General features: G+C 59.9%; 53 protein-coding genes and 2 tRNA genes. 25 read left to right on the forward strand and 30 right to left on the reverse strand.

The window, feature by feature from the left end:
* The 4 genes from EIY71_RS17235 to EIY71_RS17250 form a co-directional block, all read right to left on the reverse strand.
* Positions 1-672, reverse strand: coding sequence for a hypothetical protein (locus EIY71_RS17235; protein WP_134022451.1), 672 nt, complete (start codon positions 670-672; stop codon positions 1-3).
* Complete coding sequence (locus EIY71_RS17240; protein ID WP_134022453.1) at positions 669-1,622, reverse strand: MvdC/MvdD family ATP grasp protein; 954 nt, start codon at positions 1,620-1,622, stop codon at positions 669-671. Before EIY71_RS17240 ends, EIY71_RS17235 begins: the two co-directional genes overlap by 4 nt.
* A gap of 14 nt (positions 1,623-1,636) precedes the next feature.
* The gene (locus EIY71_RS28750) at positions 1,637-2,164 is read right to left on the reverse strand and encodes a hypothetical protein (protein WP_256661097.1); all 528 of its coding nucleotides are present in this window, start codon (positions 2,162-2,164) and stop codon (positions 1,637-1,639) included.
* Between the two features lie 173 nt (positions 2,165-2,337).
* Positions 2,338-2,700: a DUF6124 family protein gene (locus tag EIY71_RS17250; RefSeq protein WP_007958158.1), complete on the reverse strand. Its 363-nt coding sequence runs from the start codon at positions 2,698-2,700 to the stop codon at positions 2,338-2,340.
* A gap of 572 nt (positions 2,701-3,272) precedes the next feature.
* On the opposite strand from EIY71_RS17250, the gene EIY71_RS17255 reads away from it, so the two are divergent.
* Positions 3,273-4,487, forward strand: a complete 1,215-nt coding sequence (locus EIY71_RS17255) for an aldose 1-epimerase family protein (RefSeq protein ID WP_134022455.1) — start codon at positions 3,273-3,275, stop codon at positions 4,485-4,487.
* A gap of 329 nt (positions 4,488-4,816) precedes the next feature.
* Entirely contained in the window at positions 4,817-6,223 is a 1,407-nt protein-coding gene (gene gabP, locus EIY71_RS17260; protein WP_134022457.1) for a GABA permease, read from the forward strand.
* A 59-nt stretch (positions 6,224-6,282) separates the two neighbouring features.
* On the opposite strand, the gene EIY71_RS17265 is transcribed toward gabP, so the two are convergent.
* The 5 genes from EIY71_RS17265 to EIY71_RS17285 form a co-directional block, all read right to left on the reverse strand.
* Entirely contained in the window at positions 6,283-6,909 is a 627-nt protein-coding gene (locus EIY71_RS17265; RefSeq protein WP_256661098.1) for a DUF4157 domain-containing protein, read from the reverse strand.
* Positions 6,910-6,984: 75 nt separating this feature from the next.
* Positions 6,985-8,496: a diguanylate cyclase gene (locus EIY71_RS17270; RefSeq protein WP_134022459.1), complete on the reverse strand. Its 1,512-nt coding sequence runs from the start codon at positions 8,494-8,496 to the stop codon at positions 6,985-6,987.
* A gap of 157 nt (positions 8,497-8,653) precedes the next feature.
* Positions 8,654-9,160, reverse strand: coding sequence for a peptide-methionine (S)-S-oxide reductase MsrA (gene msrA, locus EIY71_RS17275; protein WP_011333723.1), 507 nt, complete (start codon positions 9,158-9,160; stop codon positions 8,654-8,656).
* A gap of 217 nt (positions 9,161-9,377) precedes the next feature.
* On the reverse strand, positions 9,378-9,713 hold the full coding sequence (locus tag EIY71_RS28845) for a hypothetical protein (RefSeq protein ID WP_158247726.1): 336 nt from the start codon (positions 9,711-9,713) through the stop codon (positions 9,378-9,380).
* Between the two features lie 544 nt (positions 9,714-10,257).
* Positions 10,258-11,859, reverse strand: a complete 1,602-nt coding sequence (locus EIY71_RS17285; protein WP_134022461.1) for a sensor domain-containing diguanylate cyclase — start codon at positions 11,857-11,859, stop codon at positions 10,258-10,260.
* Positions 11,860-12,078: 219 nt separating this feature from the next.
* Here EIY71_RS17285 and ycaC point away from each other — a divergent pair, with 219 nt between their 5' ends.
* A complete protein-coding gene (gene ycaC / locus EIY71_RS17290) occupies positions 12,079-12,711 on the forward strand; it encodes an isochorismate family cysteine hydrolase YcaC (RefSeq protein ID WP_007958138.1) in 633 nt (210 codons plus the stop codon).
* A gap of 87 nt (positions 12,712-12,798) precedes the next feature.
* On the opposite strand, the gene EIY71_RS17295 is transcribed toward ycaC, so the two are convergent.
* On the reverse strand, positions 12,799-13,788 hold the full coding sequence (locus EIY71_RS17295) for a zinc-dependent alcohol dehydrogenase family protein (protein ID WP_134022463.1): 990 nt from the start codon (positions 13,786-13,788) through the stop codon (positions 12,799-12,801).
* Between the two features lie 126 nt (positions 13,789-13,914).
* Here EIY71_RS17295 and EIY71_RS17300 point away from each other — a divergent pair, with 126 nt between their 5' ends.
* From EIY71_RS17300 to EIY71_RS17310, 3 genes are all read left to right on the forward strand, one after another.
* Entirely contained in the window at positions 13,915-14,796 is an 882-nt protein-coding gene (locus tag EIY71_RS17300) for a LysR family transcriptional regulator (protein WP_129972647.1), read from the forward strand.
* A 107-nt stretch (positions 14,797-14,903) separates the two neighbouring features.
* Positions 14,904-14,978, forward strand: a tRNA-Lys gene (locus EIY71_RS17305).
* Between the two features lie 24 nt (positions 14,979-15,002).
* Positions 15,003-17,279: a hypothetical protein gene (locus EIY71_RS17310; protein ID WP_134022465.1), complete on the forward strand. Its 2,277-nt coding sequence runs from the start codon at positions 15,003-15,005 to the stop codon at positions 17,277-17,279.
* 77 nt (positions 17,280-17,356) lie between these two features.
* Here the strand turns inward: EIY71_RS17310 and EIY71_RS17315 are convergent, their stop codons facing one another.
* The 4 genes from EIY71_RS17315 to xylA all read right to left on the reverse strand — a co-directional run bounded on the left by EIY71_RS17315 (position 17,357) and on the right by xylA (position 22,589).
* Positions 17,357-18,493 carry a sugar ABC transporter permease gene (locus EIY71_RS17315; protein ID WP_085747512.1) on the reverse strand — a complete coding sequence of 379 codons (1,137 nt, stop codon included), beginning with the start codon at positions 18,491-18,493 and terminating at the stop codon, positions 17,357-17,359.
* Positions 18,494-20,050: a D-xylose ABC transporter ATP-binding protein gene (gene xylG, locus EIY71_RS17320; RefSeq protein WP_134022467.1), complete on the reverse strand. Its 1,557-nt coding sequence runs from the start codon at positions 20,048-20,050 to the stop codon at positions 18,494-18,496.
* A 78-nt stretch (positions 20,051-20,128) separates the two neighbouring features.
* Positions 20,129-21,130 (reverse strand): D-xylose ABC transporter substrate-binding protein, encoded by a 1,002-nt coding sequence (gene xylF, locus EIY71_RS17325; RefSeq protein ID WP_102686696.1) that lies wholly within the window; start codon positions 21,128-21,130, stop codon positions 20,129-20,131.
* A 142-nt stretch (positions 21,131-21,272) separates the two neighbouring features.
* Positions 21,273-22,589, reverse strand: coding sequence for a xylose isomerase (gene xylA / locus EIY71_RS17330; RefSeq protein WP_134022469.1), 1,317 nt, complete (start codon positions 22,587-22,589; stop codon positions 21,273-21,275).
* A 188-nt stretch (positions 22,590-22,777) separates the two neighbouring features.
* Here xylA and EIY71_RS17335 point away from each other — a divergent pair, with 188 nt between their 5' ends.
* Positions 22,778-23,953 (forward strand): XylR family transcriptional regulator, encoded by a 1,176-nt coding sequence (locus tag EIY71_RS17335; protein WP_129972643.1) that lies wholly within the window; start codon positions 22,778-22,780, stop codon positions 23,951-23,953.
* An 8-nt stretch (positions 23,954-23,961) separates the two neighbouring features.
* Here the strand turns inward: EIY71_RS17335 and EIY71_RS17340 are convergent, their stop codons facing one another.
* The 5 genes from EIY71_RS17340 to EIY71_RS17360 all read right to left on the reverse strand — a co-directional run bounded on the left by EIY71_RS17340 (position 23,962) and on the right by EIY71_RS17360 (position 30,468).
* Entirely contained in the window at positions 23,962-25,224 is a 1,263-nt protein-coding gene (locus EIY71_RS17340; protein WP_134022471.1) for an FAD-binding oxidoreductase, read from the reverse strand.
* Positions 25,214-26,806: an aldehyde dehydrogenase (NADP(+)) gene (locus tag EIY71_RS17345; protein ID WP_134022473.1), complete on the reverse strand. Its 1,593-nt coding sequence runs from the start codon at positions 26,804-26,806 to the stop codon at positions 25,214-25,216. Before EIY71_RS17345 ends, EIY71_RS17340 begins: the two co-directional genes overlap by 11 nt.
* A 79-nt stretch (positions 26,807-26,885) precedes the next feature.
* Entirely contained in the window at positions 26,886-27,833 is a 948-nt protein-coding gene (locus tag EIY71_RS17350; protein ID WP_085649123.1) for a dihydrodipicolinate synthase family protein, read from the reverse strand.
* Positions 27,834-27,887: 54 nt separating this feature from the next.
* Entirely contained in the window at positions 27,888-28,814 is a 927-nt protein-coding gene (locus EIY71_RS17355; protein ID WP_134022475.1) for a 4-hydroxyproline epimerase, read from the reverse strand.
* Positions 28,815-28,836: 22 nt separating this feature from the next.
* Positions 28,837-30,468: an APC family permease gene (locus tag EIY71_RS17360; RefSeq protein ID WP_007958121.1), complete on the reverse strand. Its 1,632-nt coding sequence runs from the start codon at positions 30,466-30,468 to the stop codon at positions 28,837-28,839.
* 239 nt (positions 30,469-30,707) lie between these two features.
* Between EIY71_RS17360 and EIY71_RS17365 the strand changes: the two genes are divergently transcribed.
* Together EIY71_RS17365 and EIY71_RS17370 are read left to right on the forward strand one after the other, a co-directional pair.
* A complete protein-coding gene (locus tag EIY71_RS17365; RefSeq protein ID WP_085747504.1) occupies positions 30,708-31,478 on the forward strand; it encodes an AraC family transcriptional regulator in 771 nt (256 codons plus the stop codon).
* A 61-nt stretch (positions 31,479-31,539) separates the two neighbouring features.
* Complete coding sequence (locus EIY71_RS17370) at positions 31,540-31,821, forward strand: hypothetical protein (protein WP_085747503.1); 282 nt, start codon at positions 31,540-31,542, stop codon at positions 31,819-31,821.
* 56 nt (positions 31,822-31,877) lie between these two features.
* Here the strand turns inward: EIY71_RS17370 and EIY71_RS17375 are convergent, their stop codons facing one another.
* On the reverse strand, positions 31,878-32,306 hold the full coding sequence (locus EIY71_RS17375) for a hypothetical protein (RefSeq protein WP_085747502.1): 429 nt from the start codon (positions 32,304-32,306) through the stop codon (positions 31,878-31,880).
* A 144-nt stretch (positions 32,307-32,450) separates the two neighbouring features.
* On the opposite strand from EIY71_RS17375, the gene EIY71_RS17380 reads away from it, so the two are divergent.
* The 13 genes from EIY71_RS17380 to EIY71_RS17440 all read left to right on the forward strand — a co-directional run bounded on the left by EIY71_RS17380 (position 32,451) and on the right by EIY71_RS17440 (position 48,038).
* Positions 32,451-34,577, forward strand: a complete 2,127-nt coding sequence (locus EIY71_RS17380) for a TonB-dependent receptor domain-containing protein (protein ID WP_134022477.1) — start codon at positions 32,451-32,453, stop codon at positions 34,575-34,577.
* Positions 34,578-34,637: 60 nt separating this feature from the next.
* Positions 34,638-35,024, forward strand: coding sequence for a hypothetical protein (locus EIY71_RS17385; protein ID WP_134022479.1), 387 nt, complete (start codon positions 34,638-34,640; stop codon positions 35,022-35,024).
* 50 nt (positions 35,025-35,074) lie between these two features.
* Positions 35,075-35,602 (forward strand): hypothetical protein, encoded by a 528-nt coding sequence (locus tag EIY71_RS17390; protein ID WP_134022481.1) that lies wholly within the window; start codon positions 35,075-35,077, stop codon positions 35,600-35,602.
* A 505-nt stretch (positions 35,603-36,107) separates the two neighbouring features.
* Positions 36,108-37,160, forward strand: a complete 1,053-nt coding sequence (locus tag EIY71_RS17395) for an isopenicillin N synthase family oxygenase (RefSeq protein ID WP_134022483.1) — start codon at positions 36,108-36,110, stop codon at positions 37,158-37,160.
* 27 nt (positions 37,161-37,187) lie between these two features.
* Complete coding sequence (locus EIY71_RS17400) at positions 37,188-37,997, forward strand: MetQ/NlpA family ABC transporter substrate-binding protein (protein WP_102686708.1); 810 nt, start codon at positions 37,188-37,190, stop codon at positions 37,995-37,997.
* On the forward strand, positions 37,994-38,794 hold the full coding sequence (locus tag EIY71_RS17405) for a methionine ABC transporter ATP-binding protein (protein WP_134022485.1): 801 nt from the start codon (positions 37,994-37,996) through the stop codon (positions 38,792-38,794). Before EIY71_RS17400 ends, EIY71_RS17405 begins: the two co-directional genes overlap by 4 nt.
* Complete coding sequence (locus EIY71_RS17410; protein WP_134022487.1) at positions 38,791-39,462, forward strand: methionine ABC transporter permease; 672 nt, start codon at positions 38,791-38,793, stop codon at positions 39,460-39,462. The genes EIY71_RS17405 and EIY71_RS17410 overlap by 4 nt, the downstream gene beginning before the upstream one ends.
* Positions 39,463-39,470: 8 nt before the next feature.
* Positions 39,471-41,027 (forward strand): sugar ABC transporter ATP-binding protein, encoded by a 1,557-nt coding sequence (locus EIY71_RS17415; RefSeq protein WP_085747490.1) that lies wholly within the window; start codon positions 39,471-39,473, stop codon positions 41,025-41,027.
* A complete protein-coding gene (locus EIY71_RS17420) occupies positions 41,020-42,045 on the forward strand; it encodes an ABC transporter permease (RefSeq protein ID WP_007955505.1) in 1,026 nt (341 codons plus the stop codon). Before EIY71_RS17415 ends, EIY71_RS17420 begins: the two co-directional genes overlap by 8 nt.
* A 31-nt stretch (positions 42,046-42,076) precedes the next feature.
* Complete coding sequence (locus EIY71_RS17425; RefSeq protein WP_129972634.1) at positions 42,077-43,132, forward strand: substrate-binding domain-containing protein; 1,056 nt, start codon at positions 42,077-42,079, stop codon at positions 43,130-43,132.
* A 9-nt stretch (positions 43,133-43,141) separates the two neighbouring features.
* Complete coding sequence (locus EIY71_RS17430; RefSeq protein WP_134022489.1) at positions 43,142-43,807, forward strand: sulfite oxidase-like oxidoreductase; 666 nt, start codon at positions 43,142-43,144, stop codon at positions 43,805-43,807.
* A gap of 388 nt (positions 43,808-44,195) precedes the next feature.
* Entirely contained in the window at positions 44,196-46,583 is a 2,388-nt protein-coding gene (locus EIY71_RS17435; RefSeq protein ID WP_134022491.1) for a TonB-dependent siderophore receptor, read from the forward strand.
* A gap of 57 nt (positions 46,584-46,640) precedes the next feature.
* Positions 46,641-48,038 carry an APC family permease gene (locus tag EIY71_RS17440; protein WP_134022493.1) on the forward strand — a complete coding sequence of 466 codons (1,398 nt, stop codon included), beginning with the start codon at positions 46,641-46,643 and terminating at the stop codon, positions 48,036-48,038.
* A gap of 131 nt (positions 48,039-48,169) precedes the next feature.
* Here EIY71_RS17440 and EIY71_RS17445 read toward each other — a convergent pair whose 3' ends face one another.
* Entirely contained in the window at positions 48,170-48,631 is a 462-nt protein-coding gene (locus EIY71_RS17445; protein ID WP_134022495.1) for a DUF3574 domain-containing protein, read from the reverse strand.
* Between the two features lie 390 nt (positions 48,632-49,021).
* Here EIY71_RS17445 and EIY71_RS28760 point away from each other — a divergent pair, with 390 nt between their 5' ends.
* Positions 49,022-49,531, forward strand: a complete 510-nt coding sequence (locus EIY71_RS28760; RefSeq protein ID WP_007955499.1) for a hypothetical protein — start codon at positions 49,022-49,024, stop codon at positions 49,529-49,531.
* A 62-nt stretch (positions 49,532-49,593) separates the two neighbouring features.
* Here the strand turns inward: EIY71_RS28760 and EIY71_RS17455 are convergent, their stop codons facing one another.
* From EIY71_RS17455 to EIY71_RS17475, 6 genes are all read right to left on the reverse strand, one after another.
* The gene (locus EIY71_RS17455) at positions 49,594-50,184 is read right to left on the reverse strand and encodes a helix-turn-helix domain-containing protein (protein WP_162130482.1); all 591 of its coding nucleotides are present in this window, start codon (positions 50,182-50,184) and stop codon (positions 49,594-49,596) included.
* Positions 50,185-50,237: 53 nt separating this feature from the next.
* Positions 50,238-50,399, reverse strand: coding sequence for a hypothetical protein (locus tag EIY71_RS28595; protein ID WP_166673434.1), 162 nt, complete (start codon positions 50,397-50,399; stop codon positions 50,238-50,240).
* Positions 50,400-50,511: 112 nt separating this feature from the next.
* Positions 50,512-51,396, reverse strand: a complete 885-nt coding sequence (locus EIY71_RS17460) for a LysR family transcriptional regulator (RefSeq protein ID WP_085747482.1) — start codon at positions 51,394-51,396, stop codon at positions 50,512-50,514.
* Positions 51,397-51,500: 104 nt separating this feature from the next.
* Positions 51,501-52,688, reverse strand: a complete 1,188-nt coding sequence (locus EIY71_RS17465) for an MFS transporter (protein WP_085747481.1) — start codon at positions 52,686-52,688, stop codon at positions 51,501-51,503.
* A gap of 153 nt (positions 52,689-52,841) precedes the next feature.
* Positions 52,842-53,873, reverse strand: coding sequence for an NAD(P)-dependent alcohol dehydrogenase (locus EIY71_RS17470; RefSeq protein WP_134022497.1), 1,032 nt, complete (start codon positions 53,871-53,873; stop codon positions 52,842-52,844).
* Positions 53,874-53,924: 51 nt separating this feature from the next.
* Positions 53,925-54,170, reverse strand: a complete 246-nt coding sequence (locus EIY71_RS17475; protein ID WP_134022499.1) for a hypothetical protein — start codon at positions 54,168-54,170, stop codon at positions 53,925-53,927.
* 163 nt (positions 54,171-54,333) lie between these two features.
* On the opposite strand from EIY71_RS17475, the gene EIY71_RS17480 reads away from it, so the two are divergent.
* The gene (locus EIY71_RS17480) at positions 54,334-54,981 is read left to right on the forward strand and encodes an ATPase (protein ID WP_134022501.1); all 648 of its coding nucleotides are present in this window, start codon (positions 54,334-54,336) and stop codon (positions 54,979-54,981) included.
* A gap of 85 nt (positions 54,982-55,066) precedes the next feature.
* Positions 55,067-55,408, forward strand: a complete 342-nt coding sequence (locus tag EIY71_RS17485) for a hypothetical protein (RefSeq protein ID WP_085747478.1) — start codon at positions 55,067-55,069, stop codon at positions 55,406-55,408.
* 265 nt (positions 55,409-55,673) lie between these two features.
* Here EIY71_RS17485 and EIY71_RS17490 read toward each other — a convergent pair.
* The 3 genes from EIY71_RS17490 to EIY71_RS17500 form a co-directional block, all read right to left on the reverse strand.
* Positions 55,674-55,748 (reverse strand) — tRNA-Gln (locus tag EIY71_RS17490).
* 230 nt (positions 55,749-55,978) lie between these two features.
* On the reverse strand, positions 55,979-56,185 hold the full coding sequence (locus EIY71_RS17495) for a hypothetical protein (protein WP_007955480.1): 207 nt from the start codon (positions 56,183-56,185) through the stop codon (positions 55,979-55,981).
* A 138-nt stretch (positions 56,186-56,323) separates the two neighbouring features.
* Positions 56,324-57,661, reverse strand: a complete 1,338-nt coding sequence (locus tag EIY71_RS17500; protein ID WP_134022503.1) for a 2-hydroxycarboxylate transporter family protein — start codon at positions 57,659-57,661, stop codon at positions 56,324-56,326.
* Positions 57,662-57,671: the final 10 nt, after the last annotated feature.

Genomic DNA, 57,671 nt, shown 5'->3' on the forward strand with positions numbered 1-57,671 from the left:
TCAGGAGTAGCACATCACTAATGGAACAGGATTGCTGGGCAAGTATTTCTTTTTAGCCCAATCAAAGGCGGACGTTAATGGGGGCCAAAGACCCTGAATCACCATCAGCAACGCGAAAGTCAAAAAAGCTCGCAACAGAAATACATGAGTCATTTTTATACAGGTAATTTTTTCGTTCACCAACGGATAATTCAAATGGATGGCAAGTGTGATTTCCTTAATGAGTGTGGTTGGAGATTCGGAACTACCTGCGAGGCGTACCAAATCACTCGAATGAATTTGGTTAAAGTGAGATACCTTCAGCGTATGAAATGCCCACAGGCCGGCGTTGATCAAGTAACAGACGGCCAATGCAAATATCAGTAGGGACGCTCCCGAAAATATTGCGCTCGCTTTATCGTTCCAGATACTGGGGATAAGAGATGTCAAAACCGGCACAAGCGCAGTGATCGCGGCGAAGTAGATTCCAGCTTTTGTGTCAGCGCTTCTGCGGCGTTCAGCTTCTGCATCATAAAGGCGACGTGCCTCATCAAGCGCAACAGCGACGCCTGGACTCCAATTATCTTGCTGAATGGAGGTCCGAAGCTTGCTTTCAGAATCGCTTAGGGCTTGGGCCTCCGCGACAGTTTGCTTTTCGAGAATGGGCCAAATAAACTCGCGAATTCTGTTCATCCGAAGGATATCTCTTCCAGTTCGTCAACAATTGCTTTGGAAATCGGATAACCCGTCAAGTTCTCTATCCACGCCCATTGCCCGTTCGGGTTGACCTCCAAAAACCAAAGTTTGCCCTCTTGGTCGCACACAAAATCGATCGCACCAAATTTCAGCCCTAGCGCTCTAACGAGCGCGATACAGCGACAGCTAGTCAATTCCTCTAGCTCAATCCTCTCATGTTTCAAATCGGTTCGAGTGCCTTGGCGCCAATCTACTTCAGTCTCTGCATTGGTCTGCGACCAAATTGCAGTCGCGAAAACGTTGGTACCGACCACGGTTACTCGTACATCGTAGCGTTTAAGAATTTCCTTTTGAACAATGAAGGGAGCTAGTGCGACTGCTTTAGCATCGCTCTCACTCAGTGCATCGATGCGATGAGTGAACATTACGCGCTCGTTATCTCCAGAAAGAACGGCTTCTCGCAAAGGTTTTCCGATCGTTCGGTGCTGATTTGTCAGCTTCTTCACCAACGACCAATTATTAGTAACGTAGCCTTCTGGTATGTCGAAACCCAGTTCGTGAGCGAGGATTAATTGTCGAGGTTTGTCTTCAGCTAAAAATATTTGCGTAGGGCTACTAAACCAGATTCCTTCAAGACGCATATACAAACTTTTGAGAAAACTACCCCACTCGGACTCCACGTATTTCTTCTCGGCTTGATCCTTCACGGAATCCAAAGCATTAGGTGCTCCAGGACGGCGGAAGTAGGCTGCCGTGACCTTGTCTCCTCGAATCTCGTGGTCGTCGATGCAAATCGACCATTTTTTACGGTCTTGCCCCGACATGGTACTGATTGACTGCGGCAAGAGTTCAGTGTTGAGCCGGTAAAACGGTATCTCGCGGCGCCTTAGTTCGGCGACCACATAGTCCATCGTTATATCCCGTCGATTGGTTACCAGTAAAATCATTGTCATTCCTTTGGCTAATCGTTGAAATACTGAGACTCCAACCCAGACGCCGGATCGCCGTTATCATCTTTTTCTACCTGCACACTGGTCTTGGTGACGAGCTCCAAAAACTGATTGAAATCGTTCGCAGCATCGTCTTTTTCGACAACGGTGTCTGTCTTGGTCACGAGTTCCAACAGATGGCTAATTGCAGAGTCAACATCATCACTTTCTGCCCGTACCTCAGTCACGGTTTTCAGTTCTTCCAGCGAATAAAGACCTTCGTCATCCTGCTCCGCGTTCACTTTGGTCTTCGTCATAAGCTCGGCTAACGCAAAATGGTCAATAATGGGAACAGGGCCAGCTTCTGAATCTACGACCCACATTGCCATTTCGGTTGAGTAGTAGCCGGGCAATCTGTCCTCACCCGTTCTTGCGATCGCAAAGCGCGCCAAAAATGGCATAGCCTCGTCAGATATTACTTTTTTCATCACGCCCATTTTTTGCTCTCCCTGCTCAATGCTGCTGTCAAATAGCCGTAACTGACGATACTGCTTTGACATCACGAAGTCGACTCTCTAGATATACGAAGCTGAGTTTCCTCCCGGCTGCTTTGCATCGCTCCTAGTTTTTGAGCACATGGATGGCCGATAGCTGCCATTTACTGTGGCAGCTTCGGCTAGCATTGTTTTCTCAAACCCCCGTGCTAATCAGTCACGACAGAGGGGGTTGGCTTTCAGGTCTTCACCTCAACATGATCCAACGCCTGATTCACCGCCAATTCGCTCAACATCACCAACTGCGCAATCCCGATCGCGGTCTTGCGGTGGGCAGGCTCCAGCGTGGCCGCAAAGTTATTGAGCATTTCACTGGCCGAGCCCAGTGATTCGCTGGCGTTGGCCAGGAGTGATTCGGTGTTGTAGGCCGGGTTGGCCATGTACATGGGGTCGTGTTTGTGGTGGCTGCCCATGATCCGTTGCTGCGGGGTGAGGTAGTGGTCGAGCGCGCGTTCGGCCGCTTCATTAAGGGTTCGGGAGTCGGGAAATTTGTACGGGGAAACCGGATCGGTTTCGGGAGGGTTCGGTGTTGGTTTGAACATAGATGAATCTCCAGCACTTATTAAAGGGGAGTCATCCACTCTCGCTACCAAACGAGGGGTGGCGACCATACGCAGGTTGGTAGACCGGAGCACTGGAACCGGCGCTTCCGAAGAAGCCCTGAGCATGGCCACCATAAATCCAGTCGCATGAATGCAACTGCATGAGGTGACGCGATGCGTCAGCGCTGCGGGCTACCAAACCCGATCACTGTTTTTCAGTGACACGGAAACGATAAAACCCGCACCCCAGACGCACAAGCCGGCGGATTCTGGCGTAGTCGTAGGCAATGACGCAAGACGCTGTAGCCGTGGGGAAGTAATGCCGGGCGTTTCTAAACACCCTTCGAAAAACGCTTAAACACGTCGACCTCGCCATGTCGAAATCAGACGCCCATGCCACTCCTGAATAAAGCGGATTCCCGTCTGCGGGATAACGCGATCACATCGATTTCAGTTTTCCTCTCCGTACCCATTCTTTCTCGTCATCTACAAGCGCGCGTCACTTTTTAAGCTTGATGAAACGTTTCAGCAGGTTTATAAAAACGGCACAACTCCAAGAAAAGGCTGCTCCCATGACCCCGCTCAAACTCGTTGTTGCCCTCAGCGCACTGTCCGCTGCCTCCCACGCCATGGCCTGGGATTACGTTCTGCTCGACACCGACAAAGCCGCGCAGAATTGGCAGATCACCAGCCAGCAACTCGGCGTGAAAACCGACAAACCTTTCAGCGTCAGCCTGCGCACCTTGCATGGCGGTCGGCAGGAGGGCGTCAGTATTGTCGACATCGATAACGGCACGATGAAGCTCTCGGTGGTGCCGACACGGGGAATGAACGTCTTGCAGGCCTCGGTCGGCAATGTGCGTATGGGCTGGGATTCGCCGGTCAAGGAGGTGGTCAATCCGTCCTTCATCGAACTCAATGGCCGCGGTGGTCTGGGCTGGCTGGAGGGTTTCAATGAGTTGGTGACCCGCTGCGGATACGAATGGGTCGGTCACCCCGGCGTCGACAACGGCGAACTGCTGACCCTGCACGGCCGGGCCGCCAACAGTCCTGCGAACAAAGTCACCCTGCACATCGATGAAACGCCACCGTACGCCATCACCCTGCGCGGTGAGCTGAAAGAGCAGGCGTTCAAGAAAGTCGACTTCTCCGTCGCCACCGAACTGGTCACCGAACCCGGCAGCGCAGTGTTCGCCCTTAACGACACGCTGACCAACAACGGCGACTATCCGAAGGAATATCAGGCGCTGTACCACAGCAACTTCAGCACCCCGTTCCTGGAGCAGGGCGCTCGTTTCGCCGCGCCGGTGAAACAGGTGTCGCCGTTCAACGACAAGGCCAAGGGCGATTTGCCCGAATGGCAAACCTACCGCGCACCGACCAAGGACTACGACGAAACGGTTTACAACGTGGTGCCGTATGCCGATGCCAAGGGCGATACGTTGACCGTGTTGCATAACAAGGCCGGCAGCCTGGGCGTTTCGGTTGGCTTCAATACGCAGACATTGCCGGTGTTTTCTCTGTGGAAGAACACCGATACCCAAGGTCAGGGTTATGTCACCGGGCTGGAGCCGGGGACGAGTTTTTCCTACAACCGCCGTTATCAGCGACCACTGAACCTGGTACCCACCATCGGGCCGAAGGAACACAAACAGTTCCGCATCAGTTACAGCTTGTTGGCGGATAAGGCGGCAGTGGACAAGGCCTTGAAGCAGGTGAGCGACATTCAGGGCGGGCGGGAGACCGAGGTGCGGCAGACACCGTTGGTTGATCTGACCAAGGGCTGACACCGGCCAGAAAAAGGGGGGACTGATTTATTTTTCCTGAATAAATCAGCGCCCCTTTTTTATTCTGTGATGGCGCTCTCGAACGGGCCCGAATGCCATTCACCATGTCGAAATCAGACACCGTCGTGCCGCTCCCAGGCTATTTGCGATCAACGCCAGGCACGTAAGGTGACGCATCATTTCATCGCCCTGCGTCGTCGTCCGACCGATTTGTAACGCTGAAGCGCTTGAGGTGCGCCGCTCTGGAGCAGGGCAACAGGAAGAAATGATGATCGCCTGACACGTCGTCAGTACGCCCAAACGTCGATCACCAGAGAACAACAAAAACAATGAATAGTCTGAACTCGAAGGACTCGAACGGTCAGTTGGCGCAGGGCTTCAAGCCGCGTCACGTCACCATGCTTTCCATTGCCGGCATCATCGGTGCGGGGCTGTTTGTCGGCTCCGGCCACGCCATTGCCGCCGCCGGCCCGGCAGTCTTGCTCGCTTATCTCTTCTCCGGTCTGCTGGTCGTGCTGGTCATGCGCATGCTCGGTGAAATGGCCGTGGCCCATCCGGACACGGGATCGTTTTCCACCTATGCCGATCAGGCCATCGGCCGTTGGGCGGGGTTCACCATTGGTTGGTTGTATTGGTGGTTCTGGGTGCTGGTCATTCCGATCGAAGCGCTGGCCGCCGGGCATGTCTTGAATCAGTGGTTTCCCCAGGTCGATGCGTGGTTGTTCGCGTTGCTGTCGATCATTTTGCTGGTGGTGACCAACCTGTTCAGCGTGTCCAAGTACGGCGAGTTCGAGTTCTGGTTTGCGATGGCCAAAGTGGTGGCGATCATCGGGTTCATCGGGCTGGGTTTTGCGGTGTTGATGGGCTGGATTCCGGAGCGTGAGGCCAGCGGTTTGAGCCGCTTGATGGAGGAACACGGCGGGTTTGCGCCCAATGGTTTGTCGGCGGTGGTCGGGGCTTTCATCACCATCATGTTCAGTTTTATCGGGACGGAAGCGGTGACCATCGCGGCCGCCGAATCGAGCAACCCGGCGCAGAACATCGCCAAGGCCACGCGCTCGGTGATCTGGCGCATCGGCGTGTTTTATCTGCTGTCGATTTTCGTGGTGATTTCCGTGGTGCCCTGGAACGATCCGCTGCTGGCGTCGGTCGGCTCTTACCAGCGCGCGCTGGAGCTGATGAACGTTCCCAATGCCAAATTTCTGGTCGATGTGGTCGTGCTGATCGCGGTGGCCAGTTGCATGAATTCCTCGATCTACATTTCCTCGCGGATGCTGTTCTCGCTGGGTCGTCGCGGCGATGCTCCGCAACCGTTAAAGGTTACCTCTGCAGCGGGCGTGCCGAGGGCAGCGGTGATTGCCAGCACCGTGATCGGCGCCGGGGTGACGCTGTTCAGCTATTTCATGCCGGCGGGGCTGTTCCAGTTTCTGCTCGCCAGCTCCGGCGCGATTGCGTTGCTGGTGTATCTGGTGATCGCGGTTTCGCAATTGCGCATGCGCCGGATGTTGCGTCGGCAAAACGTCGAGCTGACGTTTCGCATGTGGCTGTTTCCATGGCTGACGTGGCTGGTGATCGCGTTCATCTGCGCTGCGCTGGCGGTGATGATGGTGACGCCCGAGCATCGTCTGGAAGTGACGTCGACCATTGGGCTGGCGCTGGCAATTTCGTTTATCGGGCTGGTGACCACGCGGCAACATGGGCAGGCGAGGGCGGCGGTTGCGTCGGGCAAGGCCTAGGGTTTTTCTGGTGCTTGAACGGTGGGGCTAGCCCCGGCATGGACGCAGGGGATGTCCGATCATCGGGCTTCGGCTCGCAACCAACGTCTGACTTCGCCCTGTATCGCATACGCCGGTGCCTCGACCGCATTGAAATCCTGCGAATACCGCTGCGCAAACCCTTCGACTCCCCATTCCTGAAACTGCTGCACATGCTTCAGTTCGTGCGCCCAGAGTGCAACGTTCTGTTCTGCGGTTTCAGCATCGCGGAACAGGATGATGTCGATCAGCGTCACCGCTCCGACATCCGGGTTTTGCAGGATGGCCGTGGCGGCGTTGTATTGGCCGTCGTCGGTGATTTTGTAGTGCACGGCATCGAGGACGCCGGGTTCATACCAGCGCAGCAGTTGCTCCCGGATGTGCGGTGGAATCGGTTTGATGTCGGTACTGGCGGCTTCGGCGCGGGCCTGAGTCAAGCCCTGCGCCAGGACCGGTGCCGCCATCCGGAAAAGGTCTTCAGACAGACGTTCCGGGTCCGGCAGGCAAATGCAGCTGTCGAGGCATACTTGTTTTTCGCCGGCAGGGCAGGTGTCAGCCTGGGCTGGTGCTGCAAGCGTCAAGCAAAGGACCAAGGACAAAAAGGAGGACGCGCCAAAGGCCCCTCGGTGTACGCCCCTTTCATTTTGCGTTGCCCCATACATAGTCATTCCATCTACGGGTTGTCAGCGCGAGTGGCTCGGGGAGGGGCATGGTGGTTTTCTCCCGCGTGGTTTCACTAAAGGCTAGATCAAGCCGGGCAGTTTCACCGACCTGTTTCGCCCCAAGGCCTTGGCACTGTACAGCGCCTCATCGGCGGCTTCGATCAAACCTTGCACAGGGGTTAGTCGGCAACCGGCGGCAGTGGCAATCCCGATGCTGACACTCACTCGTCCCAACGGGCTGGATTCGTGGGAAATGTTCGCTTGCTGCAACCGGTCGAGGATCAGTTGCGCCACGATCTGCGCACCTTCGCTGTCGGTATTGGGCATGATGACGCCCATCTCTTCACCGCCATACCGCGCCACAAGATCCGAGGGACGGCGCACGCACGTCTCCACGACGTTGCCGACGCGTTGCAGGCAATCGTCGCCGGCAACATGCCCGTAGGAATCGTTGAACAGTTTGAAGTAGTCGATATCAATCATCAGCAGTGCCAAGGACGTGCCGTCGCGCTGCGCTCGTCGCGCCTCCAGGTCCAGCGTCACATCGAAACAGCGTCGATTGGCCAGACCGGTCAGGGCGTCCTTCATCGCCAACAGCTCGAGTTGCCTGTTTGACGAAAGCAACTGCTGCTGAGTGCCCATCAACTCCGCTTCTACTTGGGTTCTGCGTCGGATATCCAGTATCAAAAACCAGCCGATGAGACCGGTCAGCGCCAGCAGGCCCGTTACCACCACGGCCGATAGCAGCGCCTCCGTTCGCCACGCGGCGAGGGCTTCGCGTTTCCCGAGAGCGACGGTCGTGATCAGCGGCAGCCGGTCACTTTTGCGAAAGGCGTAGAGCCTTTCCACACCGTCCAGGCTGGAGGTGAACGAGGCGGTGCCGACAGAGCGATCCACCAGGTACTTGGCGTAGATCGGTGATTTTGAAAAATTGCGCCCCATGTCCTGCTCGCGGAAGGGGTAGCGAACCAGCAACGTACCATCGGTATAGGACAACCCGATGGCACCCTCCTGGCCGACATCGATCTTTCCAAACAGCCGCAGAAAGTTTTCGATGCCCAAGGTCACCGCGACCACACCGGCAAACTCACCGCGAGCATCATTGAAGCGTCGACTGACGGTGATGACCCATTCCTGATTGGAGCGGCTCTGAATGGGCGGACCGATAAAGGTCTCGGGGGAGGGATCATCGCGGTGATGAATGAAATAGGCCCGATCACTGCTATTTGCCCCGGCCGGAATCGGCCGGTTGGACGACATCAGCCAGCGTCCCTGACTGTCGTAGATGGTGATGCCGCTGAGCTGTGGCATCAGCGGCTCCTGCCGGTCGATCAGCGAACTGATCCGCTGGATCTGAACGGGGCCACTGCCTTCGGTTTCCAGGCGTTCGACGAGCCCGAGCAAAAGCGCCGAACTTTGGCGGACAATGCCTTCGGAATAGGTGACAAGCGCCTGGGTCAGGTTCAACCCGTGAACGTCCACTTCCTCCAGCGCTCGCTCTCGAGAGGCCAGCACCTTCCAGACAGTCAGTGAGGCCAGGGAACAGCCGATAACCAACAGCAAAAGCACAACCAGGTGCGTATCTCGCTTCACGTCACTACCTTATGGAAAGTCCGTTTTTCCGTTCCAGAGGCTATTGGATCAAGGCAATAACGGCAGCCGTTTGTCCTCATCGCGCGCAAGGATACAAGCAGTCAGGTGTCGCTGCAGCAATAGATGAACGGGTTACAGCACCGAGCCCCTCTCGACCTCAACCGCGTTTGGGCAGCTTCCAGTTCGGGCGAATGAAGTGGCAGGTGTAGCCATTCGGAATGCGCTCGAGGTAGTCCTGATGCTCTGGCTCCGCTTCCCAGAACGGTCCCGCCGGTTCGATTTCAGTGACCACCCGGCCTGGCCACAGGCCCGATGCATCGACATCAGCCGCAGTGTCTTCAGCGATATCGCGTTGCTGCTCGTTCAGGTAATAGATCGCCGAACGATAGCTCGGACCGAGGTCGTTGCCCTGACGGTTGGGTGTGCTCGGGTCGTGGATCTGAAAGAAAAACTCAAGGATCTGCCGATAGCTGATCACGGCGGGGTCGAAGACGATTTCGATGGCCTCGGCGTGATTGCCATGATTGCGGTAAGTGGCGTTCGGCACATCGCCGCCGGTGTAACCGACCCGCGTCTGCAGCACGCCGGGGTAGCGGCGCAACAGATCCTGCATGCCCCAGAAGCAGCCGCCGGCAAGAATGGCAGTTTCGGTTTGAGTGGTCATGGCATGTCCTTCCTCTCGAGTGGGTCGCAGATGTTTCTTGATATGAGGGAGTGTGGGCCGATTCCAAGGTTGAGTCGGTAAATAAACCATGAAGTGCGGGCTTTCGGAATTCTCCTGCTTTTGCTTCACGTCACTGTCTTTGGAGCGCCCGGCGCGGGGCACGCCAATATTGAAGCGAAAAAAAACCGCCAATCAGGCGGTTTTTTCAAAGCGGGATTCAGGTTCTGCCACCGGCGAGCCAACCATCAGGCTCCATTTCTTTGCCACAGGCTGCGGCTACTTTCAAAAAATGCCGCTGACTGGCGGAGACCCTGTTGGGCAAACAGGGTTCTTCGGCACGAAGTCTGGAAGCAGGCGCTGATTGGGCTTTTGGCTTCTTGTGTTTCATGGACACCTCTCGTGCCGGGTTGCTTGAGTCGATCTTATGGGTGGACCAGTGGAAAGACAAGGCGGTCAGTCGTGTCAAAATAAAATCCAAGCGTTTGGTAGTAGGAGATAGCACCTGAGTCAGGTTCTTGTACTTCAATTTCGGTACATCCCAGCTTTCGGGCATAGAACTCTGTTGTCAGTAGTGCCATTGGTGCGATCCAGCCTCGCAGGGTATGGGCCTTGTAGGTGTGACCCTGCAAAAGAACGATTTTTATGCAGATTGTGCTTTTTCGTGGCGTTGCATAGCACAAACCGCACAGCTCATCTTCGTACCAGAAAGCCAAGTCCAGACCTTTTGCATCTTTTGTTTTCCACTCAAGTACATCATCCCATGGGTATCCAATGGGCCCGCTCCACTGATGTTATGCGTTGATTGCCAAGGGCGTGATCGGGTCGATCCTGAGCAACTGAGCATCAATCCCGGCTGCCAGAGCTCCTGGATCCATGGAAAGCGTTTCGTGCGCAAGTTTGCGGGCTTCTGATTTGAGCGTTTGGTTTCGGAGTTCGGTACCTTTGCCTTTTCTTCGCATCGTCTGTGTTCTGTCCGGTTCAGGCAGAAGACGGTATCGAAGGCGAGGGTGCCCACGTAATCAGGCGTGAGGGACGGCTGCTGTAGGACGCTGCTTATGTGCGTGAAGGACGCAGGAATTGGCTGGTTTTAGTCACATTCAGCGATCCGTCCGCGGCATCGCCGCAATCGGCTGGATTTGCCGGGATGCCTGCGCCGAGCACCAGCGATTCCGGCCTTGCTGTTTGGCCTGATAGAGGCAAGTGTCGGCAGACTTGAGCAAAGTGGCCGGAGTCACCGCATCGTCCACCGGATAGCGCGTGGTAATCCCCGCACTCGCAGTGACATACCCCAGCGGATGCCCGGCATGTTCAAGTTCCAGCGAGCGAATGGTCTGCAAAATATCTTCAGCCACCTGAATTGCCCCGGCGTTGTCGGTGTTGGGCAATAGCACGGTGAATTCCTCGCCGCCGTAGCGTACGGCGAGGTCCGAAGGCCGCTTGACTGCTTTGCGGATGCCGTCGCCGACCGCGATCAGGCAGTCATCGCCGGCGGCGTGGCCGTACTGGTCGTTGTAGCGCTTGAAGTAGTCGACATCGAGCATGATCAATGACAGCGGCGAACCCTGACGTCGGGCCAGGCGAATCTCATCCGTCAGTGCCGCGTCCAGGCGCCGACGGTTGCCGAGGCCGGTGAGGCTGTCAGTCAGCGCCATGTCGCGCATCGTTTTGTGCGCCGAGCGAATCTCCCGTTCCATCGCCATCCGCTGGCGCAACTGGCTCAGGACGATGAGCCCGAAACAGGCCAGCACCAGAATCAGGAACACGAGCACGAAGCCGTTTTTCAGCAGGTCCTGACGCCACGGCGCAACGATGGAGTCCCGGGACAAACCGGCCTCGACCACCAGCGGGTAGGTGGTCAGGGCGCGATAGCCGTAAAGGCGTTCGGTGTCGTCGACCACCGCCCGGATCTGGACAATGCCCTGATTGGCGTTGGGCAGGTAGGTCTTGAAGATCTCGCTGTTCGCCAGGCTTTTGCCAACCACGGAGGCAATGAACGGCCGGCGCACGAGGATCGTGCCGTCGCGCATCGCCAGCACCAGCGCGCCTTTGTCATCGATGCGGAAGTCACCGTAATAATCGACGAAATAACTGACCTTGACCGTCCCCAGCAGCACGCCGGCGAACGATCCGTCGGGGTTATTCAAACGCCGCGAGATCGGAATGATCAGGTCATGGGTGGAACGGCTTTCCACCACCTGGCCGATACGCACGCGCCGGTCTTCATGGGTGCGGTGATACTGGAAATAATCGCGGTCGGCATTGTTGGCCGTCTCAGGCGTGACCTCCTTGTCGGTCACGATCCACTGGCCGTCCGGGCCGTAGATGAACAGGCCATGCAGCTGCGGCATGATTTTCGATTGCTGGATGAGCAGCTTGTGAATCCGCGCCACATCCAGGTTCTGCAAACCATCGCCTTCGACCCGCTCGGCCAGCCCCGCAGTCAGCACATCGACCTGACGGATGGTGTCCTCGGCGTGTTGCGCCGTGGCGCGGGCGAGGTTGGTCACCGAATCGCGTGCGGAAGCAAACACCGAACGGTAATCGCGCCACGTCCTCCAGCTCTCGACGGTCAGAAAAGCCACGACCACCATCAGCATGAAACTGACGGTCAGGCGAAAGGTCGAGCCGGCCTTCACGCCTTGGCGAGGCGCGCGCGGTGTTTCATCTGGGGTGGGCGCTTGCGTCTTGCGTCCGGGCATCAACATTCCCTGGCTGTCGTTGTGAGCGAGTGAACAGTATGACAAGGATCGGAGGGAAGGTCGGGCTGGCTGTGTGATCTGCTCGGCAGTTAGAGCGAATTGTCCGTTTTGAGTTGACGGTTAAACGCTTTTCAGACGATTTATCGCTTTCAGACGAGTCAGTAATCTGTGCCCATCTTGAACGCAAACGCACTTCCACAACTAAAAAGGGATTCACACATGAGCACTCCAACCTACAACCGCCTGAACAAAGACGACGCCGTGGTTCTGCTGGTCGACCACCAGACCGGTCTGATTTCTCTGGTTCAGGACTTCTCGCCAAACGAGTTCAAGAACAACGTGCTGGCGCTGGCCGATCTGGCCAAATTCTTCGAGTTGCCGACCATCCTCACCACCAGCTTCGAACAAGGCCCGAACGGCCCGTTGGTGCCGGAACTCAAGGAAATGTTCCCGGACGCGCCGTACATCGCCCGTCCAGGCCAGATCAACGCCTGGGACAACGAAGACTTCGTCAAGGCGATCAAGGCCACCGGCCGCAAGCAGATCATCATTGCCGGTGTCGTGACCGATGTGTGCGTAGCGTTCCCGACCCTGTCGGCGCTGGCGGAAGGGTTTGACGTGTTCGTGGTGACCGATGCCTCCGGCACCTTCAACACCACCGTGCAGCAAGCGGCGTGGAACCGCATGACCCAGGCCGGTGCACAGATGATGAATTGGTTCTCGGTAGCCTGCGAACTGCACCGCGACTGGCGCAACGACATCGAAGGCCTGGGCAACCTGCTGTCCCAGCGCATCCCGAACTACCGCAACTTGATGAACGGTTATGCGGCACTGACGGCGCATCAGAAATAACCGGATGCCGGATAGACGAAAGCCTGCTTTGAAAAAAGCAGGCTTTCGTCGTTTCTACCGCAACAGCAGTGCAGGGGACTCGTCACCTCAAACCGTGACGACAATTTTCCCGACCTGCTGGTTGGCCTCAAGAAAGCGATGCGCTTCCTGAATGTCATCCAGGGCAAATGTCCTGGCAATGATCGGTTGCAGCGCACCCGATGCCAGCCCGTCGCCGATGAAAGCCTTGGCGCGTGCCAGGATGGCCGGGTCGGAGACGATCTCCGTGTAGAGGTAACCCTTGAGCGTCAAGCATTTGCCCAGCACGGTGAACAGCGGGAACGGCGTCGGTTCCGGGCTCAGGGCACCGTACTCCAGCAGGATGCCGCCGCGCGCCATGCTTTGGGTCAGCGGTTCGAACGACGGGCCGCCCACCGGATCGAACACCACCCGCGCGCCTTTGCCGTCGGTCAGCGCCATGACGGCTGCAACCATGTCTTCTTCATCGCTGACGATAACGTGCGCAGCGCCGGCGTCGAGCAAGGCCTGTTTCTTGGCGCGGGTCCGGGTGACGGCAATCGAGGTGGCGCCGACCATTTTGGCGATCTGGAAGGCGGCCAGGCCGACGCTGCTGGAGGCGGCGGTGACGATCACGAAGTCGTCTTTTTGCAGTTTGGCCTGTTCGACCAGCGCGCCCCACGCGGTGACGTATTGCATCCAGGACGCCGCCGCTTGTTCAAACGACAGGTTCTGCGGGTGTTTGACGGTGAGGTGGGCGGGCACGTTGGCCAGTTCGCCGTAAGTGCCCCAGCGCGCGATGTCCAGCGGCGGAATCAGGCTGACGGCATCACCAATCTTGAACTCGCTGGCGTTGGCGCCAACCGCCACCACTACACCGGCCGCTTCGTAGCCGAGACGGCTGGGAAACTCCGCTTCCTGTAGATAGGCATGGTTGCGGAACATTACTTCGGCGCGATTCAGGCCAAAGGCTTTGACTTCGATCTGCACTTCGTCCGCAGCGGGCGCCGGGACGTCGACGTTTTCCAGTTTCAGGACGCTCGCGTCACCGTATTCATGAATCCTGACAATGCGTGCCATCTGTACTTCCTCGGTTATCGATGAAATTGCACCGACGTGAGCCGGTGCCATGGACGCCAATTTAGACTTTGGCCTGCTCCGGATAAAGGCCTAGGATGGCGCAACACTAGAAACAACGAGTTTCCAATGGATCGCCTCACACTCATGGCCACCTTCGTCAAAGCGGTGGAGCTGGGCTCCTTCAGCGCGGTGGCGGACGAGCTCAACCTGTCCCCGCAAATGGTCGGCAAGCAAGTGAAAATGCTCGAGCAGCATCTGGGCGTTTCGCTGCTCAACCGCACCACCCGCAAGCAAAGCCTGACTGATTTCGGACGCACCTTCTATCAGCGAGCGAAGCTGATTCTGGCCGACATGGACGCCGCCGAAGAAATGGCCGCCGTGACCCGGGGCGTGCCCAGCGGCCGGTTGCGGATCAATGCGCCCGTCACGTTCGGCGTCAGCACGCTGTCGCCGAAGCTGCTGGAGTACATGGTTCGTTATCCGCAAGTGTCGGTGGACCTGACGCTGTCGAACGAACTGGTCGACCTGGTGGACGGCGGATACGACGCTGTATTTCGCATCGGCGAACTCGCCGACAGCGGCCTGAAGGCACTGCCGCTGATGCCCTATCAAATGGTGCTGTGCGCGGCACCGTCCTACCTCGCACGCCGCCCAACCATCACCACGCCTTGGGATCTTCAGGAGCATGAATGTCTGGCGTTCGCCTATTCGGACGGCCGCTCACACCTGCGATTCGAAGGCCCGGAAGGCTGTATCGATGTACCGATTAAAAGCCGATTGACGATTAATCAGGGCGATCCGTTGCTGTCCGGAGCAGTGGCGGGGCTGGGGGTGGTGATGCTCCCGCTGGAGCTGGTCAAGGATTCGCTGAGAAGCGGGACACTGGTGAGTCTGCTGCCGCAGTACAAGGTGCCGGTTTCGCCGATGAATCTTCTGTATGCGCCGGATCCGAGGCTGACGCCGAAGTTGAGGAGTTTTATTGATTTTGTGCGCGTAGCGTTTGGATAAGCGCTGCATTGAGTGATGAAGGCTTAACGATCAGAGATTTGTCGCAACAAAATCCCTGAATCCGAGCTTCACATACTTTCGCCACTCATCGACAATGCGCGCTCTGTTCCGGGGTAGTTCAGCGGTAGAACACTCGGCTCTTAACCGGGTGGGCGCTGGTTCGAATCCAGCCCCCGGACCCACTACATAGTAGGTCACAAGGAAGTATGTCCAGGCCTGAGGGTGAATCGGGTGCGCTCGGCGAAATAAACGCCGGTTATGCGCACTTTCAACTGTCTCGCGCGCTTACTGCACGCGACAATGACGCCAGTCCGAAAGCACTTGCCAGGATCGAACGCTGGCAAAAGGTTCTCGAAAACCTGATGCATGGCCGTACACTGTATGGCTCGCGGACGCCGTTTGCCGACCTGCCAGAATGGATCACGCTGGAAGTGGCCACTGGCGGCTTTGCAACGGGCAACCTTCTGGCCGGTGGCGAGTTGACCGCTCATGAGCGCCTGTTGGCGTCATCGATTCCTGGCATTCGAGCGGGATACGAACGGCTCGATTTGAATAGGTGGCATCTTTCAGACGAAGGCGTAAGAACGCTGCAAGAGCGATTGACGAACGAAGACTATCGGATCGATGTACCGGAAGAGGCCGCGTTGCTGACAGTGGCCTGGTTTCTGGGGCAACAACGCGTCGAAGAAGCCAGGACGTTGATCGAGCAGATCGCGCCTTTCTTCGAACGAGTGCGTTTCTTTCCCGCGGCAGCCAACGAGCGCCCACTCTCGATGGCTGAAGTTGAAGTTTTCAATGCTGGTCAAATCAGCCTGCGGCTGTCCGACCTCTTACCCCAGCCTCGTCTTACCGTCCAAAAGCATGTTGTTGAACGCAGGTTGCCCCTCTACGACACGGCGGTCTCGCTGTTCCTGCTGACGTACAACGATGGTTGGCCTTGCAGGCATTACCCTGAAGGCTGGTTCGAGCGCGCTTCGGTGCTCGGTAAAGAATTTGATATCGCCACTGAGGCTGATCCCCGCCGCGCGGGCAACTCCAGTGATCGGGCGGCGGAGTTGCTGGCATTGCTCAAGCAATGCTCTATCGATCCTGCATCGCTAACGGGGCGCCAGGTTGGGCGCATTCGCAGAATCGTCGACGACTTTGTAGCCAAGCATGGACACCCTGAGTCCGAAGAACATTCCAGCAAGCGCGCACAGCAGCGCCATCACGTATCAGCCTCGGCACACCATCTGATTGCCAAGGCTGCTTCCGCGCGACTGGCGAGATATCCAGTCTCGGAAGGCATCTCTGATTTCGCGCCGTTACTGACGCCCATCACCAACGAAGAGGCGAAGGCTTATTCATTGAAGGAGGGGGAGACCATTCCTCCTTCGATTCGTCGACGCCTCGAACGCTGCCGAAAGGGAACGGTTGCAGAGTTGATTGAACATGGGGTCATTACATCCGCAGATACCGTGGCGAAAGTGCTGCCAGCGATGACGGCGCAAATCTGTAGCGCCGGATATCGAGACGTAGCGCTGCGGGCACTGTCTGTCGCAACTTATTGTGCGTTCAGGCGTCGACGCTCTCTATTGCTGCTGAACATGCAGCGTCAGGTGAGAGTCGATGATTTACCTTGGGTGAAAGCCCTGGAGACCGAGTACGAGGCGGGAGCTCTGGCGATTGAAGGTGCCAGACAGGCTCTGGTCGAGGCGTCCGCATTGACCCTTGTTGCATTTCCTCAGGCCATTCTGCCAAACAAGTTGCTTCAGGAATTTTCCTCGCTTGCCGAATCGGCCAAGCTGGATCTTCCCTTCGTAGAGGAGATCGCGGCTGACATTTTCATGGGCGCTTTCTCCGGCAAGTTCGTGAAGGCTGCCAAGCGTTCAGTCCGGCTGATGGCCGGATCTCTTTACGCACGCTATTACGATATCGATATGGATCAGTTGGCTGCACTACCCAAGCAGCGGAATTCACGAAGCAACAGTGGTGTGCTGGCTGGTTTGTGCGCGCGGCGGGCGAATGCCGATATCGGTAGATGGAGCCCGGCGAACAACGGCACGATCATCGAACAGCAACAGATATTGACCACGCAAAACCTGGCCATCCTGTTTGATGATCTGGACCTGAAGACGCTGTTACATGATCGTTTGGGTTCAATGGCCGAAGCATGTTTCAAATGGATATGCAGTCGGCAGCAGATGCAGATCAAGCTCTATCACGCACGTCTGGTCATGTTGAAAAACACAGCGTATGCGTGGCGCCAGATGATGTTTTACCTGTCGATGCTGGATCAGTCTCGATTGGAGAGTGTGCTTGGGAACATTGAAGTGTATTTTTCGGCTCAATCCAGCGCATTTCAGGGGCGATTTCTTCCCGCCATGATCGGGTTGCGCATGGCGGTATCTGGATGTCGGTTGACTTCAGCTCACCAAGAGCGGGAGGGTTGTAAGGTTTTTCTCGGGTGGACCACTGAGCGGCACTGGCTGATGCCTTCCTAGATATCGAAAAGCTCCAGGCGTAACGAAAAGCCTGCCTTCAAAAGGAGGCTTTTCGCATTTTCAGAGATGCCTTCATTTCAACGCCGCCCGGTCCGCGTACTCACATCCACCCAAACCGCCAACACCAGAATGCTGCCCTTGACGATCATCTGCCAGTAACTGTCGACGTCGAGCATGGACATGCCGTTGTCCAGGCTGGTGATGACCAACGCGCCGAGGAGGGCGCCGTAGACAGTGCCGGAACCGCCGCGCATCGAGGTGCCGCCGATGAAGCAGGCGGCGATGGCGTCGAGTTCGCCCATGCTGCCGGCCGAGGGGGAGCCGGCGGCCAGGCGCGCAGTGTTGACCACGCCGGCGAGGGCGCACATCACGCCCATGATCCCGAAAATCCAGAGTTTCACGGCCTGCACATTGATACCGGACAGGCGCGTCGCTTCCATGTTGCTGCCCACGGAATAGACGCGTCGGCCGAACACGGTCTGGCTGGTCACGTAGCTGAATCCGCCCAATAGAATCAACAGAAGCAGGACCGGCACGGGAATGCCGTCATAGCTGTTGAGGGTCTGGACAAACCCGGCCAGCACCGCACCGATCAACAACACGCGTGCCACGTCACGCACCAGTGAGTGTGCCGCGAGGCCGTGAAGGGCGCGATTGCGCCGTTGTTTCCAGGTCAGGAACATCGTCAGTGCGAACAGCAGGACGCCCAGGCCGGCGCCGATAGCATGTGGCAAATAACCTTGGCCAATGTAAACAAGCTCCGGAGACACCGGCGCAATGGTCGTGCCTCCGGTGATTCCCAGCAAAATCCCCCGGAACGCCAGCATCCCGCCCAGCCCCACGATAAATGACGGAATGCGCAGGTACGCCGCCATGTAACCGTTGGCGAGGCCGATCAGCAATCCGCACACCACCACAAGGCTCAGGTTCGCCAGCAGCGGTATGTGATAGACAACGTCGAGAATGGCTGCCACGCCACCGAGCAGGCCCAGCAATGAGCCGACCGACAGATCGATCTCGCCGCTGATGATGACCAGCACCATGCCGCAGGCGAGGATCCCGGTGATGGACATCTGGCGCAGCAGGTTGGAGAGGTTGCGCGGTGTCAGGAATCCGCCCTCGGTCTGCCAGCTGAAGAACAGCCAGATCAGCGCCACGGCAAACACCAGTGCGAGCATCTTGTAGCGGGTGAAAAGTTGTTTGACCTGATTCATTTACGCGGATTTCCGATCTTTATTGTTATGGCTGTCAGGCTGGCTGAGTGCTGCGGCGAGCACCTGTTCCTGAGTGAGTTCATGGTTGAGGAAATCGCCCTGCAACCGGCCTTCGCCGATCACCAGTACGCGGTCGGAAACGCCGAGCACTTCGGCCAGCTCCGAAGACACCATGATGATCGACACGCCTTCGGCGGCCAGTATCCCCATCAACTTGTAAATCTCGTACTTCGCGCCGACATCCACCCCTCGGGTTGGCTCGTCGAGGATCAGCACCCGGGGCCTGGTCAGCAGCATCTTCGCCAACACGGCTTTTTGTTGATTGCCTCCGGACAGGCTGGTGATCGGCAGGAACGGGCTCGCGGTCTTCAGGTGCAGGCGCGAAATTTCCCGATCGATGCTGCCCAGTTCGGCTTCGGCGTCGATGCGGGTCAGTTTCGAGAAACTGTCCAGCACGGCCAGGGTGATGTTCTGGCCGACACCCAGGTCGGGAATGATCCCCTGACGCTTGCGGTCTTCGGGCACCAGGCACACGCCGGCGCGAATTGATTTGAGCGGCGTGCGGGTGTCAATGGGCTGACCGTCCAGCCAGACTTCGCCTTCGTGGCGACCGGGGTAGGCGCCAAACAGCGCGGTCACAAGCTCCGTGCGGCCGGCACCGACCAGCCCGGCGATGCCGAGGATTTCCCCGCGTTTGAGGCTGAACGAAACGTCGTCGACCCGTTTGCGTTTGGGGTTGTCGACGTCGTAGCAGGTGATGTGGCGCGCCTCGAAAATCACCTCGCCGATGTCGTGGGGTTCGGTGGGGTAGAGGTTGCTCATTTCCCGGCCGACCATCTGGGTGATGATCTGGGGAATATCCATGTTTTCCATGGCGGTCGTGGCGATGTGTTTACCGTCGCGGATCACCGAAATGGTGTCACACACTGCGGCCACTTCATCGAGTTTGTGCGAGATATAAACGCAGGCGACGCCCTTGGCCTTGAGGTCGCGGATGATGTCCAGCAACACCTCTATTTCCGAACGGGTCAGGGCTGAGGACGGCTCGTCGAGGATCAGCAGGCGCGCCTGTTTGTTCAGGGCCTTGGCGATTTCCACCAGTTGCTGATAACCGCCACCGTACTGCGAAACCGGCAGCGACACGTTCATGTCCGGCACTTTCAGTTCACGCATCAGGGCTTCGGCGCGGTGGATCATCGCCGGGTAATTCATCCGCCCACCCGGCAGCGTCAGCTCATGGCCCATGAAAATGTTTTCGGCCACCGAGAGGTCGGGAACCAGCGTCAGTTCCTGGTGAATGATGACGATGCCGGCGGCTTCCGTTTCGCTGATCGATTGCGCCTTGAGCGGTTGACCGTCCCAGAGGATTTCACCGTCCCAGGTGCCATGGGGATAGACCGCAGACAGGATTTTCATCAGCGTCGACTTGCCGGCGCCATTCTCGCCGCACAGCCCGACGCACTCGCCCGGCCGGACCTTGAGGTCGATGCCGTTGAGCGCTTTGACACCGCTGAAGGTTTTGACGATGCCGTTCATTTGCAGCAGAAAGTCGGACATGGCAGAGACTCATAAGCGACAGATACTGGACTGATCCCGCAGGCGCAAAACGCCTGCGGGGGCATCACTCACTGAGTGTCACTTTCCGGCGAGCTGCGCCTTGGTATAGAAGCCGTCCTGTTCCAGCAGGTCGATGTTGTCCTTGGTCAACGGGGTCGGGGTGAGCAGGATGGTGTCGACTTTTTTGCTGCCGTTGTCGTACTGCGAGCTGTAGGCGGGCTTCTCGTTGCGCGCCAGTTGCACCGAGAGTTTGGCGGCTTCGGAGGCAATCAGTTTCAGCGGTTTGTAAACGGTCATGGTTTGAGTGCCGGAGATCACCCGCTTGACCGCTGCCAGGTCCGCGTCCTGTCCGGAGATCGGCACCTTGCCGGCCAGTTGCTGAGCGGCCAGGGCCTGAATGGCGCCGCCGGCCGTGGCGTCGTTGGAGGCGACGATGCCGTCGATTTTGTTGTCGTTGCGGGTCAAGGCGTTTTCAACAATGCTCAGCGCTTCGGTCGGATTCCATTCCTTCACCCACTGCTGGCCGACGATCTTGATATCGCCCTTGTCGATGGCCGGTTGCAGCACCTTCATCTGACCTTCGCGCAACACTTTCGCGTTGTTGTCGGTGGGCGCGCCACCCAGCAGGAAGTAATTGCCCTTGGGCGCTGCGTGCAGCACGCCGCTGGCCTGCATTTCGCCGACCTTTTCGTTATCGAAGGAGATGTAGGCGTCGATATCGGCGTTGAGTATCAGACGGTCATAGGACACGACCTTGATCCCGGCCTTCTTCGCTTCGGCCACCGCATTGGTCAGCACGGTAGCGTTGAACGGCACGATGACGATGACATCGACGCCACGGGAAATGAGGTTTTCGATTTGCGAAATCTGCTTCTGCTCGTTGGCATCGGCCGACTGCACGAAGACCTTGGCGTCCATTTTTTCCGCTGCGGCAACGAAGTAATCCCGGTCCCGTGACCAGCGTTCCAGCCGCAGGTCATCAATGGAGAAACCGATTTTCGGATGGGCCGCGTCGGCCATCACTGGCAGCGACAACAGCGCCAGGGCGCTGGCCAGCAGCGTGCGTTTTACATTCTTCATGGTGGTGCGTCCTTTTATTTTTGTTTGAAAGACACGGCCTGACGATGAATATCGGGCTGATGGAACTGTAGAGAATCAGCTGACGCAACGGACTACAGATTTGTCGCGCAAATGTCACAGCGCCCGCAGTCCCCATTGGCGATCAGCGATAGATGAAACGGTTGACGACGTTTTCGAGCATTTCCTGCCGGCCGCTGACGGCTTGCGGGTTCAGTTCGTGGGCGAAGGCGTGCTCGGCCAGTGACTGGAGATTGAAGTCGCCTGCCAGCACCGACTGACCGAATGGCTGCTGCCAGCCGGCATAGCGTTGGTCCTTGAGCCGCTGAAACTGATCGTTCTGGACCATGGCGGCGGCCCGCTCGAGCGACAGGGCGAGGACGTCCATGGCGCCGACGTGACCGTGGAACAGATCGGTCTCATCGAGGCTCTGACGGCGCACCTTGGAGTCGAAGTTGAACCCGCCATTGCCGAACCCGCCGGCCTTGAGGATTTCATAGGTGACCAGGGTCATTTCCTCGACGCTGTTGGGAAATTGATCGGTGTCCCAGCCGTTCTGCGGATCGCCCCGGTTGGCATCGATGCTGCCGAAAATCCCCAGCGAGACGGCCGTCGCCACTTCGTGATGAAAACTATGACCGGCCAGGGTCGCGTGGTTGGCCTCGATGTTGACCTTGATTTCCTTTTCCAGACCGAACTGCTGGAGAAAACCGAACACCGTGGCGCTGTCGTAATCGTACTGGTGCTTGGTCGGCTCCTGCGGCTTGGGCTCGATCAGCAGATCGCCTTTGAAACCGATCTTGTACTTGTGCTCGACCACCATGCGCATGAAGCGACCCAGTTGTTCGCGCTCGCGTTTCAAGTCGGTGTTGAGCAGGGTTTCGTAGCCCTCGCGACCGCCCCACAACACATAGTTGGAGCCTTTGAGGCGTTGAGTCGCGTTCATGGCGCTGAAGACCTGGGCCGCGGCGCAGGCGAACACTTCAGGATCCGGGTTGCTGGCGGCACCGGCGGCAAAGCGCGGATTGCTGAAACAGTTGGCAGTGCCCCACAGCAGCTTGATTCCGCTTTCTTCCTGATGGCGTTCCAGGTGATCGACCATTTGGGCGAAGTGGTTGCGGTACTCCTTCAGCGAGTGGCCTTCGGGGGCGACATCCGTGTCGTGAAAGCAGTAGTAGTCGATACCCAGCTTGGAGAAAAACTCGAACGCGGCCTGCGCCTTGCCAATGGCCAGTTCCATCGGGTCGCCGGCGTGTTGCCATGGGCGCTTGAATGTCCCTGCGCCGAACACGTCGGAGCCCGGCCAGACAAAGGTGTGCCAATAACAGGCGGCCATGCGCAGGTGTTCGCGCATCGGCTTGCCGAGGATGATCTTGTCGGCGTCGTAGTGACGGAAGGCAAGGGGAGAATCGCTGGCAGGACCTTCGTAGCGAATCCGGTCGACATCGGGGAAGTACGGCATTGGCAATGTCCTTGTTGTTCTTGGTTGTTGTTCTTGGGCGTGTCCCGATACTAGCAACGGCCCTGTGCCTGCCGATTACGAAAATCACCAACACGGAGTGCGATTTTGCGTATTGAGATTCGCCCTCTGCGCGCCTAGTCTGTGCAGACCGCCTCTACGGCAAGGGGCCCGGAACAAGCCTGAAAACAATGAAAACCGTACCGCCTGTTCACCGCATCGCCCTGTTGTTCAACGGGAGCAAGATCTATGACCGCGGCATCATCAGCGGCATCGGCAACTACCTGAGCAGCACGCGCGCGTCCTGGGATCTGTTTCTGGAGGAGGATTTTCTCTGCCGCTTGAAGGGCATCGAGCGCTGGCAAGGCGACGGAATCATTGCCGACTTTGACGACCCGCTGATTGGCGAGGCGCTGGCCGACATCAAATTGCCCGTGGTGGCGGTGGGCGGTTCTTATCAGGATGAGCGCGCCTATCCCAAAGGCATCCCGTACGTCGCGACCGACAATAACGCGCTGATCACCATGGCTTACGAGCACTTGATCGAGGCCGGGCTGCAACGGTTCGCCTGCTTCAGCCTGCCTGAGGCGCAGGCCAACCGATGGGCCCAGGAGCGCGAAAAGGCTTTTCTACGATTGATGCAGCGGGACGGCTTGCACGCCGAGGTCTATCGCGGCATGGGGACCAGCGCGCCGCTGTGGGACAGCGCCGTCGAACAGCTGATCGCCTGGCTGCAAAGCCTGCCCAAGCCGATTGGCATCATCGCAGTCAGTGATGCCCGCGCCCGGCAGTTGCTGCAAGCCTGCCTGACCGCCGGCATCGCCGTGCCGGAGCAGGTGGCGCTGATCGGCATCGACAATGACCCGTTGACCCGCAGCCTGACCCGGGTCCCCCTGAGTTCAGTGATCCAGGGCACCGAAACCATGGGCCGCACCGCCGCGCAACTGCTGCACCAGATGCTCCACGGCAAGCCGTCAACGGGCGAGCATTTCCTGATCCCGCCTGAAGCGATCAACGTGCAGGTGTCGAGCTTGCATCAACCTTTGGGCAACTCCTACGTGATGCAGGCGCTGCTGTTCATTCGCCAATATGCCTGCCAGGGCATCAAGACCGCGCAAGTGGCGGCTTATGTCGGCGTGTCGCGTTCCTCGCTGGAGTCGCACTTTCGCGCGGTGCGTGGTTGCAGCGTGCATGACGAGATTCTGCGTTTCAAACTGGCGGCGGCCACTCGCGGACTGGAAAAAACCGACACGGCGATTGCGGACGTTGCCCGCACGTGCGGTTTCAAATCCGCTCAATACCTGCACACGGTGTTCCGCCGAGAGTTCGGGTGTACGCCCCGTGAATATCAGCAGGGCGCCAGATAGACGGCCACTCAAAAGCGATCCAGCCGATAGGGCTCGCTCGAAGGAAGAACACGAGCTGTGTTCTGCGCCGACGGCGAAACCATCCCCCCAACCATCTCCGCCGTCACCGCCGCCTGCGTCAGCCCCAGATGCTGATGTCCGAACGCAAGCAACACCTTCCCGTCACACACCCGATCAATCACCGGCAACGAATCCGGCAGCGACGGCCGAAATCCCATCCATGGCGTGGCCGCCTCGACACTCAACTCATCACGAAACAACCCTTTGCTCAACCGATGCAACTGCCAGGCGCGGGCCATGGTCGGTGGGGCTTCGAGGCCGGCGAATTCGACGGTGCCGGCCAGGCGCAGCCCTTCAGACATCGGGGTCATGATGAATTTGCGTTCCAGCGAGGTGACGGGGAAGGGCAGTCGGTTGTGTTCGTGAGGCAGCATCAGGTGGTAGCCGCGCTCGGTGTCCAGCGGGACGTTTTTGCCGGTCAGCGCGGCGGTGAGTTTTGCCGAGTGAGCGCCGCAGGCGATCAGTACCTGGCGAGCGGACAGGGTGCCGGTTCCGGTCATCAGGTTGACGCCATGTTCGTGCAGTTGCCCGCCCTGAACCGCCTGTTTCACAAACTGCACGCCGCTGGCTTTCGCCGCTTCCACCAACTCACGCACGACGCGGTAGGGATCGATGAAGTGCCCGGTGTTCGGGAAAAACAGTCCGCCCTGAATCTGTTCGCTCAGTTGCGGTGCGGTCTCGCGTACCGCACCGGCCTGCCACCAATCGACCGGCACCTGTTGCTGTTGCATGCGTCGCTGCAATGCTTCGAGGGCCGGGCGCGATTCGGGGCGTTCGAACACCAGCAGCGAACCTTCCATCTTCAACAGCTCGGGGCGCTGGATGTCATTCAGCAAGCGGTGCCAGGCATCCAGCGAGCTTTCATTCAGCGCCCTCAACCCGGCGACGGTACGCTGGAACGGCGCCGAGCGCAGGTTCAGCAACAGCCGCGCAAACCAGGGCAAGGCGCGGGGCAGGTATTTCCAGTCCAAGCGCAGCGGCCCCATCGGGTCCATGAGCATGGCGGGCAGGCGTTTGAGGATCGAGCTGTCGGCAATCGGAAATACTTGCTCGGTCGCCAGGTGCCCGGCGTTGCCGAACGAGGCGCCGTGGCCCGGTTCCTGCGGATCGATCACCACCACCCGCAAACCCTGACGGGCCAGGCGCAGGGCGCTCGCGACGCCGATGATGCCGGCGCCGACCACGGCGATGTCGTGCGGGTTATTCGGCATTTTTCGCGGTTTCCCTTTGGCCATCGAGCAAGCGACGCAGCGACAGTGGATTGGCGTGTTTGAGCGCGGTCGGCAGCAGGCTGTCGGGGAAATCCTGATAGCAGACCGGACGCAGGAAACGCAGGATCGCCGCGGTGCCCACTGAGGTGGTGCGCGAATCGGAAGTCGCCGGGAACGGCCCGCCATGCACCATCGCATCGCAGACTTCAACGCCGGTCGGCCAGCCGTTGACCAGCAGGCGTCCGGCCTTGCGCTCCAGGGTTGGCAGCAATGCGCGGGCCTGTTGCAGATCCTCGTCATCGAGATGCAGCGTGGCGGTCAGTTGGCCTTCCAGCTGCTCGAGCACCTGACGGATTTCAGCGTCGCTGGCGCATTGCACGATTACGGACGCGGCGCCGAAGGCTTCGGCCTGCAACGAATGATCAGCAAGGAAATCGGCGGCGTTGGTGACGAACACATGAGCCTGGCCCTGATTCGGTTCCGTCGCGCGCTGGCCGACGGCGGCAATGCGCGCCCGGGTATTTTCCGCGAGAGCATTCACGCTGGACTCATAGGCATTGAAAATCCCCGGCGTCAGCATGGTCTGCGCGGGGCTGCGTTGAACGAATTCAGTGGTGGCGCCAATGAAGGCGTCCAGCGCCGGCCCCTTGTGGGCGATGACCAGACCGGGATTGGTGCAGAACTGACCGGCGCCCAAGGTCAGCGAAGACACAAAGCCTTGGGCCAACGCCTCGGCGCGATTCTGCAACGCTGCTGGGAACAACAAAACCGGATTGATCGAACTCATTTCTGCGTACACCGGAATCGGCTCGGGCCGGGCTTGAGCCGCTTTGATCAGCGCGAGCCCGCCACTGCGCGAACCGGTGAAGCCGACTGCCTTGATCCGTGGATCACTGACTAGCGCAATGCCTACTTCACGGCCGGAGCCGTACAACAACGAGAACACACCTTCCGGCAAACCACACGCCTTGACCGCCCGCGCTACGGCGCGACCAACCAGTTCGCTGGTGCCGGGATGGGCGCCGTGGGCCTTGACGATCACCGGGCAACCGGCGGCCAGGGCCGAAGCGGTATCGCCGCCCGCCACCGAGAACGCCAGTGGAAAGTTGCTTGCACCAAACACCGCCACCGGGCCCAGTGGAATCTGCCGCTGACGCAGATCCGAACGCGGCATTGGCTGGCGTTGCGGTTGCGCGCTGTCGACTCGCACATCCAGCCATTCACCGGCCCGCACGGTGCGGGCAAACAAACGCAGTTGCTGGCAGGTGCGGCCCCGTTCACCCAACAGGCGCGGGCGCGGCAGGCCGGTTTCGGCCATAGCGCGGTCGATCAGTTCGTCGCCGAGCGCTTCGATTTCGCCTGCGATGGTTTCAATGAATTCGGCCCGTGTCTCAAGCGATGTCTCGCGATAACGGTCGAGCGCCGCCCAGGCCAGTGCGCAGGCCTGCTCGACATGCTCGGCAGAGCCGCCGGCGTAGGCCGGTCGCAAAGGCGAGTTGGTGGCGGGATTGATCCCGTGGATGACGTCGCGGTCGCCGGTGAGGGTTTGCTGACCGATCAGCAGTTGGCCCGTCAGAGTCATGGCGCATTCCTTATCAATAAAGCAGGTCACGAAAAGGCCCGTCGCCGCGGGTGGCGGCGGGCTTGAGCGCAGCGGCAGGTCAGGCGAAGTTTTGCTCCGCCGACCAGTTTTCGTACCAGTGACGGAACAGCGCGTACTGGGCTTCTGCGTAACGACGCTGGGAGTCGCTGAGCGCATCGGTTTCGTTGAAATGCAGGGTGTATTCCTTGTCGCCGTTGAGCACCATCAGGTGTTTGTAATACAGCACCAGATCCGTGCCTTCGTCGAAGGACGACAGCACCGCCAGCGCCGATTCCAGCTCGCGGGCCTGACGTCGGGCCTTGGCATCACCCTTGGCCGCCTGCTTGCTCAGGGCCACCAGTTGCAGCACTTCGCGGGGCAGGGCGTTGCCGATGCCGGTGATGGCGCCGGTGGCGTTGCAGTTGACGAAGCCGTGCACGACCTGGGTGTCGACACCCACCATCAGGGTCACGTCATCGTCCTTGGAGGTGATGTTTTCCGCGGCGTAGCGCAGATCGGCGCCGCCGCCGAATTCCTTGAAGCCGATCAGGTTCGGGTATTCACGGCGCAGTTCGAAGAACAGGTCGGCGCGGGTGGCGAAGCCGTAGTAAGGGCTGTTGTAGATCACCGCCGGCAGGTTTGGCGCCGCTTGCAGAATCGCCGCGAAGTGGGCTTTTTGCGCCGCCGCCGAAGCGCCACGGGACAACACTCGAGGAATTACCATCAAACCTTGTGCGCCGACTTTCGCCGCGTGGGCAGCGTGGGACACCGCCTCACGGGTGTTGACCGCGCCGGTGCCGACGATGGTCGGAATCCCGGCCGCCACCAGGCGCGCCACGCCTTCCTGACGCTCGGCTTCGGTGAGCAGCGGCCAGTCGCCCATGGAACCGCAGTACACGACCGCACTCATGCCGATGTCGATCAGCTCGCGACCCTTGGCCACCAGCGCGTCGAAGTCCGGTTTGCGCGCGGCGGTGCACGGGGTCATCAGGGCGGGCATGCAGCCGGTGAAGATGTTGTCGCTCATTATTGTTCTCCTTGGAACGGTCATTCAGAGGGGTTTGAAAAAAAGCGCAGCGGCTCAGATGCCCCACGCGAACGGATCTGTTTCGTCGATCAGCAGCGTGCTGTCGGCGGTCATGTGGGCGCGGCCGGTGATGTAGGGGCGAACGCGATCGCCTTCCCATTCGAAGCGGCCTTCGAACTGGCTGCCGGTGATGCTCGCCTGCACCCAGCGCTCGCCCGGCGCGAGTTTTTCGTCGGCGGCCAGGCAAGCGAGTTTGGCGCTGGTGCCGGTGCCGCAAGGGGAGCGGTCGTAGGCTTTGCCGGGGCACATCACGAAGTTGCGGCTGTCGGCCTCGGCGTCATCGGCGAACAGTTCGATGTGGTCGATGATTGCGCCGTCCTCGCCATGGATGCCTTGGTCTTCGAGGGCCCTGAGCATTTTCCAGGTGAGGTCGGTCAGGGTTTCGACGTTGTCCATCGTCAGCGACTGGCCGTGTTCGGAGACCAGGAAAAACCAGTTGCCGCCATAGGCGACGTCACCGAGGAAGCGGCCGTACCCCGGCACTTCCACCGCCACCTGTTTACGGAATCGATAAGCCGGCACATTGCCGAGCGTCACGGCGCCGTCTTCATGCAGCGTTGCGCTGACCGGGCCGACCGGCGTGTCGATCTTGTGCACGCCCGGCGCGATCAGCCCCAGGTGTTGCAGCGATGCGACAAGGCCGATGGTGCCGTGGCCGCACATGCCGAGGTAGCCGGCGTTGTTGAAGAAGATCACGCCGCAGGTGGCGTCCGGCGACACCGGCTCGCAATACAGCGCGCCCACCAGCACATCGTTGCCGCGCGGTTCCAGCAGACAGGCGCGGCGCCACTGGTCATGCTGGTTGCGCAGGGCATCGCGCTTCTCGGCCATGGTGCGGCCCGGAAGATCTGGAAAACCTTTCATCACCAGACGCGTGGGTTCGCCGCCGGTGTGGGAATCAATGACGTGTACTCGTTTCATGGACAGGTCCCGTTGAGTGATTTCAGTAAGCGCCGGCAGTGCGCGGGTTGGCGGCGGAGGCGGGGGACGGCGAAGCGACTTCGCTTTCATCCTCTTCCGATTCCAGGCGCAGCAGGTGTGCCGGTACGCCGGTGGCCGCGCCCCAGTAATAAATGCCCATCGCACAGGCGGCGACGACCAGGGTGTCGAACGGATGGGTGAGGATGCCCAGACCGCCGAAGGTGCCGAGTTTCGACAGGACGATGGTCACCGCGTAGAAGGCGATCAGCCACGCGGACGAGCGCACTTGGCGAGACAGGCTGAGGTGGGCGGTCGGCACGAAGCGGCCGCAGAGCAGGTAGACGACGAACATCAGGATTTGCAGGCCGAGCAACCAGGACACGGTGTTCCAGCCCGACCAGTAAACGATCAGCGCAGCGATGATGAACGACACCGGCCCCAGCACGCCCATGCACTTGACCCGGAACGGGCGCGGCATGTCGGGTGCATTGCGACGCAGCGCGGCGACGGTCACCGGAGCCACTGCGTAACTCAGAACCAGCGCGGCGGACACCACGTTGATCAGCGCTTCCCACGATGGGAACGGCAGGGTCCAGAACACCGACAGGGCGAAGGTCAGCCACAGCGCCGGACGCGGGATGCCGGACTTCGCGTCGATGTGGGTGAAGACCTTGAAAAACGTGCCGGTCTGCGCCCAGCCGTAGATCACCCGAGGCGTGGCGTTCATGTAGATGTTGCCGCAGCCGCTGGGGGAGATCACCGCGTCGGCGACCACCAGATACGCCAGCCAGCCCACGCCCAGTGCCAGGGCGATGTCGCGGTACGGCAGGGCGAATTCCTTGGAAACCCCGGCCCAGCCATTGGCGAGCAATTCGGTCGGGATGCCGCCGAGGAAGGCGGTTTGCAGCAACACGTAGATCGCGGTGGAGAGCAGCACCGACAGGATCAGCGCAATCGGAATGGTGCGCTGGGGATTTTTCACTTCGCTGGCCACCGAAATGATCGGAGTCAGGCCGAGGTAGGCGAAGATCACGCCGCCGGCGGAGACGGCCATCTCGATGCCCGAGAGTCCGAAAGGCGCGAAGCCTTGAACCTGGAAGTTTTCCGGTTTGAAGAAAGTGAACAGAACGCCGATCACCAGCAGCGGCACGATGAACTTGAACACGCTGACCAGATTATTGGCCTTGGCGAAGGTCTTCACGCTGCGGTAGTTGAGCAGGAAGAACACGCACAGCAGGCCGAACTGCACCAGCCAGCCGAGCAGGGTCGGATCACCGCTGCCGGCCTTGGTCAGGCTCGGAAACCATGCCGCTGCGTATTGGCGAGAGGCAACCACCTCGATCGCCACCAGACTGGAAAACGCGATCAGCGTGATGAAACCCATCAGGTAACCGAGCAGCGGCCCGTGGCTGTAAACCGGGTAACGCACCACGCCGCCGGCCCTTGGCAATGCCGCGCCCAGTTCGCAGTAGACGATGCCCAGCAGCAACACGGCGAACCCGCCCAGCAACCAGGAAAAAATCCCCGCCGGCCCGGCAATCGCCGACACGTGACTGGCCGCGAACAACCAGCCGGAACCGAAGATCGCCCCCAGCCCGATAAAGGTGAGGTCGATCAATGAAAGTTGTTTTTTGAACTTGCCTTGGCCTGACATGGCATCGCCTTCTTGTGAGTTATTGGATAGGCAGGTGTGAGTCACTGGAACGGCTAAACAGTGAACTCATCAGGCGTCGGGCGATTGATGTTTTGCGCAGCTGCGGATGACGAAATCGGCACAGTTGCGAAGAAAGACAGCGGCGCTCGACACGCCGTAAACGTTGCTGCAATCTGCACGCGCACGCCTCAGGGCGGACTTGTTTTCAGGCCGATCCACTCACCGGGGAAGACCTTCACATGCAGAACGCGTTTGCGATCCTCTGTCAGGGCGATGAGCGCCATCGGCCGCATACTCTCGATGCACTGCTGGGCGGCGTTGCACCGCTGTTGCCGATGCTGGATGCGATTCCGAACGCGGCGATCTTCATCAAGGATGTGCAGGCGCGGTACGTCCTGGCCAATCGCACGCTGGTGCAGCGCTGCGGCTTGAAAGACCTGAAACCGCTACTCGGCAAAACCAGTGCGCAGGTGTTTCCGGCGCAACTCGGGCCGGGTTATACCGAGCAGGATCGGCGGGTGCTGGAAGAAGGTTTCGTGCTGGAAGATCAGCTGGAACTGCACCTGTACGGCAGTCGTGAACCGGGCTGGTGCCTGACGCACAAGCGTCCGCTGTACAACCGTGACGGCGAGATCATCGGCCTCGCGGGGATTTCGGTGGACCTGCAATCGGCCAGCGAAAAACATCCAGCGTTCCAGCGCCTGGCGGCGGTCGACGAACACATCCGCGCGCATTTCAATCGGCGTGTCACCTTGGGCGAATTGACCCGGATCGCCGGTATCTCGGTGGCGCAACTGGAGCGCTACTGCAAACGGGTCTTCCACCTGACGCCGAGGCAGATGATCCAGAAAGTGCGGCTGGAACATGCCCATCGCTTGCTTCACACCGAGCTGCCGATCACCGAGGTGGCACTGCAATGCGGCTACACCGATCACAGCGCTTTCACTCGCCAGTTCAAGGCATCGACCGGGTTCACCCCGCGTCAGTACCGGCAGGCGACCACCCAGTGAATGTCCGGCGGTAGCGACTAGACTCCATGGATCACGGTTGTCTTTCGAGGGGTGAAACGGGATGAGCAGACCAGTCGCGCTTCACTGCTCGTCGTGGCTCTTGATCGCCTTCAGCGTGATGCTGGCTTCGGGATGCTCAAACAGAACGCATTACCCGCCATCAGGCGTTGGCGACAGCTGTTACGCCAAGGCCTTGCCGACGGTTGGGGAGGGCGGTCTGGCCTGGGGCTCCAGCCTGAACATGGCCCGGCAAAAATCCATGGCCAACTGCATGCGTTACGCCGGGCGCTCCGGAGGAACGCCGGACACCTGCCAGGTGGTGTTGGCCAAGTGCAAGAATTGACGGGGTGATCCAGGCGCCACCTCAACGACCGGTGGCGCTGTTGTCTTGCGACAAAACTACCGCGAGCGTCTCAATGATTGCGAAAGGGCCTGTTTGGCGATCAGTGAGGCAATGTCCTTGGCACCATAGCAACGGAATTTGACACTGTACGCATCGGTATCGAGCCGGACGATCTTCGTCACGAAACCGCCTTCGACGGTGACCTTGCGGATCGCCGGCATTGGTATCTCGACATCCAGTGTCCCGTCCTGAACCATGCGGTTCATGGCATTGGCATTCAAGAAAACGGCGTTTTCGGTGACGGTGACTCTGCCGCCCACCCACAATCCGCCATAGTGATTTCTGAATCCCTCGAGCACCCCGGCGAGTACGCCGACATTGCCGTTCCCCACGACCTCGTAGAACTCGCCCACATCTTCGTAGTTCAGTTCAGCATCGGTCACCAGAAAGTTGACCATCTTCGACTTCAGAACTTCTTCGGCCATCCCTGCATCTCCCTTGTTCAAATCAATGTCCCGAATTTCAGCCGCCTGTTTACCTGACAAAAAACAAAATCGCCATGTGTTTCCTTCGTTCTTTCCTGCGTCGCAGTTGTCACTGTCCGTTCCCGCCTGTCTGGAGTTCACCCGATGCCTTCGCTCAAAACCCTGCCCGCTGCCTTGCTGGGACTGGCCCTTGTCTGTCCGCTCAAGGCGCAATCCCAGGGGCTGGAACTGGGGCAAGTGCTGATCGGGGCCGAGGATCAGAGCGGTGAAGATGCGTCGGTGGAAGAGGCGAAGGCTCGTCTGGCCGAGGTGCCGGGTGGCAGCAACGTGGTGGATATGCGCCAGCCTTTGCAGGGCCGGGTCGCCAGCAATCAGGACGTGCTGGCGTATCAGCCCGGCGTCTATGCCCAGTCGGCGGGCAACGAAGGGACGAAAATCTCGATCCGTGGCTCGGGCATCAACCGCGCTCCCGGCGCCCACGCCTCGGGGCTGTACACGATGCTCGACGGCCTGCCGCTGACCGGCCCCGGCGGCACGCCTTATGAACTGCTGGAGCCGCTGTGGCTCGACCATGTTGAAGTGCTGCGCGGCGCCAACGGTTTTGATCGCGGTGCGCTGGCCCTCGGCGGCGCCGTCGATTACGTCAGCCACACGGGGTATAACGCGCCACTGCTGAATGTGCGCTATGTCATGGGCAGCCATGGTTATGCCCAGCGACAAGTCAGCTCCGGTCAGGTGCTGGGCGATTTCGATTACTACCTGTCGATGACCGACGCGCATTCCGACGGTTATCAGGATCACACCGCCAGCAAGAGCCAGGGCGTGATCGCCAACTTCGGTTATCGCTTCAATCCGAATCTGGAAACCCGCTTCTACATCCGTCACCGCGAGACCGACAACGACCTCGCCGGCCGGGTGACCAAACATTCCATCGAGCACGATCCGCGCGCGGCCAACCCGGCCTACGTGACGCGCAACGACAGCCGCGATCAGCCCGGCAGCACCTTCATCGGCAACAAGACCACGTACTACATCGATGACGATTCGAGCATCCAGACCGGTCTGGTCTATCACGATTACCCGATGGACCTGCGCGAAGGCCCCAATCGCCTGAAGGTCGCCTACACCGATGTCAGCGGCACGTTCGACTACAAGCGCCGCGACACGCTCTGGGGGATGGAGAGCAACAGCACCGTGGGCCTGCGAGTGACCAAACACCTGCCCAACGACGGTGCCAGCGAACGGGTGCGGATTCCCACCGGCAATACCGCCGGTTATGCGCCGGGCACTCACATGCGCAACTTCACTTATCAGGGTTCGGATTCTGTCCTGCATGTGGGCAACGACCTGGAAATCGCCGACGACCTGTGGCTGACCACCGGCCTCGCCGAGATCTACACCCGACGCGAAAGCGCGGTCACCTACCCGGAAGGTGGCGGCAAGACCAGCCTTGGCGACTGGGATTACGCGCCACGTCTGGGTCTGCGCTATCAGGTGACGCCGGATCTGCAACTGTTCGGCAACCTCAGCCGCTCGGTCGAAGCGCCGCATCCGTGGTCGCTGATCTACAGCTCCAACGTACGCTTCCCCGCTGGCAGCGGCGCCGCCACCGGCACCCAGCGCGATCCGGTCAAGCTGCAAAACCAGACCGCGACCACCCTGGAACTCGGCGGCCGTGGCGACAGTGCGCTCGGTGAATGGAGCCTGGCCTGGTACTACGCTCAGGTGCGCCACGAATTGCTCTCGGTATTGCCGGATGCCAACGCCACCACGCCATACGAACTCAACGCCAGCCCGACCGTGCACCAAGGCGTGGAAGTCAGCCTGCTCAGCAACCTGTGGTCAGCGAACGATGGCGGCAAGTTGAGCCTGCGTCAGGCCTACACCTTCAGCGACTTCCACTACCGCGACGACGACCGCTTCGGTGATAACCGCCTGCCGGGCTTGCCGATGCATTACTACCAGGGCGAACTGCGCTACGACTTCCCGCAGGGTTTCTTCGCGGCGGTCAACACGCAACTGGTCTCGAAAACCGCAGTGGACTACGCCAACAGCTATTACGCCGATCCTTACGCCACCTTCGGCGCGACCCTCGGTTACAACGCCCCCAAGGGCGACTGGCAGACCTGGCTGGACATGCGCAACCTGACCGACAAGCACTACGCCGCTACCGTTACGCCGGGCTATGACGATAAAGGCCTGGACGCGGCACGCTCCACACCGGGTGAGGGCATGGCGATGTATGTCGGGGTGTCGTGGAGTTTGCTCTGACGCTGGTGTGTGAGTGTCGAACCCTATCGATCAGTTTCCTCTGGTGCATGGAACCAATAAATGAAATTGCGATTCTCCTGGGAAGAAGCGTTCGGCGACTTGTTTCCGCACTGTAGTTCAGACGTCGTGAACGAGGATGGCACGAGCCTTTTGTCCTGCATCCTGACCGATGATGGCGGCTGCCAGCTCATACATTCGCTGAAGTGGATAGACGTGGGTTTGGCGCGGATCAAATCGGTGAAGGAGTCAAAAGTCGAATTCGATCACTGGGATCGTGAAGTTTGGGGGGCAGATTTTTCAAAGGACTGCGTGAAGCTCTATTTTCGGATGGAAGAAGATTATTGTGAATTTCTCAGTCTGGAATCCTTTGAAAAAGCCTTGATGGCATGGCGTGATTTTATTGAGTTACCACCCGATAAAGCGGTGACACGAGAGCTGGAAATTTGACTCGTCGTGGCAAGCAGTTCCCAAATTCAAACGTCTTAGGGAAAAGATTGATGTTCGGTAAATACAAGTTCGGTTGGTGCGCACTGCTGGCAGGATCGTTTGCGCTCAGTGGCTGCGCGTCACTGCTCATGGGCAAACAGTACGAGTTTCCCCGCCCGGATGAGCCTTCTGCGACCGTTCGCCTTAAATATGATCGTGGCACGACACTGGACGCGATGACGTTCAACGAAAAAAGCTGTTATGCCGGCTATACACCGCTTTCCTATAACGGCGATTTCATCGAGTCCAAAGTCGCTGTCGGTAAAGAACTGGTGCTGACTTACCGCGATGTAGTCGGCAGTACTCAGTGCCAGATTCCCTTTTCCTTCACACCAGAGGAAGGTGCTGTTTACACCATAAAGACCGGCCTCTGGAGCGAGACCAAGCCCGGCATTATTCCGGTGTTCAAGTACGACCAGTACCACTGTGGGATCGGTGTAGTGAAAAAGGTCGGCGATCAGGAAAGTGTCCAGCCTATCCGGCAATTGCGTATCAAGACCGGTTTCGCCTGCCTGAAGTTTTTACCCGTCACAAAATAGCTTTCGGCACCTTTGCAGTTCGACGGGCGGCCCTGCTGGAGCAGCAGCCAACTTCTGAGTGAGCGCGTTTGTCGTCTGGATCAAAACCACCTGTTCGCAGGTGGTTTTTTCGGCCGCCTACAAGGCCACGAATTGTTGATCCTTGCATGCACAGCCGTATAACCAAGCCGGTTGAGTAAAAAAGAAAAGTCTGCTCGCTGATCCGCCAGTCGATCACAGCAGGCCAATTTCAGGTCAATGGAGTGACGTAATGAAAGATGCAATCCGCCTCGGCGACTCCACCACCCACGCCAGCTGCCCGAAAGGCGCGGTAGTCACCTGAGCCCTGTAGCCAGACAGACCTAAGCTAATGCAAAAAAGATATTTGTTCGGTGTTTTTAATATCGTTTAGTTTTGTTTCATAGACGAATCAAAAGCATCAAACCGATAGACCTCCCGATTGCCATGACGGCACGCGCTGAATCGATCACGGACTCTTCAGGTTTGATTCACACGGGAGTGAATCATGCCGCACACCTCAGACATCACCGCATTACCCATCCTCGACCTGTCCCTGCTCGACGGTACGCCGTCCCAACGCCAGGCCTTTCTCGATGACTTGCGCCATGCCGCCCGCGATGTGGGTTTTTTCTACCTGACCGGCCATGGCATCGACGCCAGCCTGCTTGAGCAAGTGCAGGACTACGCGCGCCAGTTCTTCGCCTTGCCCGACAGCGAGAAAACCGCCGTCGGCATGATCAATTCGCCGCACTTTCGCGGTTATAACCGCGCCGCGTCCGAGATCACTCGAGGCCAGCCCGATCAACGAGAACAGTTCGATCTGGGCGCCGAGCGCGACGTCTTGCCGTTGAACGCCGACAGTCCGTTGTGGGCGCGGCTGCAAGGGCCGAATCAATGGCCCGAAGCGTTGCCGCAACTCAAGCCGCTGCTGCTCGACTGGCAACAGGCGATGACCCAAATGTCGCTGCGCCTGCTGCGCGCATTCGCCCAGGCATTGTCGTTGCCGGAAGACGCTTTTGACCGGTTGTACGGCGACAAACCCAACGAACACATCAAGCTGATGCGCTATCCGGGGCAAGCCTCGACGGCGAGCAATCAGGGCGTCGGCGCGCACAAGGATTCGGGTTTTCTCAGCTTCCTGCTGCAAGACCGGCAGGCCGGTCTGCAAGTGGAGATCGAAGAGGGGCGCTGGATCGATGCGCTGCCTCGGGACAATACCTTGGTGGTAAACATCGGCGAGTTGCTGGAGCTGGCCACCAACGGTTATCTGCGTGCCACGGTGCATCGGGTGGTGTCGCCACCGGTGGGCAGCGAGCGCTTGTCCATCGCGTTTTTCCTCGGCGCGCAACTGGATGCAGTGGTGCCGCTTTATCCCTTGCCGACGGCGTTGCTGCGTGAGGCGCGTGGCCCGGCGAGTGATCCGCTCAATCCGTTGTTCCGCGATGTCGGCTGGAATTATCTGAAGGGCCGACTGCGCTCCCATCCCGATGTCGCGCAGCGCTTCTACGCCGATGCGTCGAATACCCAGACACCGCTTCGCAGGACCGCCAACGCCTGATCCATCACTCGCTTAAGGACTCTTCCCATGTTGAAAAAAGCAGGCTTGACCTTGGCCGTCCTCGGCGCGTTGGTGACTTCGTTCAGTGCTCGAGCGCTGGAACCATTGCGCGTTGCCGCCGACCCGGTGCCCCACGCGCAGATTCTGGCGTACATCCAGAAGCTCGATCCGCAGCTCAACCTCAAGGTGATCGAAATCCCGCAGGGCGTGAACTCCAACGAGTTGCTGGTGCACGGCGATGTGGACGCCAACTACTTCCAGCATCTGCCGTACCTGCAATCCCAGGAAAAGGCCCTCGGTGAGAAACTCGCGGTGGCCGCCACGGTGCACATCGAACCGCTGGGGATTTATTCCCATCGCCACAAAACCTTCGCCCAGGTGCCGGACAAAGGCACGGTCGCCGTGCCGAACAACGTCACCAACCTGAGCCGCGCGCTGTACCTGTTGCAGGACAACGGCCTGATCAAGCTCAAAGCCGGTTTCAATGACCCGGCGGCGGATCAGGCGACGCCCAAGGACATCGCGGAAAACCCGAAACACCTGAAGATCCTCGAAATCGAATCGCCGCAACTGCCCCGTGCGCTGGATGACGTGGACCTGGCGGTGATCAACGGCAACTACGCGCTGGAAGCCGGGCTGGTGCCGGCCAAGGATGCGCTCGGTCTTGAGAAGGCCGAACACAACCCGTACGCCAACATTCTGGTGACCACGCCAAAACTGGAAAACGATCCGCGCATCCAGCAATTGGCCAAGGACCTGACCTCGCCGCAAGTCGCCAAATACATCGCCGAGAATTTCAAGGGCTCGGTGATCCCGGTGGCGGACGTCAAGCCATGATCGTCGTCGAGCAGTTGAGCAAGACCTATCCGTCAGCGTCGACCCCGGCGCTGGATCAGGTGTCGCTGAGCATTCCCGATGGGGCGATCTACGGGATTCTCGGGCGCAGCGGCGCGGGTAAATCGACGCTGCTGCGTTGCCTCAATCTGCTCGAACGCCCGGATGCCGGGCGGATTCTGCTGGACGGCGAAGACCTCACGGTGCTGTCCGATAGCGAACTGCGCCGCCAGCGTCAGCGCATCGGCATGATCTTCCAGGGCTTCAACCTGCTGCATTCGCGCAACGTGTTCGACAACGTTGCGGTGCCGCTGGAAATCGCCAAAGTCGCCAAATCACAGCGCCATGAACGGGTTCGGGAACTGCTGGAGCTGGTGGGCTTGAGCGACAAGGCCGAAGCCTTTCCATCGCAACTGTCTGGTGGTCAGAAGCAGCGGGTCGGGATCGCCCGGGCCTTGGCGGCACGGCCGGCGTACCTGCTGTCGGACGAAGCCACCAGCGCCCTCGACCCGGAAACCACCGCATCGATTCTGGAGCTGTTGCGCGACATCAACCGCCAGCTCGGTTTGACCATCGTCCTGATCACCCACGAACTGGACGTGGTCAAGTCGATCTGCGATCACGCCGCGTCCATGGCCAATGGAAAACTGGTGGAGGCGGGGCCGGTGGCCCGATTGCTCGCCGATCCGCAGTCCGCCCTCGGTGCTTCACTGCGGCCCAGTTGCGGCTTGCCGCTGGGGCATGACGCGCCCGGTTTGAGTTTTCTGCGGCAATACGGCGTACGGGCGGCCCACTCATGAACCGCGTGATCGACTGGAATGAAATCCTGCAACTGGTGCTCAACGCCACTGGCGAAACCCTGTACATGGTGCTGCTCGCCGGGCTGTTCTCGTTACTGATCGGTTTGCCGCTGGGGGTGTTGCTGTTCATCAGCCGCCGTCAGGGTCTGTACCCGTTGCCGAGGCTCAATCAGGCCTTGGGCGCGGTGATCAACCTCGGCCGTTCGCTGCCGTTCGTGGTGATGCTGATTGCCCTGATCCCGCTGACCCGGCTGGTGGTCGGCACCACGCTGGGCAGCACCGCCGCCGTGGTGCCGATCACCATCGGCGCCTTCCCGTTTTTTGCGCGGATCGTCGAGAACGCTTTGGACGAAGTCGAAAAGGGCCGGATCGAAGCGATCCTCGCCATGGGCGGTGACATCCGCCATGTGATTTTCAAAGTGTTGTTGCCCGAAGCGCTGCCGGCCTTGCTGGCGGGCATCACCCTGACGCTGGTGATGCTGATCGGCTTTTCTTCCATGGCCGGGGTCATCGGTGGCGGCGGATTGGGCGATCTGGCGATCCGCTACGGCTATCAACGGTTCAACAATGAAGTGATGGTCGCCACCGTCGTGGTGTTGGTCATCCTCGTCCAGGGCGTGCAAAGCCTGGGCGATCGACTGGTGCGTTCGCTGGCTCATCGACGTTAAGGAATTTTATGGGTGCGCCTGTCGCCGTGGTCTCCGAACCACTGATTCGTGTACGTGAACTGAGCAAGACCTTTGGCTCGAACCGGGCGCTGGACCGGGTCAGCCTGGATATTTTTCCCGCTGAAGTGGTGGCGCTGCTCGGCGCCAACGGGGCGGGCAAATCGACGCTGGTGAAGATCCTCGCCGGCAGCCAGACCCACGACGGCGGCGAGATCTGGATCGATGGCCAGCCCCGGCATTTCAGTTCGCCGCTGTCGGCGCGCCGCTTCGGCATCGTCGCGGTTCATCAGCAGATCAATGAAGGCATCGCGCCCGGATTGAGCGTGGCGGAAAACCTGCTGCTCGATGAACTGTGCCGCCCCGACGCCGACTTCTGGCTCAATCGCAAACGTCTGCTGGAGCGCGCCGCGAGCATCGCCGCCGGCCTCGGTCTGGTGCTGCCGCTCGAGCAACCGATCGAGCACCTCGGCCAGGCCGAACGGCAACTGGTGGTGCTGGCCCGTGCCTTTGCCCTGCAACCGCGCCTGCTGATTCTCGACGAGCCGACAGCGGCCCTGTCGGATGCCGAAGCGCAGCGCCTGTTCGGGCTGATCGACACCTTGCGCAGTCGTGGTGTGGCGATTCTGTACATCTCTCATCGGTTGTCCGATCTGCAACGGGTGGCCGACCGCGCCGTGGTGTTGCGTGACGGGCAACTGGCCGGTGAATTCAGTGCCCGGCAATTGCCCGAGGCGCTGGAGGCGATGCTTGGTCAGGCGCTGGAAGCTCACGTCTACACACCGCGAGCGGCGGGGCGTGAAGTGCTGAAACTGCGCGACATAAAAGTCCTGCCGCGCACCCAGGCCTTTGATCTGAACCTGCACGAAAACGAAGTGGTGGTGCTGACCGGATTGCTCGGCGCCGGCAAAAGCGAAATCGCCGAAGTGCTGTTCGGGCTGCGCAAACCGGTGTCCGGCTCATTGCAACTGGACGGCGCTGACTGGCAGCCGGGCTCGCCACGGCAGGCGATCCAGAGTGGTGTGTTCTTCGCCGCCGAGGATCGCGCCAGCCAATCGTTGGTGCCGGATTTTTCTTTGCGTCGAACCCTGACCTTGCCGTTCCTCGAACGCTTCACCCGTGGCGGTTTCATCCGCAACCGCGCCGAAGCGGCGGCGGTGGAGGCGCAAGTCTCAGCGTTGGGAATCAAGACCGCCGGCATCGATGTGCCGATGAGTGCGTTGTCCGGCGGCAATCAGCAGAAAGTCGTGCTCGGTCGCTGGCTGCTTGGCGAGGGCCGGGTGCTGATCCTCGACGAGCCATTTCAGGGCGTTGATGTGCGTGCCCGGCGCGAGATCGGCCAGTTGTTGCGCGATAGCGCCGCTGGCCGCGCCACGCTGGTGATCTGCTCGGACGTCGATGAAGCGCTGGAGATCGCCGACCGGATCCTTCTGGTGCGCGATCACGCGGTGGTGGCCGAGTACCCGCGTGCCGGGCTGGATCGCGCCACCCTGGTCGCGGCGCTGGCCGGCAGCGATCCGCAAAATTCTGTTGTTCAAGCCGCGCCAAGGAGTAGAGCGAGTGCCTGATTCGAGTTCCCTGTTGTCATCCGCCCCGGCGCCGACCGAGCGCTTCGTGCAAGCGCTGATCCGATACGGCCTGCTGTGGGTGCTGGCGTTGATCGTGGTGTTTTTCAGTGTGGCGGAACCGGCGTTCCTGCGCGTTGGCAACCTGTTCAGCATTCTGCAATCGGTGTCGATTGTCGCGCTGCTGGCTTTGGGCGTGACGCTGACCATGGCCGTGGGCGGGCTGGATCTGTCGATCGGCGCGGTGGCCGCCATGAGCCTGATGATCGCCAGTTACGTGATGGTGGTGCTCGGCTGGGGCGCGGTGCCGGCAGTGCTGATCAGCCTGGCCGGTGGCGCGCTGGTCGGGCTGCTCAACGGCTGGCTGATCGTGAAGATGCGTGTGCCGGACATTCTCGCGACGCTCGGCAGCATGTTCCTGGTGATCGGCGTGCAACTGATTCCCACGGGCGGACGCTCGATTGCGGTGGGCATGACTTTACCCAACGGCGATGAAGCCGAGGGTTCGTTCAGCGCAGTGTTTCTGGCATTGGGTCGAGGACGACTGTGGGACATCGTGCCGGTTCCGGTGTTGATCACGGCGGTGGTCGCGGTGGCGGTGTGGCTGTTTCTCGAACGCACGCGCATCGGCCGGTTGTTCTATGCGATTGGCGGCAACGAGCAGGCGGCGCGTCTGGCCGGTGCGCCGGTGCAGCGCTTCAAGTTGCTGGCTTACGTGCTCTCGGCGCTGCTCGCATCGCTGGGCGGCTTGCTGCTGGCGGCGCGATTGGGGCGCGGCGATGTCAGCTCCGGCAACGGTCTGGTGCTCGATGCGCTGGGCGCTGCGCTGATCGGTTTTGCCGTGCTCGGGGCGAAGAAGCCCAACGCGTTCGGCACGCTGGTCGGCGCGCTGCTGGTGGCCTCGTTGCTCAACGGCCTGACCATGCTCAACGCGCCGTATTACGCGCAGGATTTCGTCAAGGGACTGGTGCTGGTGCTGGCCCTGATGTTCACCTTCGGCCTCGCGCATCGGGCGCGCTGAGCCGGTTCATTGATGCTTCAAGGAAAGATCCATGCACGGTTCAATCAAACAGTTCGCACGTCATTGCCTCGCCGGGGCGCTGCTCTCGGCGCTGGCCTTCAATGCCCAGGCCAAGGCCTTGCCCGGTGCGCCGGCGCCGTTCGATAAAGGTCAGGTACAGATCGCGCTGGTGGGCTATCTGTTCTCCGGGGATTTCCCTGAAGCCTATCTGCGCGGGGTGGAGAAACAGACCGAAGCGCTGGGCGCCAACCTGCGGGTGTTCGACGCGCGGCAACAGGCGGCGAGCCAGGGCGAGATGATCGATCAGGCTGCCGACCTCGGTGTCGACGGGATCATCGTGCAATTGGGGCTCGCGGAAACCCTCAAAGGGCCAATTGATCGGGCCCTCGCCAAAGGCATCAAGGTCGTCGCGTTCGACGTCGACCTGAACACGCCGCAAGTGACTCAGGTCGAGCAGGATCACCATGCACTGGCGCGACTGGCACTCGATCAAGCGGTCAAGGACAACGGCACCCGCTTCGACGCCGGTTACGTCTACATCAGCGGTTTCACGCCGATGGAGCGCCGCGACGAAATCTGGAGCCAGGTCAAGGCGAGCAATCCGGGGATCGTCGAGAAGGCGCGCTTCGGCACGCTCAATCCGCCGATTGCCAACTCGGTGGCGGATCAGGCCAGCGCCGTGTTGCGGGCCAATCCGGGGATCAGCGTGATTTTTGCGCCGTTCGACGAGTTCGCAAAAGGCGCGAAGATCGCCGTCGATGAGGCGGGTCTGAGCCGCAAAGTGAAGATCTACAGCGCCGATATTTCCACCGCCGACATCCAGATCATGAAAGAGCCGGACAGCGCCTGGGCCGCCACCGCTGCGGTCAATCCGCAAGTGGCCGGCGCAATCAGTGTGCGCAGCCTGGCGATGCTGATCGCCGGGGAAAATCCGGGGCACAAGGTGCTGGTGCCGCCGACTCTCATTACCCGTCAGCAACTGCTGGATCTGGACGTGAAAAACGTACGGGACCTGGGGCAGAAACTGCCGGCCTTCGGTGACACCGCCAATGTCGCGCGGGCACCGTGGATTCCCGTGGCGAACTGAGGAGCCGACATGCACGACAAGGCTGCGCGTCTGCGCAAGAGCCGTTCGCCGAAAGCCGATGTGGCGTTGGGCGAACGGCTGCCACCGGGGCAGGTGCTGACGGAGCGTTTTCCGATCCTGCACGAAGGTGAGGTGCCGGCCTATGACCTGGCGACGTGGTCGCTGCGCCTGTTTGGCAGCTTGGCCAACCCGGTCGAGCTGACCTACGCCGATCTGCAAGCGCTGCCGCAACGCTCGTTGCAATGCGACATTCATTGCGTGACACGCTGGTCGAAATTCGACACCCGCTGGAGCGGCGTGCACCTGCAAGACCTGTTGCAGGCCCTGGACATCCGGCCGACATCGTCCTTCGTCATGGCCCACGCCGATCACGCTTACCAGACCAACCTGCGTCTCGAAGACCTGCTGCACCCGGACAGCCTGCTGGCCACCCATTACGACGATCAGCCGCTGACCGCCCAACATGGCTGGCCGCTGCGGCTGGTGGTGGCGGGGCGATACTTCTGGAAGAGCGCGAAATGGCTGCGCGGGCTCGAGTTCACCGATCAGGAACAACCGGGATTCTGGGAGCGCAACGGCTTTCATTTGCACGCCGATCCGTTCATTGAACAGCGCTTCAGCGGCGATGCGCTGGACATTGCCGAAGATGCCTGGCGGGAAAAGGACTTCGACTGACGGCATCTAACTTCGCACCGAAAAAAACACAGATTAATAACGCTCTCTACAACAACGTGGAGTGCGTTTTGCTGCGTGATTAGTTGCTCGTTAGTTGGGTGTTCATGTTGTTGTGCAAACACAAGTGTTGCTCAGGAAACACTCCGGTCGTCGGGCATAACCTAAGTGTTATTGGTTCTTTTGCGGCAGGCGACCGCTCGTCTAGCATCGGTAGTCAGGGGGTTCTACTAACTTTGGGGTTCTTGCGCTCTAACAGCCGATAGTTGCTCAACACACTTGGCTGCCTTTCTGAATTTCAAAACTACAGCAGAAATTGCCGTGCACTGATTGCCGACACTTCATGATTCGGCAGCGGCCGGTTATTAACTGCGATTCAAGGAGCTGTCGCATGATTCACCGTTCGCGTTCATTACTCGCCATCGCTGTTGTCAGTGCAATCTGGCAACTTCCTGCGCAAGCCGAAGAGACTTCCGCGCGCGTCGACGATGACACACGGCTGGGTACCGTGCTGGTCACCGGCACTCGCGGCACCGCTCGCACGGTGCTGGATTCGCCGGTGCCGGTGGATGTGTTGACCGCCGAGGACCTGAAAACCGCCGGCGCCAGTGGCGGCGAGCTGGGCCAAGCGTTGCAGACGCTGTTGCCGTCGTTCAGTTTTCCGCGCCAGTCCAATTCCGGCGGCGCCGACCACGTGCGCGCCGCGCAGCTTCGCGGCATGAGCCCGGATCAGGTGCTGGTGCTGGTCAACGGCAAGCGCCGGCACACCTCGGCGGTGGTCAACGACTCGTCGAAAATCGGTCGCGGCACGGCGCCGGTGGACTTCAACTCGATCCCGATCAGCGCGATCAAACGCATCGAAGTGCTGCGTGACGGCGCCGGTGCGCAGTACGGCTCCGACGCGATTGCCGGGGTGATCAACATCATCCTCGACGACGCCCCCGAAGGCGGCGAAGTGTCCACCAGCTACGGCGCCTACCACACCCACCAGGACGCCATCGGCAAAACCACCACCGACGGCCAGAACAGCGTGACCACCGCCAAGATCGGCACGCGGCTGGGTGAGGAGGGCGGGTTCATTCGCGGCGGTACCGAGTACAAGGATCGCAACCCGACCAACCGCGCCGGCTACGACGGTTTTGCCGACACCCTGGGCCAGCGCAACTACGTGATGGGCGACGGCGTGGCGCGGGACGTCAACGCCTGGTTCAACGGCGAATTGCCGCTGGCCGGCGGCAAGGCCTACAGCTTCGGCACCTACAACGAACGCCACACCACCGGCGCCGAGTTCTATCGCTACCCGTCCGAGCAGCCGCAGTTCTACCCCAACGGCTACTTGCCGCAATCGCTGGGCGACAACACCGACATCTCCGCCACCGCCGGTTACAAAGGCCTGATCGGCGACGACTGGGATTTCGACAGCAGCGTCACCCACGGTCGCAACCGCTTCGAATCGGCAACCCGCCGCACCCTCAACGTCAGCCTCGGCGCGGACTCGCCGACCCGATTCGACACTGGTGACTATGAGTTGCGCCAGACCACCACCAACCTCGATTTCAGCCGCGAATTGCGCCTCGGTGGCCGCTCGTTCGTGCTGGCGGTGGGCGGTGAATATCGTTACGAAAACTACCTGACCTTTGCCGGAGACGAAGCCTCTTACATCGGCTCCGGGGCCGATGGCGCCAACGGTCTGCGCCCGAGTGAAGAGTCGGATCTGGATCGCAACGTGTTCGGCACCTACGCCGAATTGTCCGGTGATCTCACCGACCGTTTCTTCGTCGATGCCGCCACGCGCTGGGAACATTACGACGACGCCGGCAGCAAACTCACCGGCAAGCTCAGCGGTCGCTACAAGCTGACCGATCAATGGGCGTTGCGCGGTGCGGTGTCGAACAACTTCCGCGCGCCGTCGCTGGCCCAGAGCGGCTTCCAGAACACCACCAGCAACTTCGGCGACGGCGGCACGCTCACCGATATCCGCGTGCTGTCGGTCAACGATCCGATTGCCCGTGCCCTGGGCGCGGAAAAACTCGATCCGGAAACCTCGAAGAACTTCAGCCTCGGCCTGACGTTCCAGTTGAACGAACGCTTCGATGCGTCGCTCGATGTGTTCCGCATCGACGTCAAAGACCGCATCACCCTGTCGCAGCGAATCGGCAGCGACGCGCTGGAAAGCTACATCAATGACAACTTCGGCGTGCCGGGCGTGCACGACGTCAACTTCTTCACCAATGCCGCCGACACCCGCACTGACGGCGCCGAACTGGTGCTCAACTACCATCAGCCGTTCTATGACGGGCAACTGGGGCTGACCACCGCGTACACCTACAACCACACCAAGGTCACCAGCACCAAGGGCACGCCGTCGCAGCTGACCGCCTTAGGGATTGGCAATGACGCGCTGGTCGGCGTCGAGGAACGCAACACCCTGACCGACGCCGCGCCCAAGGATCGTTTCGTGTTTTCCGCCAACTGGACCAGCGAACACTGGGGCCTGCTCGGGCGTCTGACCCGTCAGGGCGAGACCACTCGGGTGTTCGATTTCGGCGATTCGCAGCCTGAGCAAACCTACGGCGCGGTGTGGCAACTGGACGCCGAGGTGACCTACAAATTCACCCCGAAATTCAGCATCGCCCTGGGTGGCAACAACCTGACCGACAACTACCCGGAACGCTCCGGCTCGGCCATCAACTACGGCGGCAACCTGCCGTACGACGTGCTCTCGCCGATCGGCACCAACGGCGCTTATTACTACGCCACCGCGACTTACGGCTTCTGAGTTTTGCCGCCATGGATGGCGGATCCCTATGCAGGATTGAAGCATGCAGGACGAACCATGAGCAAAACCCACGGCCCCCAACGCCATCTGCCGGTGTTCCAGGCGTTGCTGATCACGCTGGGCATGGTGATCACCACCGACATTCTCAAAACCGCGCCGACCGTTGCCTTGAACGTCGGGCCGGAACATTTCTATTGGGTCTGGGTGCTCGGCGGGCTGGCGTCGATGGCCGGGGCCTTGTGCTTTGCCGAGATGGCCACCGCATTTCCGCATCCGGGCGGTGACTATCATTTCCTGCGCACCGCTTACGGCGAGCGCATGGGGTTCCTGTTTGCCTGGTCGCGGTTCTCGGTGATGCACACCGGGTGGATCGCGTTGTCGGCGTTCATGTTTGCCGACTACTTCAATACGGTCGTGCCGTTGGGGCATTACGGATCCGGGGTGTTTGCCGGTGCGATCATTGCTGCGTTGGTGCTGCTGAATCTGACGGGCAAGCAAATTGGTTTTATTACTCAGACGGTGCTGGTCGGGCTGCTTGCTCTCGGGTTCCTGAGCATTGCCAGCGCCGGAGTCTGGCTGGCGTGGCAAGGGATCGAACCCGCGCTGCCCAGTGATCCGGTGGTGCCCGAACACACCGGCGCGGCAGGGTTTTCTGCGGCGATGATCTTCGTGTTTTTGGCCTTCGGCGGCTGGAGCGATGCAGCGACATTGTCCGCCGAAGTGCGCGATGGTCGACGCGGGATCTTCATCGCCATGCTCGGTGCGCTGACGGTGTTGATGGCGATCTATCTGGCACTGAACTGGGCGTTCGTCCAGGGGCTGGGATTCGAAGGCCTGGCAGCGAGCAATGCACCGGCGGTGGAATTGTTGAACCGCGCCTTCGGTGCCCCGGGCGTGCTGCTGATCCTGCTGATGGTCGGCATCGCGGCCATCGCCACTATCAACTCAACCTTGCTGGTCGGCGCCCGCACCACCTACGCCGCCGCCCGCGATGTGCCGCAACTGCGTCGCTTCGGTGAGTGGGATGAGCGCGATGGCGTCCCGCGCAAGGCGTTGTTGGCGGAGGGGGCGGTGGCGTTGTTGTTGGTGGTGTTTGGCAGTTTTACCCAGAGCGGTTTCAACACCATGGTCGAGTATCTGACGCCGGTGTATTGGTTGTTTTTGAGTTTGAGCAGCGTGGCGTTGATTATTCTGCGGCGGCGCTTCCCCGAGGTGCCCCGGCCGGTGAGGGTGCCGCTTTATCCGGTTTTGCCGCTGCTGTTTTTTGGGTTGTGCGTTTACATGCTGTATTCCAGCGTGACGGTGGTTGGTTTCGGCGCTTTTCTGGGGATTGTGGTGTTGCTGGTGGGGGCTCTGCTTTTGGCAGTGGTGGGGCGACTGACGCCAGGCCCTCACCCCAGTCCTCCCGAAACGTCGGACCGCCCGGAGGGAGAGGGGGCCGACCGGGTTGTCTGACGCTATCCATCGACCTGAAACACTGAGTCGATTATGGATTCAGAAGGGCAGGTTCAGGTCGGCGTAGTTCTGAAGCATCCCACGGTCAGTTCCCTCTCCCTCCGGGAGAGGGCTAGGGTGAGGGCAGGCGATCAGAAGGACACCGCGGCGGGCTGCGACAACCGCAACACCGATAAATCCCCCGTAATCCGCTTGTACGCCAAACGAATCGCCTCGATGTCACTCTCACGTTTCGCGCTGCTTTCGTGCAGGATCACAATCACCTTGGTCGCCAGCCGCTCGGGCACTTTCGCGTCGTGGTCCTTCCACTGCCCATACGCATCGAACACGCTGAACCCGTCCGGGAACCGCGTCGTCACTTCCTGATCGAGAAACTCGCGCCAGCGCGCCGGGCTCACCACACCTTCCTTGCCTTCCAGCGGCCCCACCGAGAAATACAATTCGGTGCGCACCCACTGCGCCTGCGCTGGCCGCGTGGCATCGCCTTGCAGGGTCGAACTGACGGGATCCTTGGTATGCACGGAAACCGGAGGAGGGCTGGCACACCCGGCGACCGCCAGGAACAGTGCTGCCAGTAGTAAACGTTGCGACATGGAACTTCCTTATTGTTAAGAACTGTCCCGAATTATAGAGGGGACGGTTAATAGCAATAAAAGATTAAAAAGTGGATCGCCGCTGAACTAATGGAATAAGCAAACGCAGTGAAAATAATGCCCGCTGGTTAGAACGATTATTTCTTTAAGTTATTTGCTTGGTGTTTGATCGCATATCTATTGCATTCAAAAACCTGCTCCTGCATTTGCCGGATCTGCCATTGCGTCTACTCTGCTGCTGCAACGGTTCGAGTCGCACGGAACGCTGCACTTGAAGCGTTTGAACAGCAGTTTTTGCTGCTCGATGGACAGCTTGTTGCGGATTTCCCAATCCTTAGAATCCGCTCCATCAACTTCTCATCCAGTTCTAAATCCTCAGGGAGCTACACCATGATGAACGCCATGCAGATGCAAATGCCGATGAACGCCAACATGCCGATGATGCCGATGACGGGCATGCCGATGATGATGGCGACCATGAGCTGCGACATGATGGATGACGGCATGATGTGCAAGATGATGCCGGCCGCTGGCATGGACATGGCCATGTTCAAGAACAGCGCTGAAATGATGCAGATGATGATGGACTGCGGCATGCCGATGATGATGCATTGCGGCAACATGAGCATGATGTGCATGTCCCCGGCGGCCATGGCCATGCCGATGATGAACATGATGATGCCAATGCCGATGATGGGCATGCCGATGCCATCGATGAAGTGCGTGATGGAATGCACCATGATGGCCGACTGCATGATGTGCAAAATCATGCCGATGCCGGGCATGAACATGGACATGATGAAGAACTGCTGCGCCCTGATGATGAAGATGATGAACGACTGCAGCATGCCGATGATGATGAGCTGCAACGGCATGCCGATGATGTGCTGCACCTGCTAAGTCTTCAGGCATGAAAAAGCCCGACCGGGAAATTCCCGGTCGGGCTTTTTGTTGTCTGTTTGTCAGTCCAGGCGTTCGGGGTAGGTCACCACCAGATACGCCACCGCTTCACTGTCGGCGGGGTTGCGGTAACGATGGGGCTGGTCGGCGTAAAACAGAATCGAGTCGCCCGTCGACAGCAGATAGCGCTCGTCGTTGACGCTGATCTCCAGCACGCCCTGAGCCACCACCAGATTTTCCTGGACGCCGGGGCCGTGGCCTTCGGATTGATCTTCGCCCAAGGGGCTCAGGCGCAGTTCATAGAATTCCGACTGGCGCGCCACATCAAAGGGAAACAGCGCGCGGCTGACAAAGGCGCCACTGGCACTGACCAGCCGCTTGCTCTGGCTCGCCGACAACACGGCCACGCCTTCAAACGCGCGATGTTCGAGAAACGCCGCCACCGACACCTTCAAACCCTTGGCGATTTTGCATAGCACCTTGATCGACGGCACGCTGCGCCCGGATTCGATCTGCGCCAGCATCGCCCGGCTCACGCCACACTGGCGGGCGAGGGCATCGAGCGACAGATGCCGCTTGCCGCGCAGACGTTGCAGGTTCTGCGCGACACGTTCACAGATCGGGTCTTCTTCCAGGGAATCGAGGTTGTTCAGGTCCACCACAGGTTCATCGGCGCTCGCCAGAAAGCGCGAGGGTTCACGGGCGTTCACGCTTGACGCGTCTCGCCGGAACGAGCGGCCTGCACCCACTGGTAAGCCTGATAACCGGCATTGCGCGCATACATTTCCCACATCAGCCGGGCCTGTTGCTGGGCGTGGCGGCGTTTGCGGTAGACGGCGAAGTCGATCAGGTTGTCAGTTGGTTTCATGGCGCACTTCACTGTGTTCAATGACGGGATGAGGTGAGAGTACGCCGAGATTTTTATAACGATAAATACTGATTGTTTATTTATTAATTCTTTCTGGTTATTTGCTGGTTTGTCACATCGGGGAGAATGCATTCAACAGAAAGTCCCGCACATACACCCGGCTCGGACTCTGCAACGCGCTCTTGCGCCACACCAGGTACAGCACGTTGACCGGCGCTTCAGCCGGTACGGTCGGGGAAATCAGGCGGCCATCGGCAATCGCATCGGCACATTGATAATCCGGCAGGACCGTCCAGCCGTGGCCACCGATGGCGAGGTCTTTGATGATCCGCAGATCCGGAATGGTCAGCGACGCTTGCAGTTGCGGGGCGATCTGGAACATCGACGACCACAGCGGGCGCACCAGGGCGAGGTCTTCGTCGAAGGCAATCAACGGCACCTGGGTCAGTTGCTCCTGAGTCGGGTGTTGGCCCAAGCGATCCAGCAGGCTCGGCGCGTAGACCAGCAGCATGCGTTCGGTCAGCAGATGGGCGAACCCATGGGTCTGTTCGTCGGGCAGGGAAGCGGTGATTGCGAAATCGATCTGTTTTGATTCGAGCATTTCGTAGATGCGCTTTTTCGTGCCGGTGTGAAAACGCAGCAGGAATCCTTCATCCATCAACGGTGCGAGGCGGGCGGCGACTTGCGAGTGAATGAAATCCGAAGGGCCGACCAGATGAATCGTGCCGCCCTTGAGCAGGCCGGGGCGCAGCGAGGCGATCTTGTTTTCCAGACCGTCCAGGTAAGGCGCGACCGAGCGGGCCAACTCATCGGCGGCTTCGGTCGGCTCGACACCTCGTGGCAGTCGATGGAACAGCGGTTTGCCCACCAGCGCTTCCACAGCCTGGACGTGCATCGAAGCCGCCGGCTGGGTGATGCCCAGATGCTCGGCAGCTTTGGAAAACGACCTGGCGCGGTAGGCTTCGAGGAAGGTTCGCAGGTGCGTGAGATGGCTCATGGGTTGGCGATGTCCGGGGGCTGAATCTGGTTTTTACCATGGCGGGCGGCAGGCGTGCTCGCCTCGGGAAAACGCCGTTGCAGCGTTTCCCGAAGCAAGGTTCGTCAGGCGTTGTCAGCCGGACGATAACGCGGCGCGGAGCTCGCGGACATCTGCCCGAGAATCAGCAGCAGGCCCAGTGCCGAAACCACGGCGCCGGTGAGGCCGACATAGCTCAGGCCTATCTGGCTGATTGTCACGCCACCGGCCACCGAACCGAGGGCAATGCCGGAGTTGAACCCGGCAATGTTCAGGCCGGCAGCGACGCCGTGGGCGTGAGGCGCATGCTGTTCGGCAATCCCGATCAGTCTCGCCTGCAAGGCCGGTACGGCCGCGAAGCTGAACATTCCGAGCAACGCCACCAGCACACCCATCAACACCGACGATCCGGAAAACGCCCACATGCCCGCGGTGACCAGCGCAATGCCGGCAATCAGCGTGGCGCTCGCGCGGTCGACGCCCCAGGCGTCGGTGAGTTTGCCGCCGAGCACGTTGCCGATCGCAGCCATCACGCCGTACAGCAACATGAACACGCCGACGGTGGCGGCGGTGGTGCCGGTGACATCCGTCAGCACCGGAGCGATGTAGGTGTAGGCCACAAACGAGCCGGCGTAACCGAGCACCGTGACCAGCGCACCGGCCAGCAGCTTGCGATTGAACAATGCCTTGAGACTGTCGAGGGCCGAACCGCTGTCGGCGGCGGTCGGCAGTGGATCGCGCATGCCGAACAGCAAGCCGAAAAAGCCGATCGCACCGAACAGCGCAATGGCGGCCAACACCAGACGCCACGACATCACGCCGCCCAGATAGGTGCTGATCGGCACGCCGATGGCCATGGCCAGCGTAAAACCACCAAACACCACGGCGACCGCGCTGCCTGCTCGGCCGGGACCCGCCAGGCGCGCGGCGGTGCTCGACGCCACGGCGAGGAACAAACCGTGGCCCATACCGGCGATAAAACGGGCGATCAGCATCAGCGTCAGGGTGCTGGAAAACGCCGCCGCCAGACTGCCGGCGCTGAACACCAATGCGGTGGCGAGCATTACGTTCTTGCGTGACCAACTGGCGGTCAGTGCGCTGAAGATCGGTGCGGCAACGGTAGCGCCCAAGGCATAGGCAGTGATGGTCGCGCCGGTGGCCTCGACGTTAACGCCGAGACTTTGCGCCATGACCTCGGTCAGGCCGATCGGCACGAATTCAGCGAGCCCGAGGGCGAAGGCGCTGAGGGTGAAGATGTAAATGACAAATGGCATGGGAGCCTCTCGCAAGTGGACGATGGCGAGAGGCTAGGGATTGCGTATCTATAAATGAAATTCTGTTTTTGGCGTGCAGGTATAAAAATATTGATGGGTCTTCAGCAAGCGCAAAAAAAGGCGCGTGAGTTTTTGACTCGCGCGCCTCTGGGTTCATTTGCTGGCGTTCAACACAATCCGGTACCGCGCCTTGCCGCTGCGCAGATGATCAACCGCCTCATTGACCTTGCTCATCGGAAATTCCTCGACCTGCGGCAGGATCTGATGCCGCGCGCAGAACTCCAGCATGGTCGCCGCCGTGGCAGGCGAGCCGACTGGGGAGGCTGACAGGGATTTCTGTTGCGGGATCAGGTTGAACACGTGCACCGGAATCGCGTCGGGCACGATGCCGACGAAGTGCAGCCGGCCCTTGCCGCGCAGGGTGGCGAGCATGGCCGTCCAGTCGAGGTTGGCGTTGGCGGTGATCAGCAGAAAGTCGAGAGTGCCGGCAATCGCTTTCAGCGCTTCGCTGTCGGTGGAGGCGACGACTTTGTGGGCACCGAGGCGTTTGGCTTCGTCCTGTTTGTTCAGGGAAGAGGTGAACGCGGTAACGTCGCAACCCCAGGCATTGAGAAAGCGCAGCGCCAGGTGACCGAGCCCGCCGATGCCCACCACGCCGACCCGGTCGGTCGGCTTGATGTCGAATTCCACCAGCGGATTGAAGACCGTGGAGCCGGCGCAGAACAGCGGGCCGGCGAGGGCCGGGTCGAGGTTGTCCGGGAGTTTCAGCGCCCACGCCCAGTGAGTGCGCAGCCGATCGGCGAATCCGCCATGGCTGCCGATGATCGTCGGTTTGGCCGTAGCGCAAAGGTGATGCGAGCCACCGATGCAGGACGAGCAATGCATGCAGCTGCCCTTGTACCAGCCGATCCCCACACGCTGGCCGACTTCCAGGCCGCGCACCTGCGGGCCTGTGCGCACGATGCGGCCGACCACTTCATGGCCGGGAATGAACGGGTATTGGCTGATGCCCCAGTCGTTGTCGATCAGCGACTGGTCGGAGTGACAGACGCCGCAGTACTCCACGGCGACTTCGACTTCTTCATCCCCCAGCGGGCCAGGGTCGTAACTGAAGCGCTCCAGCGGCGCGCCGGCCGAGGTGGCGGCCCAGCCGGTGAATGTCGTGGGTTCGGTGTTATCGCTCATGGGACACCTCCAGGTCTGGCGCTGCGGGCGCAGCCTGAAGAGTCTAGCGTGTCATCGAGCGGGCGCTAGCCAGGTGTTAAGCACGCGCCGGTCGAGTTCTTCCCAGTCCGCCATGCCCAGCACTCGGGTGGTATTGAGGCCGCGCAGATAACCGCGCAACTGATTGGCCACGGCCCGCACCGACTCTGAATCGTTCGCTGACTGGCCCAGCACGGTTTCGTATTCGACCAGGTATTCGGCCACCCGGTCGCGGAATTCGGGCACGACCGCATCGCGGATCAGATCAAAGGTTCGCACGGGTAATCCTCATCTGTTTTCGTTGTGATTGAGTGTGCCGCAGTCTGCACGCCGCGCAACTATTGGTTCAAGTAATAGTGACCATCAAGAAACGCAAGTTCTGCTTTGGCGCCGATGGGCGGAAAATCGCCTCCATCGAACACGCTGCTGAAGGAATTGCGCGATGAAGACTTTGACCCGACTGGCTGTAGTCGCCCTGCTGATGGGCGGGGTGGCCGCCACCGTAGCCCCGGCTTATGCAGACGACGCCAGGTCGTGCCATTTTCTGCCCGTCGCCGGGAGCAGCGCCGCGCTGCAGCACTCGCAAACCGTCGGTGTGCTGTACAGCGAAAACACCCTGGACAACCTGCAATACCTCGAGCGTTACCACGATGTGGCGGTGAACGGTGCCAAGGATGCGCTCGATGCGCGGATCCGTGACGCCTTCGTCGACAGCTCCGATCCGGAACTGGCCATCGACTGGCTGATGAGTTCGCTGCAACAACAGTTTCTCTCGGTGACCGTCTACGACAGCCTCGATGCGCTGGTGCAGGCTCATCCGGACGTGGTGGTGATGCTCGACACTCACAACCGTCTGCTGACCCAGCGCAACAGTCAGGTCGAAGCGCGGTTTGCCGCACGCTTCTACGACGCCAACCTGCAATACATCGGCAAGGCCGAAGGCGCGGTGGAGAAGCAACTGCCGTCAGTGTGGGTACACAACAAGGCAGCGCCCGAAATCGCTGCCGGGATCGAACAGCAGCGCGACCTGCAACTGAGTGCCTTGAAGCAGTTCGATGACTCGCTCAAAGCCTTGGTAAGTGCAGGCTGAACACCTAAAGCAAAACGGCAACGGCAGTGCCCGTGACACTGAACGTTGCCGAAGTACCGAACTTTTTATTTTCAGGATTTTATCCATGCGTGCCTTTTTTATCCCTGCCATGGCTTCTGCCAGTTTGTTGCTCACCGCCTGCGCCTCTGCGCCAAACGACCCGACGCTGACCCTGCAGACGCACAAGACGCCCGCCCAGTACGCCGAATGCGTGGTGCCGAAACTGCAGGGCAGTGCGCTGAACCCGACCGTGTCGCAGACCCAGCGCAGCTACCGGATCGTGGTGCCGAGCAAGGTGGCGGCGGACAACGTCCTGGAAGCCTACAAGGCACAGGACGGCGGCAAGGTGTTTTTATATGAGCGCCACTTGCTGGCGTCGAGTTTCCTGCCGTCGAGTTTTGAACGGGCTGCCCAGGAGTGCCTGTAACGCCTGACGGTTAACGCTTTTGACGATGCTCCTTTGGTTGGCCTCAACCAACCAATTCTTTGCCCCGCACCTTGCGGGGTTTTTTTTGCCAAAAAAAATCGCAGCTTTCATCAGCTCCGCAGAAAGAAATGCGAGAGCTTATGAAAGCTGCGATTTATTGATTGTTCGGGCGTGAATAAATACGCGAGGTGCAAATGTAAACAGGAAAGGATGAATAACGAAGAAAACGAGAGGGAAGCGGAGGAGAATGAAACGAGGAAAAAAATGGCAGGGGCGGCTGGATTCGAACCAACGCATGGCAGGATCAAAACCTGCTGCCTTACCGCTTGGCGACGCCCCTGTAGCTATTGGTTTCAGTCCCGGGAGGACCTCTGCAACAGTGGGCGGCACTTTACCAGCGCTCTTGCGATCTGTGAACCCCTGAAGCCAATAAATTTCAGGCAAAACAGCTACTTATTTCCCGGACGGTATCGCCGGTCAGGTTTTTCGGGCTTTTCAGCGATCGTCATGAAAACCGGCGCGACTGCTGTAGCCCGAAAACCTGGCAAAGACCTGCGTTTGACGAACCGATCAATTACCGTCCGCAACCTTGCGTTCGATTTCGTCGACCTTGCGTTGCAACTCCTCAGCGTCCTGCTCCTTGGTGCGGGTCGACGAGGGCGTGATGACCTCATCCACGCCGCGCGTGTCGTCGTCCGGATCTTCAAGATCGCGTTTCACCACATTGACCGGTTTGCCGGACGTATCGGTAGGTGGGGCTTTACTGTCGTTGTTCATGGCGCTGACCTCCGTTGGCTTAAACGTTGGATGCAGCGCTTTGGCGCGAGTTCGAGTTTTTTAGCGGCAACCGTGCGGAAAACTGCGGAGCCGGGTTGATGAACCGCCGGAAGCTCACCGGCAACAAGCCGATTCTGTTCAGGCAACGAACCCCAGCAACAGCGTCGCCAGGATCACCGTCGAAGCGCCGCCGATACGGGTAGAGATCTGGGCAAAGGGCATCAGTGACATCCGGTTCGACGCCGACAGGATCGCGACGTCGCCGGTGCCGCCCAGACCGCTGTGGCAGCAAGTCACGATGGCCGATTCGATGGGGTACATCTTCATCAGGTTGCCGATGAAAAAACCGGCGACGGTCATCGACACCACCACGCTGAGGCACACCAGCACATAGCCGATCGAAAACACTTTCACCACGCTGTCGAGCGGCACATACAACATTCCAAGGCCAATCATCACCGGCCAGATGAAGGCGGCGGAAACCAGTTTGTAGAAAGACTGCGCGCCTTTTTCCAGTTTCTCCGGCAGCACGCGCACGTATTTGAACAGCACCGCCGCGAGGATCATCATCACCGGACCCGGAATCCCGACGACCTTTTCCAGCAGGCCGCCGAGGACGAAGAACGCACAAATGACCAGCACGCCAGCGCCCATGAGTCGCAGGTCGATGGCGGTGGCGGACTCATCCTTGACCTTGAATTTATCGTTTTCGGCTTTCGCCCGGATCAGCGCCCCTTCACCGTTGATGGCCGGGCGTTCCAGCGCCAGCCGTGCCAGGTAACCCGCGCAGATGATCGCTGCAATGTTGCCGACAACGGCCGCCGGGACCAGTTGCGCGACGTAGATGTCCGGCGTGCCGCCGAGGATCGCCGAGTAGGCCAGCGACAGCGGCAGTATTCCTTCGCCGATGCCGCCGCCGATGATCGGCACGATGATGAAAAAGAACGTGTGGTAGACGCTGTAGCCGGCAAGCTTGCCGACGATCAGCCCGCTCGCGACGGCGGCCAGGGTGCCGGCCAGCAAGGGGATGAACATGCGGATCATGCCCTGGACCAGAATGAACCGGCTCATGCCCAGGATGCTGCCGACTACCAGGCTGGCGATCACGAAGTACAGGAAGTTGGCCTCCTTCATCAGCATTTTGGTCGCGTCGATCGTCGGCGCGCCGAAGAAGCCGTAGAACACCAGCACCGACGGCAGCATCAGGCACAGGATGGCGCCGCCACCGATTTCCCGCAGGATCGGCAGACGCGAGCCCATCTGGCCGAAGAACACACCCATGGTCATGATCACGGCCAGACCGCCGATCATGTTCTTCGGCAGAAAACCGAGGTGGGCCGACAGAAACACGATCACGGCGATGCCGAGGAAGATCGGCAGCGGGATCACGCCGATCTCGTAGGTGCGCAGGCGCTGGATGAAGCCGTCGGCGCGCGGGCCGTCGACGTTCAGGGATTGCTCAAGGGAGTCGCTCATGACGCATGTC

It is taken from the genome of Pseudomonas sp. CH235, from assembly GCF_004368175.1.
Classification (GTDB): Bacteria; Pseudomonadota; Gammaproteobacteria; order Pseudomonadales; family Pseudomonadaceae; genus Aquipseudomonas; species Aquipseudomonas paraglycinae.

Coding starts and splice junctions, on each gene's coding strand:
- gabP (WP_134022457.1), top strand. CDS start 4,817: ATGAATAGTCTGAACTCGAAGGACTCGAACGGTCAGTTGGCGCAGGGC.
- xylA (WP_134022469.1), bottom strand. CDS start 22,589: ATGCCGTACTTCCCCGATGTCGACCGGATTCGCTACGAAGGTCCTGCC.
- EIY71_RS17235 (WP_134022451.1), bottom strand. CDS start 672: ATGAACAGAATTCGCGAGTTTATTTGGCCCATTCTCGAAAAGCAAACT.
- EIY71_RS17300 (WP_129972647.1), top strand. CDS start 13,915: ATGGATCGCCTCACACTCATGGCCACCTTCGTCAAAGCGGTGGAGCTG.
- EIY71_RS17250 (WP_007958158.1), bottom strand. CDS start 2,700: ATGTTCAAACCAACACCGAACCCTCCCGAAACCGATCCGGTTTCCCCG.
- ycaC (WP_007958138.1), top strand. CDS start 12,079: ATGAGCACTCCAACCTACAACCGCCTGAACAAAGACGACGCCGTGGTT.
- EIY71_RS17385 (WP_134022479.1), top strand. CDS start 34,638: ATGAAATTGCGATTCTCCTGGGAAGAAGCGTTCGGCGACTTGTTTCCG.
- EIY71_RS17350 (WP_085649123.1), bottom strand. CDS start 27,833: ATGAGCGACAACATCTTCACCGGCTGCATGCCCGCCCTGATGACCCCG.
- msrA (WP_011333723.1), bottom strand. CDS start 9,160: ATGACCACTCAAACCGAAACTGCCATTCTTGCCGGCGGCTGCTTCTGG.
- EIY71_RS17365 (WP_085747504.1), top strand. CDS start 30,708: ATGCAGAACGCGTTTGCGATCCTCTGTCAGGGCGATGAGCGCCATCGG.
- EIY71_RS17370 (WP_085747503.1), top strand. CDS start 31,540: ATGAGCAGACCAGTCGCGCTTCACTGCTCGTCGTGGCTCTTGATCGCC.
- EIY71_RS17295 (WP_134022463.1), bottom strand. CDS start 13,788: ATGGCACGCATTGTCAGGATTCATGAATACGGTGACGCGAGCGTCCTG.
- EIY71_RS17500 (WP_134022503.1), bottom strand. CDS start 57,661: ATGAGCGACTCCCTTGAGCAATCCCTGAACGTCGACGGCCCGCGCGCC.
- EIY71_RS17400 (WP_102686708.1), top strand. CDS start 37,188: ATGTTGAAAAAAGCAGGCTTGACCTTGGCCGTCCTCGGCGCGTTGGTG.
- EIY71_RS17345 (WP_134022473.1), bottom strand. CDS start 26,806: ATGACTCTGACGGGCCAACTGCTGATCGGTCAGCAAACCCTCACCGGC.
- EIY71_RS17285 (WP_134022461.1), bottom strand. CDS start 11,859: ATGCCCGGACGCAAGACGCAAGCGCCCACCCCAGATGAAACACCGCGC.
- EIY71_RS17360 (WP_007958121.1), bottom strand. CDS start 30,468: ATGTCAGGCCAAGGCAAGTTCAAAAAACAACTTTCATTGATCGACCTC.
- EIY71_RS17310 (WP_134022465.1), top strand. CDS start 15,003: ATGTCCAGGCCTGAGGGTGAATCGGGTGCGCTCGGCGAAATAAACGCC.
- EIY71_RS17460 (WP_085747482.1), bottom strand. CDS start 51,396: ATGAGCCATCTCACGCACCTGCGAACCTTCCTCGAAGCCTACCGCGCC.
- EIY71_RS17315 (WP_085747512.1), bottom strand. CDS start 18,493: ATGAATCAGGTCAAACAACTTTTCACCCGCTACAAGATGCTCGCACTG.
- EIY71_RS17445 (WP_134022495.1), bottom strand. CDS start 48,631: ATGTCGCAACGTTTACTACTGGCAGCACTGTTCCTGGCGGTCGCCGGG.
- EIY71_RS17440 (WP_134022493.1), top strand. CDS start 46,641: ATGAGCAAAACCCACGGCCCCCAACGCCATCTGCCGGTGTTCCAGGCG.
- EIY71_RS17255 (WP_134022455.1), top strand. CDS start 3,273: ATGACCCCGCTCAAACTCGTTGTTGCCCTCAGCGCACTGTCCGCTGCC.
- EIY71_RS17465 (WP_085747481.1), bottom strand. CDS start 52,688: ATGCCATTTGTCATTTACATCTTCACCCTCAGCGCCTTCGCCCTCGGG.
- EIY71_RS17380 (WP_134022477.1), top strand. CDS start 32,451: ATGCCTTCGCTCAAAACCCTGCCCGCTGCCTTGCTGGGACTGGCCCTT.
- EIY71_RS17240 (WP_134022453.1), bottom strand. CDS start 1,622: ATGATTTTACTGGTAACCAATCGACGGGATATAACGATGGACTATGTG.
- EIY71_RS17435 (WP_134022491.1), top strand. CDS start 44,196: ATGATTCACCGTTCGCGTTCATTACTCGCCATCGCTGTTGTCAGTGCA.
- EIY71_RS17265 (WP_256661098.1), bottom strand. CDS start 6,909: ATGACTATGTATGGGGCAACGCAAAATGAAAGGGGCGTACACCGAGGG.
- EIY71_RS28760 (WP_007955499.1), top strand. CDS start 49,022: ATGATGAACGCCATGCAGATGCAAATGCCGATGAACGCCAACATGCCG.
- EIY71_RS17355 (WP_134022475.1), bottom strand. CDS start 28,814: ATGAAACGAGTACACGTCATTGATTCCCACACCGGCGGCGAACCCACG.
- EIY71_RS17495 (WP_007955480.1), bottom strand. CDS start 56,185: ATGAACAACGACAGTAAAGCCCCACCTACCGATACGTCCGGCAAACCG.
- EIY71_RS17410 (WP_134022487.1), top strand. CDS start 38,791: ATGAACCGCGTGATCGACTGGAATGAAATCCTGCAACTGGTGCTCAAC.
- EIY71_RS28845 (WP_158247726.1), bottom strand. CDS start 9,713: ATGCCCGAAAGCTGGGATGTACCGAAATTGAAGTACAAGAACCTGACT.
- EIY71_RS17480 (WP_134022501.1), top strand. CDS start 54,334: ATGAAGACTTTGACCCGACTGGCTGTAGTCGCCCTGCTGATGGGCGGG.
- EIY71_RS17395 (WP_134022483.1), top strand. CDS start 36,108: ATGCCGCACACCTCAGACATCACCGCATTACCCATCCTCGACCTGTCC.
- EIY71_RS28750 (WP_256661097.1), bottom strand. CDS start 2,164: ATGTCAAAGCAGTATCGTCAGTTACGGCTATTTGACAGCAGCATTGAG.
- xylG (WP_134022467.1), bottom strand. CDS start 20,050: ATGTCCGACTTTCTGCTGCAAATGAACGGCATCGTCAAAACCTTCAGC.
- EIY71_RS28595 (WP_166673434.1), bottom strand. CDS start 50,399: ATGAAACCAACTGACAACCTGATCGACTTCGCCGTCTACCGCAAACGC.
- EIY71_RS17430 (WP_134022489.1), top strand. CDS start 43,142: ATGCACGACAAGGCTGCGCGTCTGCGCAAGAGCCGTTCGCCGAAAGCC.
- EIY71_RS17405 (WP_134022485.1), top strand. CDS start 37,994: ATGATCGTCGTCGAGCAGTTGAGCAAGACCTATCCGTCAGCGTCGACC.
- EIY71_RS17340 (WP_134022471.1), bottom strand. CDS start 25,224: ATGCCGAATAACCCGCACGACATCGCCGTGGTCGGCGCCGGCATCATC.
- EIY71_RS17390 (WP_134022481.1), top strand. CDS start 35,075: ATGTTCGGTAAATACAAGTTCGGTTGGTGCGCACTGCTGGCAGGATCG.
- xylF (WP_102686696.1), bottom strand. CDS start 21,130: ATGAAGAATGTAAAACGCACGCTGCTGGCCAGCGCCCTGGCGCTGTTG.
- EIY71_RS17335 (WP_129972643.1), top strand. CDS start 22,778: ATGAAAACCGTACCGCCTGTTCACCGCATCGCCCTGTTGTTCAACGGG.
- EIY71_RS17375 (WP_085747502.1), bottom strand. CDS start 32,306: ATGGCCGAAGAAGTTCTGAAGTCGAAGATGGTCAACTTTCTGGTGACC.
- EIY71_RS17415 (WP_085747490.1), top strand. CDS start 39,471: ATGGGTGCGCCTGTCGCCGTGGTCTCCGAACCACTGATTCGTGTACGT.
- EIY71_RS17425 (WP_129972634.1), top strand. CDS start 42,077: ATGCACGGTTCAATCAAACAGTTCGCACGTCATTGCCTCGCCGGGGCG.
- EIY71_RS17485 (WP_085747478.1), top strand. CDS start 55,067: ATGCGTGCCTTTTTTATCCCTGCCATGGCTTCTGCCAGTTTGTTGCTC.
- EIY71_RS17470 (WP_134022497.1), bottom strand. CDS start 53,873: ATGAGCGATAACACCGAACCCACGACATTCACCGGCTGGGCCGCCACC.